Annotated in this window: 52 protein-coding genes and 1 tRNA gene; 30 read left to right on the forward strand and 23 right to left on the reverse strand. The window is 59.6% G+C overall.

Features of this window, described 5'->3' with window-relative positions; all coding sequences use genetic code 11:
• Nucleotides 1-432 precede the first annotated feature (432 nt).
• The 13 genes from HNR46_RS16940 to HNR46_RS16995 all read left to right on the forward strand — a co-directional run bounded on the left by HNR46_RS16940 (nt 433) and on the right by HNR46_RS16995 (nt 11,044).
• The gene (locus tag HNR46_RS16940; protein ID WP_184020934.1) at nt 433-879 is read left to right on the forward strand and encodes a hypothetical protein; all 447 of its coding nucleotides are present in this window, start codon (nt 433-435) and stop codon (nt 877-879) included.
• A 594-nt stretch (nt 880-1,473) separates the two neighbouring features.
• On the forward strand, nt 1,474-2,070 hold the full coding sequence (locus HNR46_RS16945) for a hypothetical protein (RefSeq protein ID WP_184020937.1): 597 nt from the start codon (nt 1,474-1,476) through the stop codon (nt 2,068-2,070).
• A 701-nt stretch (nt 2,071-2,771) separates the two neighbouring features.
• A complete protein-coding gene (locus HNR46_RS16950) occupies nt 2,772-3,410 on the forward strand; it encodes an IS110 family transposase (protein ID WP_184020940.1) in 639 nt (212 codons plus the stop codon).
• A gap of 593 nt (nt 3,411-4,003) precedes the next feature.
• Nucleotides 4,004-4,138: a hypothetical protein gene (locus HNR46_RS21250; protein ID WP_281375602.1), complete on the forward strand. Its 135-nt coding sequence runs from the start codon at nt 4,004-4,006 to the stop codon at nt 4,136-4,138.
• Between the two features lie 260 nt (nt 4,139-4,398).
• Nucleotides 4,399-4,527, forward strand: coding sequence for a hypothetical protein (locus HNR46_RS21255; protein ID WP_281375603.1), 129 nt, complete (start codon nt 4,399-4,401; stop codon nt 4,525-4,527).
• A 191-nt stretch (nt 4,528-4,718) separates the two neighbouring features.
• Nucleotides 4,719-5,507: a metallophosphoesterase gene (locus tag HNR46_RS16960; protein ID WP_184020946.1), complete on the forward strand. Its 789-nt coding sequence runs from the start codon at nt 4,719-4,721 to the stop codon at nt 5,505-5,507.
• 101 nt (nt 5,508-5,608) lie between these two features.
• A complete protein-coding gene (locus HNR46_RS16965; RefSeq protein ID WP_184020950.1) occupies nt 5,609-6,337 on the forward strand; it encodes a hypothetical protein in 729 nt (242 codons plus the stop codon).
• A gap of 122 nt (nt 6,338-6,459) precedes the next feature.
• Nucleotides 6,460-6,798: a hypothetical protein gene (locus tag HNR46_RS16970; RefSeq protein ID WP_184020952.1), complete on the forward strand. Its 339-nt coding sequence runs from the start codon at nt 6,460-6,462 to the stop codon at nt 6,796-6,798.
• A 561-nt stretch (nt 6,799-7,359) separates the two neighbouring features.
• Nucleotides 7,360-7,785, forward strand: coding sequence for a cytidine deaminase family protein (locus tag HNR46_RS16975; protein WP_184020955.1), 426 nt, complete (start codon nt 7,360-7,362; stop codon nt 7,783-7,785).
• A gap of 55 nt (nt 7,786-7,840) precedes the next feature.
• Nucleotides 7,841-8,038 carry a hypothetical protein gene (locus HNR46_RS16980; RefSeq protein WP_184020958.1) on the forward strand — a complete coding sequence of 66 codons (198 nt, stop codon included), beginning with the start codon at nt 7,841-7,843 and terminating at the stop codon, nt 8,036-8,038.
• Nucleotides 8,039-8,365: 327 nt separating this feature from the next.
• Entirely contained in the window at nt 8,366-8,629 is a 264-nt protein-coding gene (locus HNR46_RS16985; RefSeq protein ID WP_184020961.1) for a hypothetical protein, read from the forward strand.
• A 304-nt stretch (nt 8,630-8,933) separates the two neighbouring features.
• Nucleotides 8,934-9,620: a DUF1275 family protein gene (locus HNR46_RS16990; RefSeq protein ID WP_184020963.1), complete on the forward strand. Its 687-nt coding sequence runs from the start codon at nt 8,934-8,936 to the stop codon at nt 9,618-9,620.
• Between the two features lie 296 nt (nt 9,621-9,916).
• On the forward strand, nt 9,917-11,044 hold the full coding sequence (locus HNR46_RS16995; RefSeq protein ID WP_184020965.1) for a zinc-dependent alcohol dehydrogenase: 1,128 nt from the start codon (nt 9,917-9,919) through the stop codon (nt 11,042-11,044).
• A gap of 97 nt (nt 11,045-11,141) precedes the next feature.
• Here HNR46_RS16995 and HNR46_RS17000 read toward each other — a convergent pair whose 3' ends face one another.
• The 5 genes from HNR46_RS17000 to ligA form a co-directional block, all read right to left on the reverse strand.
• Complete coding sequence (locus HNR46_RS17000; protein WP_184020967.1) at nt 11,142-11,978, reverse strand: metal ABC transporter permease; 837 nt, start codon at nt 11,976-11,978, stop codon at nt 11,142-11,144.
• On the reverse strand, nt 11,975-12,742 hold the full coding sequence (locus tag HNR46_RS17005; protein WP_184020969.1) for a metal ABC transporter ATP-binding protein: 768 nt from the start codon (nt 12,740-12,742) through the stop codon (nt 11,975-11,977). The genes HNR46_RS17000 and HNR46_RS17005 overlap by 4 nt, the downstream gene beginning before the upstream one ends.
• Nucleotides 12,743-12,744: 2 nt before the next feature.
• Nucleotides 12,745-13,173: a hypothetical protein gene (locus HNR46_RS17010; RefSeq protein ID WP_184020972.1), complete on the reverse strand. Its 429-nt coding sequence runs from the start codon at nt 13,171-13,173 to the stop codon at nt 12,745-12,747.
• 135 nt (nt 13,174-13,308) lie between these two features.
• On the reverse strand, nt 13,309-13,974 hold the full coding sequence (locus tag HNR46_RS17015; RefSeq protein ID WP_184020974.1) for a phosphoribosylanthranilate isomerase: 666 nt from the start codon (nt 13,972-13,974) through the stop codon (nt 13,309-13,311).
• A gap of 50 nt (nt 13,975-14,024) precedes the next feature.
• The gene (gene ligA / locus HNR46_RS17020) at nt 14,025-16,178 is read right to left on the reverse strand and encodes an NAD-dependent DNA ligase LigA (protein ID WP_184020976.1); all 2,154 of its coding nucleotides are present in this window, start codon (nt 16,176-16,178) and stop codon (nt 14,025-14,027) included.
• 158 nt (nt 16,179-16,336) lie between these two features.
• On the opposite strand from ligA, the gene trxB reads away from it, so the two are divergent.
• From trxB to HNR46_RS17035, 3 genes are all read left to right on the forward strand, one after another.
• Complete coding sequence (gene trxB, locus HNR46_RS17025) at nt 16,337-17,260, forward strand: thioredoxin-disulfide reductase (RefSeq protein WP_184020978.1); 924 nt, start codon at nt 16,337-16,339, stop codon at nt 17,258-17,260.
• Between the two features lie 72 nt (nt 17,261-17,332).
• Nucleotides 17,333-17,412 (forward strand) — tRNA-Leu (locus HNR46_RS17030).
• Nucleotides 17,413-17,648: 236 nt separating this feature from the next.
• Nucleotides 17,649-18,086, forward strand: a complete 438-nt coding sequence (locus tag HNR46_RS17035) for a hypothetical protein (protein WP_221285240.1) — start codon at nt 17,649-17,651, stop codon at nt 18,084-18,086.
• Here HNR46_RS17035 and HNR46_RS17040 read toward each other — a convergent pair.
• The gene (locus HNR46_RS17040) at nt 18,031-18,486 is read right to left on the reverse strand and encodes an SdpI family protein (protein WP_221285241.1); all 456 of its coding nucleotides are present in this window, start codon (nt 18,484-18,486) and stop codon (nt 18,031-18,033) included. The genes HNR46_RS17035 and HNR46_RS17040 overlap by 56 nt on opposite strands.
• 237 nt (nt 18,487-18,723) lie before the next feature.
• Between HNR46_RS17040 and HNR46_RS17045 the strand changes: the two genes are divergently transcribed.
• From HNR46_RS17045 to HNR46_RS17060, 4 genes are all read left to right on the forward strand, one after another.
• The gene (locus HNR46_RS17045) at nt 18,724-20,940 is read left to right on the forward strand and encodes an alginate lyase family protein (RefSeq protein WP_184020984.1); all 2,217 of its coding nucleotides are present in this window, start codon (nt 18,724-18,726) and stop codon (nt 20,938-20,940) included.
• Between the two features lie 90 nt (nt 20,941-21,030).
• Entirely contained in the window at nt 21,031-21,348 is a 318-nt protein-coding gene (locus HNR46_RS17050) for a hypothetical protein (protein ID WP_184020987.1), read from the forward strand.
• A gap of 7 nt (nt 21,349-21,355) precedes the next feature.
• Nucleotides 21,356-22,723 (forward strand): radical SAM protein, encoded by a 1,368-nt coding sequence (locus tag HNR46_RS17055; RefSeq protein ID WP_184020989.1) that lies wholly within the window; start codon nt 21,356-21,358, stop codon nt 22,721-22,723.
• Nucleotides 22,720-23,556 (forward strand): prolipoprotein diacylglyceryl transferase, encoded by an 837-nt coding sequence (locus HNR46_RS17060; protein WP_184020992.1) that lies wholly within the window; start codon nt 22,720-22,722, stop codon nt 23,554-23,556. The genes HNR46_RS17055 and HNR46_RS17060 overlap by 4 nt, the downstream gene beginning before the upstream one ends.
• A 320-nt stretch (nt 23,557-23,876) precedes the next feature.
• Here the strand turns inward: HNR46_RS17060 and HNR46_RS17065 are convergent, their stop codons facing one another.
• Nucleotides 23,877-24,956, reverse strand: coding sequence for a Gfo/Idh/MocA family protein (locus HNR46_RS17065; RefSeq protein WP_184020995.1), 1,080 nt, complete (start codon nt 24,954-24,956; stop codon nt 23,877-23,879).
• Between the two features lie 81 nt (nt 24,957-25,037).
• Between HNR46_RS17065 and HNR46_RS17070 the strand changes: the two genes are divergently transcribed.
• A complete protein-coding gene (locus tag HNR46_RS17070) occupies nt 25,038-26,864 on the forward strand; it encodes an alpha-amylase family glycosyl hydrolase (protein ID WP_184020998.1) in 1,827 nt (608 codons plus the stop codon).
• A gap of 1 nt (nt 26,865) precedes the next feature.
• Here the strand turns inward: HNR46_RS17070 and HNR46_RS17075 are convergent, their stop codons facing one another.
• The 7 genes from HNR46_RS17075 to HNR46_RS17105 all read right to left on the reverse strand — a co-directional run bounded on the left by HNR46_RS17075 (nt 26,866) and on the right by HNR46_RS17105 (nt 33,624).
• A complete protein-coding gene (locus HNR46_RS17075; RefSeq protein ID WP_184021001.1) occupies nt 26,866-27,900 on the reverse strand; it encodes an endonuclease/exonuclease/phosphatase family protein in 1,035 nt (344 codons plus the stop codon).
• A gap of 2 nt (nt 27,901-27,902) precedes the next feature.
• Nucleotides 27,903-28,148 (reverse strand): Sec-independent protein translocase subunit TatA/TatB, encoded by a 246-nt coding sequence (locus HNR46_RS17080; RefSeq protein ID WP_184021003.1) that lies wholly within the window; start codon nt 28,146-28,148, stop codon nt 27,903-27,905.
• A gap of 68 nt (nt 28,149-28,216) precedes the next feature.
• Nucleotides 28,217-30,439 (reverse strand): ammonia-forming cytochrome c nitrite reductase subunit c552, encoded by a 2,223-nt coding sequence (locus HNR46_RS17085; RefSeq protein WP_184021005.1) that lies wholly within the window; start codon nt 30,437-30,439, stop codon nt 28,217-28,219.
• Nucleotides 30,440-30,493: 54 nt separating this feature from the next.
• On the reverse strand, nt 30,494-31,060 hold the full coding sequence (locus tag HNR46_RS17090) for a L,D-transpeptidase (protein ID WP_184021007.1): 567 nt from the start codon (nt 31,058-31,060) through the stop codon (nt 30,494-30,496).
• Between the two features lie 82 nt (nt 31,061-31,142).
• Nucleotides 31,143-32,201 carry an oxidoreductase gene (locus HNR46_RS17095; RefSeq protein ID WP_184021009.1) on the reverse strand — a complete coding sequence of 353 codons (1,059 nt, stop codon included), beginning with the start codon at nt 32,199-32,201 and terminating at the stop codon, nt 31,143-31,145.
• 44 nt (nt 32,202-32,245) lie between these two features.
• A complete protein-coding gene (locus HNR46_RS17100) occupies nt 32,246-32,863 on the reverse strand; it encodes a YceI family protein (protein ID WP_184021010.1) in 618 nt (205 codons plus the stop codon).
• Nucleotides 32,864-32,904: 41 nt separating this feature from the next.
• Entirely contained in the window at nt 32,905-33,624 is a 720-nt protein-coding gene (locus tag HNR46_RS17105; RefSeq protein ID WP_184021011.1) for a pirin family protein, read from the reverse strand.
• 66 nt (nt 33,625-33,690) lie between these two features.
• Between HNR46_RS17105 and HNR46_RS17110 the strand changes: the two genes are divergently transcribed.
• Nucleotides 33,691-34,659, forward strand: a complete 969-nt coding sequence (locus HNR46_RS17110) for a LysR family transcriptional regulator (protein ID WP_184021013.1) — start codon at nt 33,691-33,693, stop codon at nt 34,657-34,659.
• An 84-nt stretch (nt 34,660-34,743) separates the two neighbouring features.
• Here the strand turns inward: HNR46_RS17110 and HNR46_RS17115 are convergent, their stop codons facing one another.
• Nucleotides 34,744-35,223, reverse strand: coding sequence for a hypothetical protein (locus tag HNR46_RS17115; protein ID WP_184021015.1), 480 nt, complete (start codon nt 35,221-35,223; stop codon nt 34,744-34,746).
• A 133-nt stretch (nt 35,224-35,356) separates the two neighbouring features.
• A complete protein-coding gene (locus tag HNR46_RS17120) occupies nt 35,357-37,936 on the reverse strand; it encodes a U32 family peptidase (RefSeq protein ID WP_246418172.1) in 2,580 nt (859 codons plus the stop codon).
• Nucleotides 37,937-38,070: 134 nt separating this feature from the next.
• Between HNR46_RS17120 and HNR46_RS17125 the strand changes: the two genes are divergently transcribed.
• The 4 genes from HNR46_RS17125 (at nt 38,071) to HNR46_RS17140 (ending at nt 42,477) form a co-directional block, all read left to right on the forward strand.
• The gene (locus HNR46_RS17125) at nt 38,071-38,928 is read left to right on the forward strand and encodes a LamG-like jellyroll fold domain-containing protein (protein WP_184021017.1); all 858 of its coding nucleotides are present in this window, start codon (nt 38,071-38,073) and stop codon (nt 38,926-38,928) included.
• A gap of 190 nt (nt 38,929-39,118) precedes the next feature.
• Nucleotides 39,119-40,636, forward strand: coding sequence for a DUF1800 domain-containing protein (locus tag HNR46_RS17130; RefSeq protein ID WP_184021019.1), 1,518 nt, complete (start codon nt 39,119-39,121; stop codon nt 40,634-40,636).
• A gap of 4 nt (nt 40,637-40,640) precedes the next feature.
• Nucleotides 40,641-41,939: a DUF1501 domain-containing protein gene (locus tag HNR46_RS17135; RefSeq protein ID WP_184021022.1), complete on the forward strand. Its 1,299-nt coding sequence runs from the start codon at nt 40,641-40,643 to the stop codon at nt 41,937-41,939.
• A gap of 88 nt (nt 41,940-42,027) precedes the next feature.
• The gene (locus tag HNR46_RS17140; protein WP_184021025.1) at nt 42,028-42,477 is read left to right on the forward strand and encodes a hypothetical protein; all 450 of its coding nucleotides are present in this window, start codon (nt 42,028-42,030) and stop codon (nt 42,475-42,477) included.
• 42 nt (nt 42,478-42,519) lie between these two features.
• Here HNR46_RS17140 and HNR46_RS17145 read toward each other — a convergent pair whose 3' ends face one another.
• The 3 genes from HNR46_RS17145 to HNR46_RS17155 all read right to left on the reverse strand — a co-directional run bounded on the left by HNR46_RS17145 (nt 42,520) and on the right by HNR46_RS17155 (nt 44,149).
• Nucleotides 42,520-42,798, reverse strand: a complete 279-nt coding sequence (locus HNR46_RS17145; protein WP_184021028.1) for a hypothetical protein — start codon at nt 42,796-42,798, stop codon at nt 42,520-42,522.
• Between the two features lie 76 nt (nt 42,799-42,874).
• Nucleotides 42,875-43,339 (reverse strand): 2-C-methyl-D-erythritol 2,4-cyclodiphosphate synthase, encoded by a 465-nt coding sequence (gene ispF, locus HNR46_RS17150; RefSeq protein WP_221285242.1) that lies wholly within the window; start codon nt 43,337-43,339, stop codon nt 42,875-42,877.
• A gap of 60 nt (nt 43,340-43,399) precedes the next feature.
• Nucleotides 43,400-44,149 carry an inositol monophosphatase family protein gene (locus tag HNR46_RS17155; protein WP_343076059.1) on the reverse strand — a complete coding sequence of 250 codons (750 nt, stop codon included), beginning with the start codon at nt 44,147-44,149 and terminating at the stop codon, nt 43,400-43,402.
• 200 nt (nt 44,150-44,349) lie between these two features.
• Here HNR46_RS17155 and HNR46_RS17160 point away from each other — a divergent pair, with 200 nt between their 5' ends.
• On the forward strand, nt 44,350-46,632 hold the full coding sequence (locus HNR46_RS17160) for a glycoside hydrolase family 2 protein (RefSeq protein ID WP_221285243.1): 2,283 nt from the start codon (nt 44,350-44,352) through the stop codon (nt 46,630-46,632).
• 64 nt (nt 46,633-46,696) lie between these two features.
• On the opposite strand, the gene coaBC is transcribed toward HNR46_RS17160, so the two are convergent.
• From coaBC to HNR46_RS17180, 4 genes are all read right to left on the reverse strand, one after another.
• Nucleotides 46,697-47,332 carry a bifunctional phosphopantothenoylcysteine decarboxylase/phosphopantothenate--cysteine ligase CoaBC gene (gene coaBC, locus HNR46_RS17165; protein WP_184021034.1) on the reverse strand — a complete coding sequence of 212 codons (636 nt, stop codon included), beginning with the start codon at nt 47,330-47,332 and terminating at the stop codon, nt 46,697-46,699.
• 3 nt (nt 47,333-47,335) lie between these two features.
• Entirely contained in the window at nt 47,336-48,811 is a 1,476-nt protein-coding gene (locus HNR46_RS17170) for a tetratricopeptide repeat protein (RefSeq protein ID WP_184021036.1), read from the reverse strand.
• A 66-nt stretch (nt 48,812-48,877) separates the two neighbouring features.
• Entirely contained in the window at nt 48,878-51,610 is a 2,733-nt protein-coding gene (locus HNR46_RS17175) for a phosphoenolpyruvate carboxylase (RefSeq protein ID WP_184021038.1), read from the reverse strand.
• A 69-nt stretch (nt 51,611-51,679) separates the two neighbouring features.
• Entirely contained in the window at nt 51,680-53,947 is a 2,268-nt protein-coding gene (locus HNR46_RS17180; protein WP_221285244.1) for a glycoside hydrolase family 2 protein, read from the reverse strand.
• A 206-nt stretch (nt 53,948-54,153) separates the two neighbouring features.
• Between HNR46_RS17180 and HNR46_RS17185 the strand changes: the two genes are divergently transcribed.
• From HNR46_RS17185 to HNR46_RS17195, 3 genes are all read left to right on the forward strand, one after another.
• The gene (locus HNR46_RS17185; protein ID WP_184021043.1) at nt 54,154-54,501 is read left to right on the forward strand and encodes an aspartate 1-decarboxylase; all 348 of its coding nucleotides are present in this window, start codon (nt 54,154-54,156) and stop codon (nt 54,499-54,501) included.
• 73 nt (nt 54,502-54,574) lie between these two features.
• Nucleotides 54,575-55,657 (forward strand): glycosyltransferase family 4 protein, encoded by a 1,083-nt coding sequence (locus HNR46_RS17190; protein WP_184021046.1) that lies wholly within the window; start codon nt 54,575-54,577, stop codon nt 55,655-55,657.
• Nucleotides 55,647-56,084, forward strand: coding sequence for a hypothetical protein (locus HNR46_RS17195; RefSeq protein WP_184021049.1), 438 nt, complete (start codon nt 55,647-55,649; stop codon nt 56,082-56,084). Before HNR46_RS17190 ends, HNR46_RS17195 begins: the two co-directional genes overlap by 11 nt.
• Nucleotides 56,085-56,337 lie beyond the last annotated feature (253 nt).

Raw genomic sequence — 56,337 nt, forward strand, 5'->3', positions numbered from 1 at the left:
TTTGAAACAGGGAAGGTGGAGCGGGGTTCTCAGGGTTGGGGTTGCTGCGATTCGAAACGGGTGCCGAGTTCCCAGACGAAGGCGCACAACTCGCGGGCGACGGCGGTCTTGATCTTGTTGTGGTGCATGGCGCGCTCCAGCGCGTGCTGCGAGGTGGTGACCGATCCCTACGCGCGTGGCTCCGCGTCGCGGGAGCCCTCCAGGATGGCGATGACAGTTTGCTCTTTATGGACATCAAGTCCAAGGTAGAGTGCGCGGTTCGTGTCTGAGTTCGTTTTCATTCGTTGCAATCGATTGATGTTGGATAGGTCCCGTTCACGCGGGACAGCCTACGATTTGAACCAGCCACGACACCACTTTCCCAACCCTCAACCTACGCCAACGGTGCCCGACTGCTTCAAGTCGCAGCCATAGGGTCTTGCCAAAAATTCGATGCGCTACGGCAATACAGCAGACCACTTGAAGCGAGGCGTGATCGTCGGATTGATCATCGGTGCGGTTGGCTATATTTTCAGCGCGCTGATGATCGTGTTCTACGAGAAGCTCCCACCCGAGCGGCTGATTCCATTGACATTCATTATTGTCGTTCCTGCATTAGTAATTGGATTGGCGATAGTACCATCTTTGATGTTCAGTATCCACATTCTCGGAGACTGGGTAGAGCACCGTTTTCTAGAGCGATGGACGATTTCCCGAGCGCGTGCGTCAGATTTCGTCTCGATAATTTCTCCGGCTGGGCTTTTCGCTGCGAAGCTTCAATTCTCAGACGGAACGAAGATGCGGATATTTGGAGCGCATCTTGGAATACTCTCTTCCCTCGACCACTATCTCGAATCCCGAAAAAGCAAGGCAGAACAAGGCGCTGCACCCAAATCCTGACGCGCCCCGTGTCGATTTCTCTTTGTAACATGAACCCTCCAACCGCAGTCGAAACCGGGCTCTCCGTCAGGATCGGGTGAGCTTGGACGTTTGCCAGAAAAATGTCTGAATCTAATTCTAGAAAGAGAATGATCAGTCGATGGAGTAAGGGCGTAGGTATAGCCCTCCGCATTTACGGGGCGGGGATTATGACAAGCCTGGCATTGCTGCCGCTGTATTTCCTGCCTGAGCATTCCGCATGGCCTCTGAGCCTACTAGGTGTGGCATACTTCATCATTGTCGCCCCCTATGCATTCTACCGTGGTCTGGGAGCTTGCGGATTAGCTGTTCGGATACTCGACCAGGGTCCTGTTAACTCTGCCACCAAAAGAAAAAATGAGGAGTTGCGCTGTGAGGCCGAGGCAAGATCCGACAAGGGCGCATAGCGGGGCGCTCGAATGATCTGGAACAATTGGCAGAACAACTCGCCGCGCCGAACCCCTGACCGCCTTGCTGCCATTCGTCATGATCACTACAACCCAAACCCAGAGTCACAGGCTCGTCCCCGTCAGGGGTTCGGTGGCCTGAGACGTTGTGCCCAAAAAAGAGTAACCCGTGAATCGAACCTCACTCCTCGTTTTAGCTGTCGCGTTTCTTGGCGTAATTGGTGCTTCGGCTGCCGAATCCACCGAGGTGCCGAACAGTATTTCTCCAGATGGACGCTTCACTGCGCGGACAGAGCCGTCGGATGACGTTGCTGACGGACGCGATGACCTGCTCCTTTATCAGAAGGAGCCCGATGCCGTATTCGCTCGGTTGCCAATCGCGGGCTACGCCAGCTACCCGCAGGACGCGGAACCAGCGAACTTGCCGATTCTGTGGTCACCCGGCTCAAAGCACTTCGCCCTCATGATCAGCACCACTAAGCGGACTTCGCAACTCAAGTTGTTTTCGGTGGATCAAGGCGTATCGGAGGTGAAGACTCCGGATTTGACTGACTATGCTCTCAAGAACCTCAGGAAGGATTCGATATTCAGATGGTGTCGGGAGACGCCGATTGAATGGATTGACCCGAGGCGACTTCGCGTCAAGGTCACTGGCGATTGCAGTTCCGCTCCTGACGTGAAGCGCTACTCTGGTGAAGTTTCTCTCTCGATTCTAGACGGAGAGATTGTTCAGACGGTTCTGCTCACAACGCACAATGAAGGCTAACAAGGTGTCCAAGCCGCTGGCTCGCAATCACTTACTCCTTAGGTCGGCCCGATTGGCGCCTGACCTGCCACAAGCCCAATCCGCCATGACCATTCAACAGTCGACCCACAGTCGAAGCCTCGCCCCGGGCAGGCATAGGAGGACGTACGGTAAAAAGCGATGACCAAGCCGATTTTCTGGTGGAGCGCATTGTGTTGCTTTGCAGTAGCCTACTGCTCGATTTCGTGTGCGCTCTATCTTTACCGCGCTGGCTTCATCGGAATGTCCGAGCCTCCATGGTGGCACACAACGATCATTACTGGTCCAGCCCTTTTGATTGATGATGTCTGCTCGGTCGTCGAGTCCTTGCCATTTTTCAAGCAATATAGTCGATACGAAAGTTTGGAGAGGTGGGGGCTCTGGCTTTATCTGACTTTGAGTACACTGTCTCTCACGGTATGGGCCGTTGGAGTAGCGTTCCTAAGAGTTTTCAGACGGACCAGAATGAAGGAACGCCGTCGGGATTGAACTCCATGGTTGCTCCGTCGTAAGATGAAAATGGGTGGCTTCAGGATTGAAGTGCGACACTGGACACCACCGGGGGAGATTGGCTCCCAATTCTGGCCGAAGCTTCGCCTCCGCCAGAGGCATCCCGAATTGGGCTCGATGAAGCGGCATGAGGAACCAGAGCGAACAAGAATCGATGAGAAGGCAGCAGGGCCGTGACTGGCCTGGTGGGGCAAACTCCTTGCTGCGATGAAAACCAACTCATCACCCCAACCATCGGACTTGAGCTTGGCGACCGGAAGCATGCCGTCTGCGTGCTCGGAACTGACGTGGAGATCATCAAAGAAAGAAGCATCCCCAACACCCGTCCCTCGCTCGACAAGCTCAGCGAACGATACCATGGCGCGTTGATCGTGTTCGAGGTGGGCATGCACAGCCCCTGGACAAGCCGCCACTTCGAGGGGCTCGGCCACCGGGTGCTGGTTGCCCACCCGCGCAAGGTCCGCTCCACCTGGCAGAACGACCGCAAGTGCGACCGCCGCGACGGCGAAATGCTCGCCTGCCTCACGCGCTGCGACGAGAAGCGGCTTTCGCCGGTCCGCGACGCCACCGAGGATTCCCAGCGCGACCCGTCCGGCGACAGCGACAAGCCGCTGCGCATTTCCAAAGCCGGCGACGCCTACCTGCACAAGCTCCTGATCAGCGCTGCGCAGGACATCCTGGGTCCCTTCGGACCCGACTGTCGGCTCAAGCGCAAGGGCCTCGAACTCGGCGAGCTTGGCGGCCCGGGGGCGAAGAAGAAGCCGGTCGTCGCCGTCGCCCGCAAGCTGGCCGTGCTGCGGCTCACCCTGTAGTACGACGAGGCGGTCTACCGTCCGATGAAACGAGAACGACGAGATGCCGGAACGATCCCGGTGCCAGCGCCAGCACCGGCCACCGACGGATCGCCCCCTCCGACCGGAGGCTTCGCCCCTCCCGTCACCCCGGGGAGCGGGGGGAGACTCGCAAACCTCAACCACATGATGAGATGTTGAGGTGAACCTCAATCCCATGTTGACTGTCTCCTCATGGAAGCCGTGGCAAGCAACCGCGACAAAGTCTCTAGTTCGCTGTGCTCTGGACAGTCCAGGGCACGTCCGCCTACACTCTGAGGTTGGCCTAAGAAATGATGGACTCGACCAACCATAAGCACAAAAACGCTGAAATCTTAGGCAAACGCCGAAGACTTCAGGATGAACGGCTCAAACGAACGGGTCTGAGTAGCGCGGTGACTTCATGCGCTAGTGACTCCAAGTGGCGCCGAATCTTTAGCGACCTGCATGCACAGTTGGAGGATCAGAAGAAGCATTCCGGGAGTCACACTCTGGTCAAGGTTCTCAAGTCGAATGAGCCATTCGAATATCGAGATTTGCTAGCTTCGTGTTTCGAGGAGACTTGCTTTGATGGGATGTCTGGACCTATATACTACCGAGAAATTGAGTGGATCGAGGTCCGAACTGGCGAGGTCATTCTAGAGTTCGGCTGCGAGGTCGATTTTGAGATGAACGACGGACTGGCTCGCATCTACGGCTACAGAACATGAAAAGGCCAACGAGACGGTCGAATAGCCCTGGCGGGTGTGAATGCCGGGGGCCCATAGGCGACGGGCGATGAAGGATGCGGATTTAGGCGGGCCGGCTGGGATTCTGGGGTTCGCGACTCAACGGGCTCTTGGGCACGGATGGAGCCTCTCATGGGGTGGCGCCGAAGGTGGGTTGCCACAGATCATCTTTTCAGGCTCCGGTCCGGGCGGGGAGGTGGCCGGTCGGCGAGGGACGGACTGCCGTAGCGGGTCTCGACGAGGTGAAACATGACCTGGTCGAAGGAGCCGGGTTCGATGAGATCGTCGAAGGACCACCCGAGTCACTGGGTTTGGTGGTATTCGGGCTGAATGAAGCGTGCCATGAGGAGGTCGTGGAAGGTGCCGAATGAATCACCGAGGGGCGAATCAAAGCTGGCGGGAAGAGGTTTTTTTCGACAGGTTCAACAAGCCGAAGGAGGACGACCGCTTTTCAGCGGCCTTGTTGCGTTGCGGTTTTGGTGGTTCCATCCGGCAACGAGAATCGGAGCACCGCCATGATGGTCGGGATCGCCATTTCTCTGACGTTCTGTGAAGAAATTGCATGCGAATCCACGTCCTCAGTGATCTCCACCTTGAGTTTGGGCCAATCGATCTTCCGAAGGTCGAGGCCGATCTTGTGGTGCTTGCCGGAGACGTTCACGTCAAGCTGAACGGGATTCGGTGGATACGAGATCATTTTCCGGAGATCCCTGTGATCTACCTAGCGGGGAATCACGAATACTACGGGGAGAAGCTTCCTCGGTTGCTCGATAAGATTCGGGATGAAGCCGCCGGATCGAACGTCCATCTCCTTGAGAACGAATCCATCGAGATCGGAGGCTTTCGATTCTTCGGCGCTACCCTGTGGACAGACTTGGCGCTTCTCGGCGATCACCACGTTGGCGCGCTGGAAGCACTGCAGATGAACGACTACAAGAGGATTCGGAAGACCCCTTCGTATCGGAAGCTAAGGCCAGTCGATACCCGAGCATTGCATCACGAGACCGTGCGCCACATCGCGAGTTTTTTGGAGGCCGGAGATCCGCGGCGTTCGGTGGTTGTCACCCATCATGCACCTTCGATTCGGTCGCTGCCAGAACGACGCCAGAAGGATGTTATCAGTTGCGCGTATGCCTCACACCTCGACCAGTTTATCGAGGACCATTCTCCATTGCTTTGGATTCACGGCCACATCCACCATTCGCAGGATTACCGGATTGGCAGGACGCGGATTTTGTCCAATCCTCGGGCTTACGTGGATGATCCCAACCCGAGATTCGATCCCGGACTTTTAGTCGACCTCTCTAGGGAACAACAAGAGTTTCATCAGATGCAGCACCCAACCGCCTGACCCGCTCCGAGTCGAATTTTTCCCGTGATTAGAACTCTCAACCCACCGTCAACGCGCGGCTGCCGTCAGGCGGTTGCTTTGCTCTGACGTTTGCCAAAGAAATGATCCGCAAACTCATGGCTGCAATCGCCTGCCTATTCACTGGCGGCAAGGGCGGTGATGATGTCCAACCAGCGTCAGGAAGCGGCGATGCAGGCGATAAGGAAGAATGGGTTCGCGAGCTTGTGTGGCTGCCCGCTGATGCCCCCGAGAATTCTTTCGATTGCGAAGTTCTGGATTGCCGCACAGTCGCGCTAAGGTTCACTGCGGGCACTTTTGATAAGAGCATCGTAGAGTCATTTAATCGTCTTCGAGCAGACGACGGAAAGGGCTGTATCGGCACCCTACCCGAAGACAGTTTCACCGTGGAATCGGACTTGAGATTTCCCTACAACGGAACTCGAGAGGATGGCGTAATATTCTTCGCCAAGAAGATGGAAGATAAGTGGGATTTCTATGCCTACGATTCACTCCTTTACATTCGACGCAGCTGGACAGGCTGCTTACTGCATGTTGTGGAGTTGCGCTACACCGATTCGGAAGTGATTGTAGAGAAGATTCACTCAAATCGACAGAGTGTTTATGGCGATCCTGTCTTCGCTAGAGAACACGTGCGGTTTTTGATCGCCACACACTTCGGAAGCACCCAACTGCCATTCCCGATTCCACCCGGTATTCAGCAGTCCGCAACGAGAGACATCGCGTTGATGGGCTTCAATCGCTACGGTCGCCGGGCGCAATTCGCGCGCCAAATGGAAAAGCATTCGTTGCAATCGTCTGATGCTGGGTAGGTCCCGTTGACGCGGGATCGCCCACGGAAAGAAGCTGACACGACACATCTTTTCCAATCCTCAACCCACTCCTGCGGTGCCCGACTGCTTCAAGTCGCAGCCATAGGGCATCGTCTCAAAACATGACGACAATTTTCGCTGCGATATCAGTGATGGCAGGTTTCTTGATGATTGTCTTGAAGTCGCGACGAAGATTCCCGTGCTTTGTCGGCGGATGCACAGCCATTCTGGTAGGAGGTTTCACCTTGGCGTTACCCTACTTGGATGCAGTCCAGCCCCTTGGATGGCTCTGGTTCTGCGTATGGATCGCGTCATTGCCCGCCTTAGCGGCCTGCGTTGTTTCACTTGTTGTAATGACGATCAAGGATAAGAGTCTTTTTGCGGTGACAGTTCTTGGGGGGATAGCGATGATTTCCAATATTTCCCCAACGCTGGCTTTTATCGAAGCGGCCGGATTTTGAGTGGTGGATGCTGGAGACAAAACCAAAAGCCAACGAGACGGTCGAATAGCCCTGGCGGGTGTGAATGCCGGGGGCCCATAGGCGACGGGCGATGAAGGATGCGGATTTAGGCGGGTCGGCTGGGATTCTGGGGTTCGCGACTCAGCGGGATTTTGGGCACGAATGGAGCCTCTCATGGGGTGGCGCCGAAGGAGGGTTGCCACAGATCATCTTTTCAGGCTCCGGTCCGGGCGGGGAGGTGGCCGGTCGGCGAGGGACGAACTGCCGTAGCGGGTCTCGACGAGGTGAAACATGGCCTGGTCGAAGGAGCCGGGTTCGATGAGATCGTCGAAGGACCACCCGAGTCACTGGGCTTGGTGGTATTCGGGCTGAATGAAGCGTGCCATGAGGAGGTCGTGGAAGGTGCCGAATGAATCACCGAGGGGCGAATCAAAGCTGGCGGGAAGAGGTTTTTTTCGACAGGTTCAACAGGCAGGCACATCCAACGACTTTACCACCCCAAGCAAGCCTCGGGCGACCCGAGGTTGCTCCCAATGGCCTTGAGCGTTTGCTGCGTCACTCATGAACCCCAGCCATAGAGCTTTGATCGCCGCGGCGAGGCCATTGGTTCGACCCATCATTTTGGGTCGTTCCGACCATGATGCTGCTACGGTGGCATCTGCGATCCGGTCCGTCACTGGCCAGATCTACACGGGTGTTTGTATTCACCTTAGTTGCGGACTGGGGTTCTGTGCTGAGCACGCGGCGGCTGCGGAGATGATCAAGGCCGGTGAAACTCAGATCGAATCGATTGTTGCCGTGACGGATGAGGGAGTTCTCACGCCCTGTGGGCGATGCCGTGAGTTTCTAGCCCAGATTGACCCGCGCAATGCCGATGCTCTCGTCCTCCTCGATGAGAGCCGCGCCGTAAGGCTCGTTGAACTTTTACCCCATCACTGGCTTCAGTCATCCCCAACTGCGGATGAGGCGCTGGGTCCCATCGATTGAAGTGGAGGGTCCCGCTTTGACGGTTGGCAGAAAAACTTCTCTATCTACTGAGTCGATGTTCTACGAAATCATTGAGCTGCTACGGGCGCCATTTGAAGCGGCGAAGCGTTCCCATGAGGATTCGACGGTCGGTCCATCGGAGTGGGATCGTCGCAGCATGAGGTTCTGGAAGTGGTTCGCCTGGATCGGAACGGGGGTGGTCGTGGGGATTCCAATGATCGGTTGGATCGGGTGGAAGCTTCTCACCCATTAGAGCGCCTCGCCAAATCCTCTGAAGCACCGAGTCCGGAAGGTCCGCGCCTGCTGTCCACCATGGTTCTCGAATGATCATTCACTGTCGAAGCCGGGGCCCCGGGTATCTGGAAGATGCCGTTCTTTGGGGGGAGACCCCGAGAGGAGGCATCGGAATCCTGACTGCGGCGGAGACGTGCGGCGGATCGGGGGGCGAAGGGGCTCTGAAGATGCGGCTGGCGAAGGGTCTCAAGAAATGAAGGCAGAGATGGAGGATCGCGGTGAATGCATGGGAGGGTGGATATGGAATCGGAACCTCAGGCCGTTTTTGGAGTCTGCTGCGGTTGGAATGGAGGCCAGATTTGAGGATGAAGACTGGGAAGCTGTCCGCTATGGGATGCAAGGGACTTCAGATTTGGAGGAGCGGTGGTTTGATTATCCGCTTCGCGGACAGCGCGAAACCCTGTGCCTTTCGCTCGCCTTGGACGAAGGCGGGGACACCGATATCGTGCTGGTGAAAATCTCCGGTGAGATTGAGGCCGTCGTCGCAACGAGGATCATGACGCTGATCGAAGTCTGTAGCCGCTACGAGGTAGGTGACTTCAGGGTTTGATCAGGCGGCAGAATCAAAAGGGGGGAATGGCAGGTCCCCCCAATTGCGGGAATTGGCGGGTTGTGAGATTCCTGCGAGGTTTGCGCCGAGCCAAGGAAGCTCCAACACACACCTCTTGGTGCCCCCGCACCGAAATTCCCCCAAGGGCCTCGGATCTCTCTTCCCCCGGAGTGGCACGAGGCCCTTCCTTTGATGGGGATTTTCGATTTTTCCGGAGGGATGGTGGCGAGAGGAAGACGATCTGAGGTTCCGGGGGTCCCGTCGCGCTCTTGACCGAGGTTTGAATCTCACTTGAGAATCGGCGGTGGCCATTCCTCAGATCGATTTGACCCAAGGTCGAGTTTTAGGAGGGGGCTGTCTGTTGGCGGCATTGGCTGCGGCGGTGAATGCCGACTTCATGATTCGGGCTGGGATTTCGGTCAGTCATCTCACGGGCGATTTTTCGCGAGTGACCATTGAAGTGGCTCGCCATGAGGTTCATTGGGGGAGTTCGGTGATGGTATTGGTGGTGTCGATTGGGGGCTTTGTGGCGGGTGCGGCGATGTCGGGGTATTTCATTCATCATCCTCGGGTCGATGCCCATCGGCCTTATGGGAGAGCTATTCTGGGAATCGGTGGAGTGCTGTTGCTCGCTCAGGCGATCTTCGAGAGGTTCCCTATCGGGGCCTGCTTTCTCGCGGCGGGGGCCTGCGGTTTTCAGAATGCCCTGGCGACCCGCTACCGAGGTCTGATTCTTCGGACCACTCACCTCACTGGATTGCTGACCGATCTTGGTCACTTGGTGGGGATGCGGTTGAGAGGTTGCCAGGTGGAGCTTTGGAAAATCACGACTCCTCTGTGGTTGGCGGTATCCTTTGCTTTTGGAGCGAGCGTTGCGGCTTGGTTGCGAATCGGTTTCGGCGCACCGGTTCTGGGTGGATGCGGGGTGGCATATGCGGTCGGAGGCCTGACGTGGTCGATTTGCAAGAGATGGCCTCAATCCCGGCGGTGAGAATGTGTGATGGGTCGCCTCGAAATCAGAGGTCTTCACGAGAACTTAAGAATGGATGGGGTATGGGTAGGTCCGCACCGCATGTGGTCAGCGGCTCCCCCCTGCTGACGCAACCCGGGTCCCTGCTCTCGCATCTCGGAACACCCCCCTCGTTTCCGAAGAGATGAGAGCAGGGGCCTCTGGGGTCGCTTGGGAGTTTTCTCAGTCGAGAGGAAGGGCATCGGACGAGCTTCAAAAGCGGGAGTTGCGAGGATCCTTGTTTGGCGGTTTTTTAGGATCAATCGAGAGGTGGGAGAATGAGAGAGTTGGTCTATCAAGGTAAGGGGAAAGTGGATTGGCGGGAGGTTCCGATGCCGGAACTGCGAGCTCCGGACGATGCCCTGGTGCGACCGCTGGCAGCTTCGCGTTGCGACGGGGATTGTGCCTATTTGCACTACCCGCTTCCCGGGATTCTCAAGGCGGGAAACGCTCTGCATGTTTTCGATCCAGCCTCGCGAGATTTCGCAGCCACTCCGTTTGCGATCGGGCACGAATGCGTGGGTGAGATCGTGGCTTTGGGTGACGGGGTGAAGGGCTTTGCTGTCGGGGAAAGAGTGATTGTCCCTTGGTCGATTTCTTGTGGAAGCTGCGAGAATTGTCGGCTGGGGCTGACTTCGAAATGTCGTGGGGTGCATCCCGGCCGGGTTTTGTCAGGATATGGTTTCGGGGAATGCCTTGGAGGATTTGGAGGGATGGTCAGCGATCTCATTCGAGTTCCCCATGCCATGGGAACGCTTGTGGCGGCTCCCGAGGGGATCGATTCGACGGTTCTTGCTCCAGCGAGCGACAATATTCCAGATGCCTGGAGGACGGTGGCCCCGATGCTGGCAAAGTATCCTGGCGCTCCGGTTTTGGTGGTGGGGGGCGGGGCGAAGAGTATTGGGCTTTATGCTGTCGGCATCGCGAAAGCCTTGGGGGCTTCAAACATCGACTATCTCGACGACTGCCGGGTGCGGTTGGGGATTGCGGAGCGATTGGGAGGACAGCCAGTTGTTCTCGATAAGCGGAGCCGTTGGTACCGGTCGGGGCAACCTCCGGGAAAGATCAGGCCGTTGATCACGGTGGATGCGAGCGCCCAAATTTCCGGGCTTCAGTATGCGATCCGGGTGCTGGCCCCAGGAGGTCATTGCACCTGCGTGGGATTTCACTTTTTGAAAGGAACTCCGGTGCCGCTTTTTCAAATGTATCTGAATAGTTCGACGCTTCATGTCGGCGTTTCTCATCCTCGTGCGGTTTTGCCCGAGGTGCTGGATCTGATCCGTCGAGGATCCTTCCATCCGGAATGGGTCAGCACGCTTATCGCCGATTGGGAAGAGGCCCCTCAGGCCTATTTGGAGAAGACGACGAAGTTGGTTCTCCGGCGTGATTCGTGTGTGGGGGGATAAGAGTGTAAGAGTTCCCCTGCGGATTCGCTTCTCAAGCGGTGGGGGTTTTCATCTCCGGGGGAGACGGGAGGCCGTGGTTCGCGGTGAATGTTGGGGGTCAGGCTCTGGGACGGGTGATGACTCCGTATTTGGGACTGAAGAGCCACGCCAACAGGAAGAGAAGTCCGAGGACCATGACGATGACGGGACCGGGGGCCAGATTGGTGATGCCTGCGAGGAGGACACCCGCCACGGCTCCGACGGCACCGAGAATTCCTCCGCCCCAGAAGAGGAGAGGAGTGCGATCCGATAGGAGGGAAACCGTCGCTGCGGGAGCAACGAGGAGTCCTACGGAAAGGACGCAACCGACCGCTTGGAGGGAGGCTACAAGGGAGAGCGCGAGCAGGCCAAAGGTGAGGTACTGCATCGTTCGTACGGGAACGCCCTGGGCTGCTGCGACGTTTGGTTCAAACAAAGTGAGCAACATGGGACGGAAAAGCAGATTGGCCGTGACGAGCATGAAGCCACCGATTCCGAGGGCGGTCCAGAGGTCGACAGTGCCGACGGCGAGGATGTCTCCGAACAACCAATGTTCGAGCTCTTGGCGGGTTTCGAGTCGGGGCAAGATGGCGACTCCGGCGGCAAAGGCGGTCGTGTAGATGACGGCGAGGGCGGTGCCTTGGGAAATTCGATTTCCGCGGGCGACGGCGACGGAACCGAGTCCGACGATCAAGGCGGCGAAGAGTGCTCCAAGAAAGGCGCTGGCTTGGGTGAGAGCACCCGCGACGACGATCCCCAAGGTGATGCCGGGCAGCATGGTGTGGGAGAGGGCGCTGACGGAGAGCGCGTGTTTCCGCAGCACGACAAAGCCGCTGAAAAACCCGTTGGCGAAGCCGATGACGAGAGCGGCGGCGAGGGCGCGTTGGAAGAACGGGCTATGGAGGAGTTCGTTCATTTCGCGGAAACGGGCGGGGTCTCGTTGAAAGTGAGAGCAAGATTTTCCGGAGTGAGAACCTCGGTGGTGGGACCGAAGGCGATGGGCTGGGTGGCGAGCAGCAAGGCTTCGTCGAAAAGCGGCACGACGGTGTTGAGGTCGTGATGAGAGGCGATGATGAGGCGGCCTTCGCGGGCGAGCTCACCCAGGGTTTCTCCCAATTGGAAGGATGCGCGGCGATCCAGACCGGTGAAGGGTTCGTCGAGAAGCAGGACGTGAGCTTCCTGTGCGATCGAGCGAGCGAGGAAGGCCCGTTGTTGTTGGCCGCCGGAGAGTTCTCGGATTTGGCGATCGGCGAGGTCGAGAAGATCCAGGGTCGCCAAGGCTTGCTCGACGGCTTGATGATCATTGTCGGAAAACCGGCCCCACATGCCCGTTTGGGGGTAGCGACCCATTTCGACGAGCCCGCGCACGGTGATGGGAAAGGACCAGTCGACTTCCTCGCGTTGAGGGAGGTAGGCGAATTCCCGGGACCAACGGCGGACGGCACTGCCACGCCAGCGGATGGTGCCGGTGGTGCGCGGGACGAGTCCGGCGATCGCTTTGATCAGGGTGGATTTGCCGGCGCCATTGGGGCCGATCAGGGCTACCCGATTGCCGCAGGAGGTGGCCAAGCTGACATGATCCAGTGCGGTGAGGCGGCGGTAGCGCACGCCTACATCGTCGACGACTAACTCGTGATGGTGGTCGTGGTGTTGGCAGCAATCATGGTGAGCGGAATCCATGGTCAGTGCAAATGAGGTTCCCAGACGTCTTCGAGATCGCCGACGGCGTCGAAGGTGTGACTGCGCGTGGCTGAGCCGGGAGGCTCGAGGCGGAGCTTGGCGAAGCGGGGGGTGGCATCGGCTTCCACCCAGAGGATGGTGAGGAAAATGGTGGGATGTTCGCCCGTGGCGAGAAGGTGTCCGGAGAGGAGTGGGCCGGCAGGAGTGAAGGTCTGAGTCTCGCCGTTGGACTCGATCACGACTTCCCGTGCGGCGGCGGAGAGGGTGAGCTCGAAGGGAATGCTCTGCGCTTTAGCGGGCGAGGTTGTCGCCGCAGGGGAGAAACTGGGCGCGACGGGAGTGCGGGGCCGGGTCAGGGTGTGGACTCCTGCCGCCGCCAGCACGAGGCCAAGGACGAGGAAGAGAGTGCGGAAGATCGGTGAACCACGCATGAGCAGCCGGCGGGAATGAAAGGCCGCGAGGATGTAGATGCAAGAGGATTGCGTTTTCTTTCGGTGGGCAAGGTCGGTCGAGTCGACCTGTTTCCTCTCTTGGGATGGTGGGCAGATGGGGTGGGCACGGGCTGCTCAATGAGCGGTGCTTTCGGTGCAGGCCTGAAGAAGGAGGGAGACTTTTTCGAAATCTTTGACTCCGGGAGAGGACTCGGCGCCGGAGGCAATGTCGAGGGCGCAGGGGCGGACCGTGCGAATGGCTTCGGCGGCGTTGGACGGGACGATGCCGCCAGCGAGCAGAATTGAAAGCTGAGGATGCTGGTGGATGAACGTTCCTGCCGCCGTCCAGTTGATGGTTTGTCCGGTGCCGCCGTAGATCCCGGGTGCGTGGGCATCCAAGAGCAGGGCCGCCATGAGCTCGCACTCGTGCGGTGCGACCTCGAAGGAGGCGGAGGCAGAGGATAGCGCGCGGATGACAGGGACGCCGGCCGCGGCGAGCGTTTCGAGGTCGGAGACAGGTTCATCCCCATGCAACTGGACGGCATCGAGCCAGCCTTTTTCCATGAGTTGGCGGGGAAGTTCGGTGCCGGCATTGACGAAGACCCCGACGCGCAGGATGCGACCTGCGAGGGGTTCCAGAAATGCAGCAGCGGAGGGATCGAGGAAGCGCTTCGATTTAGGCCAGAAGTTGACTCCGAGGGCATCGACGCCGAGTTCGGCGAGTCTTTCGGCGTCGCTGGCCCGGGTCACTCCGCAGATTTTCAGCGAGCAGGTGGCGGGATCGAGAAAGGAGGCGAGCACGAGGGAAGGATGGTTGGGAAGGGAAAGGGGTGCACTCGGGAAATCGAGTATCAGAGCATTTCGCGGGCTTGGTCTTCGGTGATGACTTGAACGCCGAGTTTTTCTGCCTTGTCGCGTTTCGATCCTCCGCCCTCGCCTGCGAGGAGGTAGTCGGTGTTTTTGGAAATGCTACCGCTGACTTTGGCTCCCTTGCTTTCGAGCTGCCGCTTCATTTCGTCGCGTCCGATGCTGAGAGTTCCGGTGAGGACGAAGGTTTTGCCGGCGAGGGGCAAGGTATCGAGGTCGGCCTCGCCGGGTTTGGGCAGAAAGTTGCTGGAGCGAGGATCGAGTTGCAGGGCTTCCATGCGCTCAAGGACATGCTGTCCGGCATCGGATTCGAAGAAGGTGAGCACGCTCTCCGCGACGGCTCCGCCGACATCGGCCGAAACCTGATAGGGGAGGAGGACTTCGTTCTTCTTTTTGGCGTCGGCGCGGTTGTCATCGCGCAGAGCGCGGAGGACTTCCGAGTGGGCGAGATCGGGCAATTGTTCATGGAGCCGAGCGAGTTCCTTGGAGGCGGATTCTCCGACTTGTCGGATACCCATGGCGAAGAGCCAGCGATCGAGGGGCTTGATGCGGGCACGCTCGAGCGACTCCACGACCTTGGTCGCGTTTTTTTCTCCGAAGCGTCGAGGTTCCTCGTCGGTTCCGAGATTAAGGGTGGCGAGCTGTTCGTGGGACAGGGTGAAGAGATCAAGCGGCGTGGTGCAATGGCCGCGCGAGACGAGAGCTTCCGCGACGGTTTCGCCGACGCCCTCAATATCGAGGGCTTTGCGGGAGGCGAACTGCTTGATCTTGGAAACGGCCTGAGCCGGACATTCGAAGTTTCCACAGCGCCAAGCGACGAAGCCTTCCTCACGGGCGATGGGTCCACCGCAGGACGGGCATTTTCCTCCAACATGGTCGAAGAGGGAGAAGGGTTGGGTGCCGTGGGGTCGCTTTTCGAGGATGACTTTGACGACTGCGGGGATGATTTCGCCGGCCTTTTCAATGAGTACCGTGTCGTGAATCCGGACGTCTTTGCGTTGAATTTCCTCTTCGTTGTGGAGAGTCGCCCTCGAAACGGTAGTGCCGGAGACCAGCACCGGTTCGAGTTCGGCCACTGGGGTGAGGACACCGGTTCGACCGACCTGGATGGTGATGGCATTGAGGACGGTTTCCTTCTGTTCGGGTCTGAACTTGTAGGCAGCGGCCCAGCGGGGTGCTCGAGAGCGAAAGCCGAGCTGTCGGCGCTCTTGGTAGCTGGAGACTTTCACGACGGCGCCATCGGTGCCGTAGGCGAGGTGGTGGCGCTCGTGGTTGAGCTGCTCGATTGCGACCAAAAGCTGATCCAGAGAGGTGACGTGAAGAAGGGGTTGATTGCGAGGAATCGACAACTGGGAGAGGAGGGCCGAAAAGTCATCTTCGGTGGTCAATTCGGGGCCTTCGTAGGCTCCGATGCCGTGGGCGAGGAATTCGAGCGGCCGATCGGCGACTTTTTTGGGATCCAGCTGCTTCAGGGTACCCGCGGTGGCGTTTCGAGGGTTGGCAAAGGTGGGCAATCCCTGTTCGTCGCGCTCGGCGTTCATGGCCGCGAAGGCTTCGTTCGGCATGAAAATTTCGCCTCGCACTTCTAGCAGGCTCGGGGCTGTCCCGGAGAGATGAAGGGGCACGCTGCGAATGGTGCGGACGTTGTGGGTGATGTCGTCCCCGGTTTCGCCGTCGCCGCGGGTCGCGGCGTAGGCGAGCACTCCTTCACGATAGACCAGGGAAACGGCGACGCCATCGATCTTGGGCTCAACGGTGACGTCGATATTTTCGCGATCGAGATTCTTTTGAAGGCGTTGATAGAAAGCGATCAGCTCGGCAGCCGGAGAGTCGGTGGTGGCGGGGTCGAGCTCGAAGACATCGTCGATGGAGAGCATGGGAACGAGGTGTTTCACCTGAGTGAATCCTTCGATGGGTTGGCCGCCGACGCGTTGGGTCGGGGAATTGGGATCGGCATATTCCGGGTGCTGTGATTCCAAGGTTTCGAGTTCACGAAACAGCCGGTCGTAGTCGGAGTCTGAGATCTTGGGTGCCGCTTGAAGGTAGTAGAGATCGTCGTGGTGGCGGATCTCCTTCCGCAGCTGGGCGATGCGGAGTTCTGGGGGGGATGGTTCAGCTTGGGAAAAGAGGTCGTCCATGGCGGCGGGGCATTTTTACCCACGATCGGTAGGGATGGGGCGAGAAATCTTCGTGGGATTCCCCGTGGAGGCGATTCTGGTGATTCAAGACCGCCCCCGGGGTTGACCCCGGCGTTTTTCCGCCGGAATACTCCGTGCAGCCAAGACTCTCAGACCTCATGGAAAACGTCATCATCATCGGAACCGGATGCGCGGGCTACACCTCCGCCATCTACACGGCACGCGCGAATCTCTCGCCTCTCATGCTCACTGGAACGCAGCCGGGTGGTCAGTTGACGACGACGACGGAGGTGGAGAACTTTCCGGGTTTCCCTGAGGGAATCATGGGACCGCAGTTGATGATGAACATGCAGCAACAAGCGGAGAAGTTCGGTGCACGCATCGAGTTTGCCAAGGTGGAGTCGATCACCAAGACGGAGGCGGGTCACTTCGAAGTGAAGACCGGGGAAAAGACGCTCGAAGCGAAAACGGTGATTGTGGCCACGGGCGCGGCACCTCGGCACTTGGGCATCGAAGGAGAAATGGGATTGATCGGTCACGGCCTGACCTCGTGCGCGACCTGCGACGGTGCGTTTTATCGCGATGTCCCGGTCTGCGTGATCGGTGGTGGCGACAGTGCCTGCGAAGAGGCTGATTTCCTGACTCGATTCGCCAGCAAGGTGTATTTGATTCACCGTCGGGATGAGCTTCGTGCGTCGAAAATCATGGCCGAGCGGGCTTTGGACAATCCGAAGATTGAGCCAGTTTGGAACAGCACCATTTCCCAGTATCTGACGGATGAGTCGGGTGAAATGCGTGCGGTGATGCTGCAAAGCACGGTGGATGGCAGCGAGAAGGAACTGGAAGTGAAGTGCGTGTTCGTGGCGATCGGGCACGTTCCGAACAGCCAGTTCCTGGGCGACCTCGTCGATCTGGATGAGAACGGCTACATCCTGCAGAACCCGGGGCGAACCACGACCAAAACGGCGGGTTTGTTTGCGGCGGGTGACGTGGCGGATCACTTCTACCGGCAGGCGATTACGGCGGCAGGCCAAGGCTGTGCAGCAGCCTTGGAAGCGGAGCGTTTCCTCGCGGGTCACTAAACGGTTTTGATCCTGCCCCATTTGTCGCTTGCGTGGAGGCGCTGGGGCGGGCATACATCCGCGCACCCCAAGGGCGGCTTGGCGGAATTGGTAGACGCGCTCGACTCAAAATCGAGTTCTTCGGAGTGTGGGTTCGAGTCCCACAGCCGCTATTTTTCTTGGGTTCGGTGCACTCGGCGAGTGAAGCCGTCCAGCGGAGGGTTTCAGGAGATTCTGAAAGAGGTTGGAGAGGGGAGGACCCACCAAGGGAGCTGACTCTGAGGTGAGCATGCGCTTTTTGATGCGTTTGGTTTTCGAAGCGGGAGGTGGGAAAGCGGATACGCCCCGGCAGCTTTTCATCAGAAGATTGGGATTTCCGCCGAGTGGGAGATTCGTTAAGCTCTGGGGAATGGGTTTCGTGGGAGTGATTTTTCTGATGGTCGCGTTGTTGCTGATCGGGGTGGGTTTGGCGTTGGGATTGATGGTGGGTGGAATGATCGCCCTGCTGATGGCTACGGGGATGGTGACGTCGTCTTTGTGGGTGGGATGGAAAAGTGGGCGACCGGCGGCTGCGGTCCGGGCGATGGCGTTGCAGGTGGGGGCCGCGGTCGGCGGGGGGGTGGGAGGAATCCTTGGATGGGCGATGGCGCTGAATGGGGAAGAGACGATTTCTCCAGGGTGGGGATGGGGTGCGGGAGCCATGGCCGGACTGGGGGTGGGAATCGGCATGGCCTGGGCGCTGATCACCGTGGCTGGCAGACTCCTTCAGCGGCGGAGAATGGCCGGAGTGATCAACCCTGAAGTTGGCGACCGATACGCCGGGCGATCACCGCGGAATGAACGGTAGCGGTGAGGAGTGATGAAAACACAATGGCCCCGCCGATGCTCGCATAGGTGATGGAAGCATCTTGCCATGCATTCTGAAAAATTCGGCCAAAGAGGCCGACCCCCAGGATGGGAAGTGCCGCGAGGAGCAGGGCCTTCCCTCCGTGATGGTTGATGGCAAACCAAGCTTCGGGGGAGCGATAGGAAGCTGCAAAGCGAACTCCGTAGAAGGAATTCATCGGAATCTTCCGAAAGAAAAGAGGGAGGCTGAGTGCGCAGATGAGGAATCCCGTGCCGAGATAGATTGAGGAAAAGTCGGCCATCTTCATCAGCAGCATGGTTTCAGAATTCGAGGCACCCATCAAGTTCGGGAAAAAGGGAGTTCCTCCAATTGAGGGGATTTTCAGGAATAGGAAATCCATCCATGTTTCAAACAAGCAAGACTGCTCACCCTTTCCCTGGCACCGCACAACCCGGCCAGTCCCACTGGGCTGGCCCCTACGGAAGGCCCCGATCGTTTTTCCCCCAAGAAAAAAGCGATTCGGGGTCCTTCCATGAAGGGCTGATGGTGAGAGAGTCCCGTTGTGAAAAAGGGGAATTTCTGTGGAAAGAAAGATGAGAACGGCTGAATTCGCCTCGTAGAGGGAGGGGTGATCACAATGCCACGAGTTTGGGGAAGGGCCCTGCTAGGGAGTGTGCTGACGATTTCGGCATGGGCTCGGGATTTCATTCATCCGGGCGGGCTGCATACGGAAGTCGACTTTGAGCGGATGCGGGAAAAGGTGGCGGCCGGGGCTCATCCCTGGATCGATGGGTGGAATGCCCTGCTGCAGGATCCGAAGTCGGCGGTTGATTACCGTTCTTCTCCCCATCCTCATATGGCAAGTCGGCAACGGGCGCAGGATGATGCGACGGCGGCTTATCTGAATGCGCTCAGGTGGCGGATCTCTGGTGATGGGGAGCATGCGGCCTGTGCCAGGAGGATTCTCAATGGTTGGGCGGATACGGTGAAGGAGGTTCCGCATGGTCGGGATCAACCAGGTCTGAGCGGGATTCCGATCGGCAGTTTTGCCCTTGCGGCAGAAGTTTTAAGGGATGACCCGGAATGGTCCGCTGCCGAGCAGGAGAAGTTCAAAGAGCTGTTGGTGAAATACTTTTATCCGGTGTGTCATGACTTTCTCGTGAACCATCGAGGGGCGGAAGATGACAAGTGGTGGGCCAATTGGGATATCTGCAACATGTTGGCGTTGGTCGCAATCGGGGTCTATGCTGATGCCCCGGCGATTTTTGACGAGGGCATCGAGTATTTCCATCACGGCAAGGGTCAGGGGAGGCTTTTGCACGCCGTGCCGTATGTGCACGCGGGAGGGTTGGGACAGTGGCAAGAAAGTGGCCGGGACCAAGCGCATGTGATGGGGGGAATGGGATTGATGGCGGAGATGTGCCAAGTGGCTTGGAACCAAGGTGTCGATCTTTTTGGTGCCGAGGGGAATCGCCTCTTGGCAGCAGCGGAATCGACCGCGCAGTTCACCCTATGGAAAGGGGTGCCGTATCAATTCTACACCAATAGCGATCAGGCCAATCAGTACTGCATTTCTGAGAATTATCACGGCAGATTGGATGCTTCCCACTTCGAACTCCTCTACAATCACTATGGGGTGCGGAAGGGTTTGGAGGCACCTCATGTGCAGCGATTTGCCGAGTTGAGACGGCCTGAGCCTGGGGAGATCGATGTCTTTGGATATGGAACCCTGGTCTTCACTTTGGACGCGGAGAGATCGCCGTTCCCCGCGGTGTCGCCCCCCCCGACGCCTTTGGATGTGAGGGCAACCGCGGGATTGGAGCGGGTGGTCTTGGAGTGGTCGCCATCGGGTGCGATGACGACTCATGGTCATGAGGTTTTTCGTCGTCGTGTAGGCGAAGATCGTTGGGAGAGCATCCATGCCGATAGGAATTGGACGACGCCCCACTATCTTGATCGGGACGTGATCCCTGGGAGGGTGTATCAGTATCGGGTGGCGGCTCGGAACGGGTCGGGTCAAAGCGAGCCTTCCGCAGTGGTGGAGGCCAAGCCACAAGGGAAGGAAGCGTTGCCGCCGGGATGGGTGTCAGAGGGGACGGTTGCTGGCTATTCGCCAGGGGAAGGAGGCTCGTTCCGGGTGCCAGCAGCTCCGGGAATGGAGGGAGGAGTGTTGACCTCATGGCAGGGAGACTTTTGCTTTTCGGCGCGTCTCGTGAGTTGGGAAAAGGGTGTCGACCGGGCGGGACTGTGGGTTCGTCTTCCGGGAGAAAAAGATGGTAAGTTCGCGGCGGTAACGACGGGGGAGGCGGGCGGTCGACAGGCGCGGTTTTGGAGTCGCTCCGAAAGGGGAGGGAGGCAGGAGCAACAACGCGGATGCGACTATACCTGGTTGCCGGTTTGGTTTCGATTACAGCGGCAAGGGGCGAAGTTGACCGCCTCACAATCGTCGAATGGCGTGGAATGGTATGAGATGGGGAATGCGACCCTGGCCTTTCCGGAGCGGGTTGAGGTGGGCTTTTGGGTGTCGGGGCAGCCGGAAGGGAGTGCTTTGTTCTGTCAATCGACCTTGGAGGCGAAAACTCCGCAACCTCCACCTTCCCCAGAAGATCTGGAGGTGTCAGTCGAAGGAAAAAACGTCCAGTTGAGATGGCGCTATGAGGAGGAGGGGACGGAGCTGGCAGGCTTCAAGATTGAGAGTTCGGAGCGAGGTCGAGAGTTCGGAGAGGTGGCGGATCTTCCTGCCACGGCTCGGGAGTTTCGATCGACAGGTGTCCAGAAGCCTGGCGATTTTCGCTATCGCGTTCGAGCCTACCATCGGGGCGGCTTTTCGGATGCGGCGGAGGACTCCCGCTGAGCGGCGAGGAGGGCTTGGCGCGATTTCCGCTCGTCGACAAGAGGGATGGTCGGCTAAAAAGGGGGGCTGGGTTGAAGGCCCCATCTACCGATGAACGAACCGATCCCCCCTGATCAGCCGCCCGAAATTCCACGGGGCAAACTTTGGGTGAGCCTAGGGCTTCCGCCGCTGCTTGCGTTTGTGTTGCCGTGGACACTGGCATTTTCTCGCGGCGATTCCGATGCGATTCTGATGATTCCGGTCTTGGTGTTGGGGTCGATCCTGGTGCTATCGCCGTTGTTCGGGAGAGCGGTTAGAGTTCGCTATCGAGGGGGTTCCCTGGCGTGGCTGATCTTCTGTTATTGGTTGGGGGAGGGGATTCTTTGCCTCTCGTTGATGTTTGGTGCCTGTGTCTTGGCCTTCGCCTAAGTGCCGTATGTTATTTCCGGAACTTCGCACGTCCTTGAAGCGCACTCGCAGTCGGTGTCCGGAGTGCCTGACGGAGGTGCCCGCAGAGGTGTGGAAGACCCATGCGACTCCTTCCAAGGTGTATTTGACCGGACGGTGCTCTGAGCACGGTGAGCATACGAGTTGTCTGGCGAGTGATGCTCGATTTTATTGGCTGGCATCTGGACGGCCAGAAAACGCCTGTGGCCCGGGCTGTGCGTGTTCTGCAGATCCAGCCGGAGTTCGGGGAACTTTGGGGCGCAACGCGGAGGCATGCGTTCCCGAGGTGGAGGTCCTTTCGACCTGTCTGGCATTGATTGAAATTGTGGATTCTTGCAATCTCGCGTGTCCGACCTGTTTTGCGGATACCCCGACGGGAGCGGCGGGATCTCGGCTGAAGGTGCGCCCCTTGGAGGAGTTAAGGCGACGGATTCAGGGCGTGGTTGAGCGGAAAGGCCGAATCGAGATTCTGCAACTCTCGGGTGGAGAGCCGACGCTGCATCCGGAGTTTTTCGAGTTGCTCGACTCCTTGCATGAGAATCCTGGCATTGACTATGTGCTGGTGAATACCAATGGGGTGAAGATCGCGCGGGATGACGCCTTTTTGGCCCGGTTGGGAGAGCGGGCGAGAAGGGGGGCGTTTCAGCTGTATCTTCAGTATGATGGCCCGGGAGAAGCGGGGCACATGGAGTTGCGCGGAACGGATTTGCGAAGTCTCAAGGCGGAGGTGATGGAGCGCTGCGAACGGGAACGAATTCCCTTTACCTTGGCGATGACGGTGATTCCTGAGAATCTTGCATGTGTGGGGGAGAGTGTACGTGAGGGGCTTCGCTACGAATTTTGCCGGGGAATTTCATTCCAGCCGATGTTTCGCTCGGGGCGGGTGCCTGGGAGGGCATCCATTCGCCTCAATGCGGCGGATATTTTGCTCGCTGTTCTGGAGCAGTCGGAAGGGAAACTGAGTGTGGAGGATTTCACGCCGCTGCCATGTGGGGATCCCAATTGCGCGACCATTGGTTATCTTTTGAGAACCCCTCTTGGGGTACGGAGTATCTCGGAGTTCATTGACTTTGCCTCTCTGCAAGGATTTCTGCGCGACAAGGTCCGCTATGAATTGGCGGATTTGATTCGATGTGGATGTGAGAACACGGAGTTGGGGGAGATTTTGCACCGCTTCGAGATGGAGGAGAAAGATGCGTTCCGCTTGTTCATCAAGCCGTTCATGGATGCGGAGAATTGGGATCAGGATCGCATCGATCGCTGTTGCACTCACGTCATTCGTCCGGACGGGTCGCTGGATTCGTTTTGCCGCTATTATTTGAACGGGGGAGCGGTGGATTCACTGGGAGGGAAATGAAGAGCAGCGTGCCTTGGGGAAATCCCGCGTATGGAGCATTGATGCTCACTGGGATGGTGATCGGCGCGGTGTATTGGTTCCGGGCTTCGAGATCGGATGGACGATTGGCTTTGGTGTATGCCGCGTGTTTGGGGGGCGCGTTCCTCGGCGCGAAGTTGGCGTTTTTGTTGGCCGAAGGGTGGCTGGAGTGGGGGAACCCGGAACGTTGGCGAATTTGGCTTTCCGGCAAGTCGATTACCGGAGCCTTGCTTGGGGGTTGGGCGGGAGTCGAGTTGGCGAAGTGGGGAACGGGATATCGGAAGGACACTGGGGACCGATTTGCTCTGTTGTTGCCGATTCCTTTGATGTTGGGCCGACTGGGTTGCCTGCAAGCCGGTTGCTGTGAGGGAGTGAGTTGTCGGTGGGGAAAGTGGCCTGCCGTCGAGGTGGAGATGGGGTTCCAGGGTCTGGCCCTTGCGGTGCTGTTAGGGATGCATTGGCGGGGGATTCAGGTGGGACAGCGATTCCACCTATATCTGATGGCATACGGTGGTTTCCGATTCGGGCACGAATTTCTGCGTGCGACTCCAAAGGAGATCGGGGGTCTATCGGGCTACCAATGGGTGGCCCTCGGAATGGTCGTGGCGGGGAGCATCGGCTATTGGCGCCGGGCAAACCGGCGGTTACCCGCGCGCGCCGGTCTCAACGACGTATTGGACAAGGAGGGCCACGAGCATGGCGGCGACACCGCCGATGATGTAAAGACCGCGAAGGTTGCTGCGGTCGAGGTTCCCGACCCAATGATCGACCACCGTGGTGCAGACGGCTCCGAGAATGTAGAGGACCACGGATAGGATCCAGGCTTGGAAGGCACGTCTGTCGAGTTCGACATCGATCGAAAAGCCCCCCAGCGCGGTGAAGAGGCCAAGGAGCGCCATGGCGGCAAGCGTACGAGTGAGGGTCAGGTGCAGTTCCACGAAGTCTGGAGAGTTGTTAGTGGATACCATCGACCCTGGCGACTTATTCCTTTCCCCATGGATCCTGAATGAGTGGAGATTCGTCGGGTGTGCTTCAAGATTCAGGGAGCTCCTTAGGCGTGGAGCGATTCTGACCTGCCGTGGCGGGGGGATCCTCGGGGAAAACCCACCCCATCCCGAGAGAGGAGGGGAGAAGATCAGTGAGGGTGGGGTTCTTCGGAAAGGGGGGCTTTTCGGGCCTGGTCGAGGATTTCCACGACGGTGTGATTCCAATCGAGTGACGATAGGGGATCGATGGGCGCTTGGTCGCGAGTGACGGCACGCAGGTAAGTCCATTCGTCGCCGTAGGGTTGGAGAGGTGGGGCGTTGATGGATTGAGGGGCCGCCTCACCGCTTTTGCGCAGCGTGAGTTGATCCCATTTGCCGGCGTAGAGGGTTGCGGTGGCCATGTGGACGTCCATTTCCTTGAGGTCATGAGGCCAATTCCATGAAGCCTGGATGACGGCGGTGGCTTTGGGATAGGTGAGGAGGATGGTGGCGTCGTCATCTACCTGGGGGTATTGATCCTTTTTGATTTGGCGGCGGACTGCCTGGACGGAGGTCGGTTTCTGTCCATCCATGATGAAGGTGGCCAGCACGGCGCCATAGCAGCCGAAGTCGACAACGGCGCCGCCGCCGTTTTCCTCGGGGTCGGAAAGCCAACCGACGAACTCTTCGCCGCAGCCAATCTCACGGGGGCCGCGGTGCCCATGGCGGAAGACCATGCGAAATGGGTCGCCGTAAGTTCCTGAGTGGATGATTTCTTTGGCCTCGCGAACGGATGCATACCAACTGGTTTCGTAGTTGGTGAGGATGGGGGTGCCGGTTTGGCGAGAGAGGGTGAGAATTTGATCGGCATCCGAAATCGCAAAGGCGAGGGGTTTCTCGAGGAGAACGGGAAGGTGGCGAGGAGCACAGGCCTGGACGACGGAAAGGTGGGAGCGAATGGTTCCCATGCCACTGACGGCCTCGGGTTGGCAGTGATCGAGCATTTCTCCGAGGTCATCGAAGCGAATCGAGGGATCGAGCCCGTAGTGGCGTGCGTAGCGATTGAAGAGCTCGGTGTCGGGTTCCCAAACGCCGACGATTTCGAGGTCGTCGCGCTCTCGTGCCCGTGAGAGGAGGCCGGCAACATGGCCGTGGGTCATGCCAGCGATGCCGATGCGGAAAGGTTCGTCCGCGAGGCTAGGAGTGCGCAAGACGAGGACCATGAGGCTGAGGAAGAGGGTGCGGAGCATGGCGAGCGGAGTCGGGTCGTGAAAAATGAGGCGGGCTGGAGGTTTGCCATCCGGCCGATGCACCGGAAGAATCCCGGCACGATGAAGAAGACGCGCGTGGATACGAAGCGGCGGCCAGTGATCTACCAAACGATGGTGCGGCTGTTCGGCAACACACGGCCAAACCCGAAGCCGGATGGGACGCTGGAGGAGAATGGGTGCGGGAAGTTTTCAGACTTCCATGAAGGCGCGTTGGAGGAAATCCGGAGTTTGGGGGCGACTCACCTGTGGTTGACTGGTGTGCTGGAGCAAGCGAGTGGGACATCGTATCCAGGACGGCCTGCGGAACCTGCTGATGTGTTGAAGGGGAAGGCGGGGAGCCCGTATGCGATCATTGATTATTTCGACGTGTGCCCGGACTATGCCGACGATCCGGAGCGGCGAGTGGAGGAGTTCCGAGATCTCCTCCAGAGGTGCCGAAAGAAAGGGTTGAGAGTGGTGATGGATTTCGTGCCGAACCATGTGGCACGGGGCTATCGGTCCAGCGTGAGGCCTGAATTGAGCTTCGGGGAGGGCGATGAGCCGCAGTGGTTCTTTCACCCGGACAACAACTTCTACTATGTTCCTCCGGGGACGCAGGGTGGAGGGCCGCCTCTCAAATTACCGACCGAAGGTTTGCCGGGTTGCACGGGGCGGTTCGCTCCCGAAGCGACACAAGTGAAGGTCACTGGAAACAACGCGATCACTTTTTCGCCCTCGGTGTGGGACTGGTATGAAACGGTGAAGCTGAACTACGGCCATGATTTCACGCGGGGGCGGGATACCGGGCATTTGCCGGGGATGGCGGCGGTGCCTTCGGAAGTGCCGGATACGTGGCGAAAGATGGATGAGGTTTTCGCCTATTGGCAGGAGATGGGTGTGGGTGGATTCCGGGTGGACATGGCCCACATGGTGCCGATGGAGTTCTGGGCATGGATGCTGGGGCGAGCCCGCCGTCGTGATCCTGAGCTGTTCGTGTTCGGGGAAGCCTATGACAATGATCCGGCGAAGCTAACCGATGGCAATGTGCTGGATGAATTGATCGCCGCGGGTTTTGACGCGGTGTATGACGATCCGGCTTACGACCTTTGCATGGGCTTGTATGACGATTTTGACGGATACAAATGGGCGAACGATCTCGACTCTTTGATTTTTCCCGGGACGCGGTTTCATCATTCCCTGCGTTATGCGGAGAATCACGACGAGGTGCGTTTGGCGTCTCCGAAGGAATGGGGCGGCTTGGGGATGGAAGTTGGGAGGCCAGTGAGTGCGGCCTTATTGGGGATGGGGCGGGGGCCGGTGATGATCTATTCTGGGCAGGAGGTGGGGGAACCTGCGGTGGGCGTGGCAGGATTTTCAGGAGACGATGGGCGGACTTCGATCTTCGATTACACCGTGATGCCCGAATTCCAAAAGTGGGTGAATGGAGGGAAGTACGATGGAGGTCGTTTGTCGGCGAAGCAGAAGAAGCTGCGAGCTTGGTATGGACGGCTCTTGGGGGTGATCGCGGAGCCGGCTTTTGTGGCAGGTGATTTTTACGGCCTGAACTACGCGAATCGGGAGAACCTCCGGTTCGGCGCGGTGGCGGGAGAGGCCTGTGGGGGGCATTGGATGTATGCTTACCTGCGTCGGGATTGGGAGGGGGGACAGGTGTTTATGGTGGTGGTGAACTTCCACCCCGAGCGAGGCTGGGCTTCGGTGCCAGTGTGGGTGCCGGCCGCCGCGGTGGAGTGGGCGCGAATCGATCCGATCAAGGGGCGTTGGGTGGAGCGGCTGCAGGACGAGAAGGACGCCGCGATGGTCGTCAACGGACAGGGAGAAGCCAAGATGGTCGTCCCTCGGATGCCGGCCTTATCGGCGCGACTGATGGAATGGGTGCCCGAGCCCTGAGTTAGCGAAATTCCACGACGATGGGTCGGTGGTCGCTGGCGTCGGCCACTTCCGGGTCGTCGACGATGTGGCAGTCATCCCACAGCATGCGGTCTTTCAAGGCGCTGTTGAAGAGCACGTAGTCGAAGCGGGAGTAGACGTCCTGATAGGACCAGTGGTGAGTCCACGAAGTACCGACCGAGTCACGGAGATGAACCATCTGGATGGAAAGGGGGCCGTTGCGTGGGCCCTGAAGGATGCGTAGGGCTGGGGCCTGGCGGGTATCGTTCATGTCCCCGTAAATGATGAGGGGCATGGCCGAGTCTTCGCGAAGGGCGGATTCGATTTCCCGGCGCATGATGTGGGCTTCCGATCGGCGCATCTGTTCCTGATCGCCTTCGGGGACCTCGCGCTTGGATTTCAAGTGAGTTCCAAGGAATCGGACTGTTCCTACGGGAGTTTCAAGTGTGGCATCGAGGATCCCGCGACCCATGGTGAATTCCCGGCCGTTGAGACGGTATTCGAGATCTTTGTGGGGAACGGTGCGGGTGATCGGGAAGCGAGAAAGCAGGGCGAGGTGCCGCGTATCATCGCCGCCCCCGGTGTAGTAGGAATGGGTCAATTCGAGCCCTGCCTTGGTCAGCCGACTTTGAAGGTCGGCGAGATCGGCTTCGGAACCGATTTCACAGAGCCCGAAAACGTCGGGGCGTTGGCGGGCGACGATGGTGACGAGGGCTTCCTTTTCCTTCTCCGGCTTGCCGGCGCTGGTGACTTGTTTGCCATCCACGTAGCGGTCCATGGAAAGCCAGTTCTCGACGTTGTAGGCGAGGAAGCGGACTCGATCCGCCGAGTCGGTGTTCGGAGCGGCAGGGTCGGTCTGCGTGCCCTGCTGGGCGGATGCCGGTGGAGTCGTTGCTGCCGCTGGGGCAGCGGAGTTCGATTCCTCCAAAGTCGGCTCTGGCCAGTCCGCAGACTTTTCCTCCCGGCATGAGCCGAGGATGCAGGCCAAGAAAAACGCCCCGAGGATTTTCGGGGCGTGGAGGAATCGGGCTTTCATGTTCAGGCGTCGCGTGGCTCGGTGCCGGATGCGCTTTTCACCTTGGTTTCTTCCTTTTCGGAAGATTCAGAGGCGGCGTGAATTTCACGTTCGAATTCGTCTCGAGCGCGTTTGAATTCGCCCATGCTCTTGCCGAGGCCGCGGGCGAGTTCGGGGATCTTTTTGGCTCCGAAGAGAAGCAGGACAACGACGAAAATGATGACCCATTCAGGGCCCTGGGGAAGGCCGATGGCGAGCGGTGCGTGCATGGCGTGAAGCTAGGGTTGGTTGTGGCCGATAGCAACGGGAATCACGCCGCTGAACTTACAACAATTCCTTAGCGGCGCTGCTGAAGATCGCGAAGAAGTTGCGCTGATGGGGCGTGATCGGGGGCGCGCCGCAGGGCTTCCGCAGCCGCATCCTGAGCTTGTGGCCATTGCTGGAGCCGGAGATGGAGGGTGGCCCGTGCATAGGGTGCATCAGGACTGGAGGGGTCGGTTTGCTCGGCGTGGCGAAGGGATTGGAGCGCTTCGTCGACGCGGTTTTGGCCGGCTTGAAGGAGTCCAAGGTTGTACCAGGCACGAGAGTAGCGGGGAGCCAATCGGACGGCTTCCTGAAAGTGTTTTTCGGCGTCGGCAGGACGTTGGTTCTCGGCGAGGGAAAGCGCGTAAAGGTAGTGGAATTCGGGATTTTCTGGGGCGGCGTCGACCGCTTTTTGCATCCACTCGAGGGCTTCGGGGGAGCGTCCTTGGCTATTGAGGAAGATGGCGAGGTCGCGCCGGGGGACGGGAGAGGTGCGGTCCCATTCGGCCGCTTTTTTCATCCACTGTTCAGCGACGTCGAGATTTCCGCGGGCGATGGCGATGCGTGCCATGCGCATGGCTCCGGCCGGTTGGTCGGATTGGTGGCGGGCGACGGCTTCCGCCTCTTGAATGGCGGGGTGTTGGGCGGGCAGGTGCTCAAAGGCACCCCAAGCGGCTTCGAGGCGCACGGCTTTGAGGGGATCGGCAAGGGCCGTTTCGAGCAGGGGCCCGGTTTCGCCACGCCGAGCGATGAGAGCGGCAGCGGCGGCGCGAACCAATGGGCCCCCTTCGTGGAGGGAGACATTGGCGGAGCGCACGACGCGACTGTCTTGAGCCCAAGGTTCCATGAGTCGGAGGAGAGTGGCTTGCCAAGCATCCATCTCTTCGGAGGAGAAGGCGTCAAGGAGTTGAGCGAGGGCTCCCGGACGGCCGTTTTGTGCCGCGTCGATGGCACGGGTGCGCTTGCGGCCCACGGCATTCATGGTTTCACCATACCATTCGTGAGTCTTCTCGATCTGCCACTCGAGGGTTTGATCGCTATGGCAGTCGTTGCAGGCATTGGGGACACCGAGTTCTTTGGTGAGCAGGGGATCGGGGCGTGGGAAGCGATGATCGCTGCGGGGATCGCGTCCCATATAGGACCGTTTGGGCATGTGGCAATCGACGCAGCTGGAGCCCCCGACGCCGGGTGGGTGGTGGGTGTGGCTGGTGACGTCGATGATGACAGCGCCGTCTTGTCCGCTCGCGTGGCAGGTCATGCAGAGCGCATTGGCCCGGACGGCGGCATCCCCGAATTTTGGGGTGGCGGCGTGGGGATCGTGGCAATCGGTGCAGCCGATGCCTTTGTGGCCCATGCGGGAAAGCAGGAGGGAGGTGTATTTGTAGATTTCGTCGAGCTGTTGGCCATCGGGAAACCAGAGTCCGGGTTGGTTGGGCAGGGCGAGCCCGTAGTGGTCGTGGAAGGACCGGCCCGTTGTGAAGGTTTCATCGAATTCTTCGCGACGAGCGTGGCAGGTGGCGCAGGACTCGGTCCATTGCGCTTTGGAAAAGGATGAGGAGCGATCGATCAGGCAGCCGTCGGCATTGGGCACCTCGGGTTTGCCGCCGTGGCACTGGGCACAGCCGACGCCTTGCTCGACCCAACGGGTGGCGTAGTGGTCGGTTTCAGGGTCGTAGTCTTTTCGGAGGCCAGTGAAGTGGCAATAGGCGCACTGGGCATTCCAGTTCATGCCCCGTTGGGTCCAGTGGCCCCATTCGTCGGGATGGCGATGTTCTTCGCCATAGATGCTGAACCATTCCTTCTTGGCGGGGTCCCAGGCCATGTCGGGGACTTGGTAGCGCCCATCTCCCGCGGCAAGGAGGTACTGAACGAGCGGCGTGGTGCCGATGGCCATGGGGGGCGAGCCTGATTTCGGGGAGAGATCGCCTGCGCGATCGTCTTCCCAGCGGATCTCGGGTTGGGCGGCGCCACCGGCAAAGGTCCATTGGGCGGGCCCGTCCTGGAGGGTGGTGCCGGCAAAGGCCTCGGCATCGACCGGATTGCCGGTGTTGCGATGAGCCAGGGCGTGGTGGGAGTGCTGCCAGGATTCGTGGGCCTCGCGGTGACATTCCAGGCATTGGCTGGAGGGTGTCAGTTGGGAGGGGTCCTGAGGAGCCGGAGGCGAGGTGGCCGACGATTGGGCTGGGGTGGTGGGAGGGGTTTTTTCACAGCCGCCAAGGAGCAGCAGCAACGCAAGAATTCCGGCCCGATCACGCATCTTCGATCAAGCGTAGCGATGGGGTGGCCGATGGGAACTCTGGAATCCCAGGATTTAGTAGAGAATCTGCACGGGAGTGCCGACTTCGACGGCATTGTAGAGGACCGGCGCGAACGGCTTGGGGAGGCGGATGCAGCCGTGGGATGCAGGCTGGCCCGGTTTGGGGATGATTCCGGCGTGGAGGCCGATGCCATGGTTGGTCAGGCGCATCCAGTAGGGCATGGGCGCGGCGACGTATCGGCACCCGGGTGGGACGGGATCGGAGGGTTTGGCATCATTGTCGACCATGTTGCCGTAGTCATCTTCGATCCAACCGTAGGATCCCGAGTGTTTGTCGATGATCTTTTCGGTGATGCGGAATTGGCCAGCAGGGGTGCCGTGGCCTTCCAAGCCGGTGGCCACGTAGCTCCAACCAATGGGTCTGCCACCACGGGTGAAGTAGGCTTGCTGTTCGGTGAGGTTGATTTTCACCTCGACTTTCCCAGGGCCGCCATCGTCGTGCCACTGATAGAGAACGGGTTCGGCCCGCTCGGCTATCAGGGGAGTCGAAGGGGCGCAGGAAGCGAAACCGAAGAGCGTCGTGGCAAGGGCCAGCAGGCGAAGCGGACGGGGGAAGGTCATGCAGATCACAGAGGAGTTGGCGCGAAGCTTAGTAGGGAAGTTGGACATTTGCCAACAACTCGCTGAGCAGGAAACGAGCCGCTCAATCCGTGAGCGCAGGGTAGTCGGTGTAGCCCGTTCGAGGGTCGCCCTCGCCGGTGAAATAGAAGGTCGCGGGGTTGGGCGGGGTGAGTTCGGCTCCGCGGGCGAATCGCTCGGGAAGGTCGGGATTAGAGATGAAGGCTTTGCCAAAGGCGACGGCGTCGGCGATGCCTGACGCTAAAGCGTTTTCGGCAGATTCCGCGGTGAATTTTTCGTTGGCGACAAAGGGGCCGCCGAAGGTTTGCTTGAGGAAGGGGCCGAGTGCTTCTGCCTCGTGATGTTCGCGAGCGGAAAGGTAGCCCACACGTCCGGAGAGAGCGGAGGCGACAGCACCAAAAAGGGTTTTGGGATCGGAATCCCCCATGTCATGGGTGTCACCACGGGGTGCAAGATGCACGCCAATGCGCCCGGACTCCCACGATTCCGCAACGGCGGCGACGACTTCCAGAAGGAAGCGCAATCGATGATCGAGGGTGCCTCCGTATTCGTCAGTGCGATGATTCGTGGCGTCTTGGAGGAATTGGTCGATGAGATAGCCGTTGGCAGCGTGAATCATGACGCCGTCGAATCCAGCGGCATGGGCATTGGCGGCTGCGGTGCGGTAGTCGTCGAGGGTCGCGGCGATTTCCGAGAGGGTGAGCGCGTGGGGCGTCGGGAAAGGGGTGAGTGGTCGGATCAGCGACACGTGACCGGAGGCGGCGATGGCGCTGGGGGCGACGGGCAGCTGACCACTGAGGTAGCTGGGGTGGGAGATGCGGCCGACGTGCCAGAGTTGGAGGGAGATGCGTCCCCCGGCCTGGTGGACGGCATCGGTGACTTGGCGCCAACCCTCCGTCTGCTCCGCGGACCAGATCCCGGGGGTTCCCGGGTAGCCGACGCCGCGGGGCGAGACGGAGGTCGCTTCCGAAAAGATCAGCCCGGCCGAACTGCGCTGAGCATAATACTCGGCGGTGAGCGCGTTGGGCACCCGCTCGTCGCCGGTGCGGCAACGGGTGAGGGGAGCCATGAGGACGCGGTTCGGGAGATCGAGCGAACCTAATCGGAGCGGGGACTGGAGCATGGGGTGGGTCGGGTGAAGGGCGGATGGGGCCCCGGGGGGGGGAATCAGGCCTCAGGCTGAGCGGTGAGGTCGAAGCGGATGACGACCTCATCGCGGATCAGGTCGTCGGCCTTTCCGGCATAGACGATGCCCCAGTCCTTGCGGTTGATGTCGAACTCTGCGTTCACCTTGACGGTCTCGCCGTCCTTGGAGCCGGTGGCCGGGAAGGTGATGTTCTTTTCGACGCCGCGCATCAGGAGGTTGCCGGAAACGGAGTAGCCGGTATCGGTCTTTTCGATTTGGGTGATCGTGAAACGGGACTCGGGGTGTTCGGTGACCAGGAAGAAGTCTCCGGTTTTGAGGTGATCGGTGAGTTTGTCCGCGTCGGTCCACACGGAGTTCATGTCGATGGTGACGGTGCCACCGGTGACGTCGCCCGCGGCGTCGACGGTGAAATCGCCAGAGATTTCCTTGAAGCCACCTTCGTGGCTGCCGGTGACTTTGGAACCGACAAAGGTGACGGTTGAGGCGTCGGTGAGGACGTAACGGGTGCCGGAGGCTTCAGCGACCGGGGCGGCTTCCTTGACGGAGGCATCTGCGGTCTTGTCGGCAGGATTCTCGCAAGAGACGAGAGTCAGCGCGACAAGGGCGGCAGGAGCGAGGGTAATGGCAACGGATTTCATAGATTTGAGACGGTAGGGATCGTCTGGAAAAAGGACCGATTTCAGCCCAAGTCAAAGAGCAAGGCTTCAACTTTTTCGCCAGTGGCGAAGGTTTCGATGCGACCTGGAACTTCGATGGCGGCAGCATCGCCCGCACCAAGGGTTTCTCCCCGCACTTGGAGAGAGCCGGAGATCACTTGGATCCAAACACCCCGGCCTTGGTGAATTTCGTGGGTTGCGGACTCGCCGGATTTGAGGCGGAGGCGATAGACGTCGGCATTTTGGGAGATGGTGGCAGAGCCATCGCGGCCATCGGGAGAGATGAGGAGGACTTTCCGGGCGGTCGCGTGTTCAGTGGACGGTTTCCACTCGGTGTAGCGCGGTTGAAGAGACCGGGACCGGGGCAGGATCCAGATTTGCAGAAAGTGGGCGGGCTCGGTGGCCGAAGGATTGAATTCGGAGTGGGTGACACCGGTTCCCGCGGACATGAGCTGGACCTCGCCAGGTTTCAGGACCCGTTGATTGCCCATGCTATCGCGGTGGGCGAGTTGGCCGGAGACGACGTAGGAAAAGATTTCCATGTCACGGTGGGGGTGTTCGGGAAACCCGCCGTGGGGTGCGACGCGGTCTTCATTGATCACACGGAGTGACCGGAATCCCATGTGGGCGGGATCGAAGTATTCGGCGAAGGAAAAGCTGTGACGGCTTTCGAGCCAGCCATGGCGGGCATGGCCGCGGTCGCGGGACCGGCGGAGGGTGACGGGGGCGGTGCTCGTGTGCATGGTCGATTTTTAACCCTGTCATCGTCGGGAAGCCAATGCACGCCATGGTGGCTGAGGATGCAAAAAATGCATACGGCCTGCGGCTGGAGGCTTGATGAAGCAGGGATTCCGGCGACTTTGCGGGGTATGGAGTCGAAGCTCGTCCGAGCATTCATCAAAGTTGCGGAAATGGGAACCATCACGGCGGCAGCCAGCAAATTGGGGCTGACGCAGCCGGCATTGAGTCGGCGGATTCGGACCTTGGAGGAGGAGTTGGGGGTGGAGCTCCTGAAGCGGGAAGCGCATTCCGTTTCGCTGACGCCTGCTGGGCAGGTGTTGTTTCGGGATGGCCGCAAGTGGTTGGCGATGGGGGCGCAAGTCCGCCAGCGAGTTTGTGAGGCGGGGCATGGAGCGATTTTACGGGTCGGCTATTCGCCTTCGCTTGCGGGACCGTTCCTGGGATTGGCGCTGGAGCGCTTCAACCAGATTCATCCGAAGGTGCGGGTGCAGCTCTCGGATCTTTCGACCGCGGAAATGAAGGACGGCCTGATCGCAGGGCGACTGGATTTGATTGTGACGGTCTTCGAAGAGAAAGAAGAGGGACTGGAGTGGGAGCTTTTGGAGTGTCGCCCGTGGCGGCTGGCGGTGGCGATGCGTCATCGATTTGCCGAGGCGTCTGCGGTGGATGTGGCGCAGGTGGCGCAGGAGGGCTTGTTGATGTATGCCCGGGAAGGCTACCCGGACTATTGGAAGCGGGTGGGGGAGTACTTTGCCGAGCAAGGCATTTCCCCCCGGGTGGTGGGAGAGTTTGATGGTTTCAGCAGCCTTGCCATGGCGGTGGAGGCGGGCATCGGCGTGGCCATGGTGGCCAATGCAGGGCAGGATGCGAATCGTCCCGGGATTCGCTTTGTGGCACTCGAGCCTTCTCCCTCCGCCATTCGGGTCGGTGTGGGTTGGGGGAAAAGCCCGACCCCTGCCTGCCAGGTGTTGATTCAGGAATTGAAAGCGAGCGCCCGCTCCTCAGGGGGAGAGGCAACCGAAGGGGGCGAGCTGTGATGGCGGGTTCCTCTGGGAAAAAGAAAACCGGCGACCTTTGCAGGCGCCGGTTTCTGAAAAGCAATCCGTGAAGATGAGGCCGAATTAGGCGAGGACGGTTTCTTCGTCCTTGTCGCAATCACCGCCTTCGCACTTACCGGCGAGGAGGGTTTCTTCGTCCTTGTCGCAGTCACCACCGTCGCACTTACCGGCGAGGAGGGTGTCTTCGTCTTCGTCACCGCAGGCGATGGTTTCTTCGTCCTTGTCGCAGTCACCACCTTCGCACTTACCGGCGAGGAGAGTGTCTTCGTCTTCGTCACCGCAGGCGATGGTTTCCTTTTCCTTGTCGCAGTCACCACCTTCGCACTTGCCGGCGAGGAGGGTTTCTTCGTCCTTATCGCCGCCCTTGCACTTGCTGCAATCGGCGAGGGTTTCTTCTTCCTTGTCGCCGCCTTTGCACTTGCTGCAGTCGGCCACGATGGTGGTTTCTTCCTTATCGCCACCTTTGCACTTCTCGCAATCGGAAGCATAGGCCATCGGGAGGCAGAAGGCAGCGGCGATGAGGGAACGGATCGTCAGGGTCATGATCTTATTGGGGTTTGGATGGTAGTTCGGTTCAGGTCGTGGAATCAATCGATTCCGAGGAGTGAGAACACCAAGCGTCGAAATTCTTCCCGGAAAAGTCGAAAAAAATTTCGGGGCCTCCAAATCGGGGAAATTAGCGGACGGAGGCGAGGGTGCCTTCGGTGACTCCGAGCTTTTCGCTGGCGGCGACCCGTAGGGCAATGTCCTCAGGCTGGAGTTGCCCCTGAAGGAGGCCTTGGTAGTTCTGAAGGGTGGTTTCGGCAGCGGCAAAATCTTCGTCGAGAAATTCTAGGCGAAAATGGCGGAGTCCGGCGGCGACGAGGGCAGGGAAAAATCGGGCACCGGTCTGCGCGCGTCCATTGAAGAGGGTATTGCGACAGCCGACATCAGCCTGAAGGCGGTGAAGCTGCCCCACCCGGTCCCTCAGGTGAACAACGTGGCTTTCACAGGGCCGTCCGCAGTCTTTGTAGGAGGTTCCGGAGCTCATGAAGGTGCAGAAGACGCAGTGCTCCATGTGAAAGAGGGGCATGTGCTGGTGCAAGGTCAGTTCGAACCAAGATGGGGGTGCCCCTTGGAGGAGGTCGAGAACCTGCCCGATATTGAGATCGTAGGAAATGGTCAGTCTGGAGAGGCGGGCCTCCTCAAGTAGAAGCTTCGCGGTGATCGGATTGGCCACGTTGAGAGAGAAGTCGCCGGTTTTCTCGAGATCATCGCGATCACGATAGTGTTCCAGCGACGCCAGATTGCGCAGCAGGACGCCATCGGGTGCTGCTCGTTCGATCAATTTGAGGTAGCCGGTTTCGCCGGGTTTGAGGATTCGCGGGGTGGCGAGGTGGATGCGTGAAGCGGGGGCTTCGGCGGCCCGAGCGACGGCTTCTTTGTAGCGTCTTGGGTCCTCGAAATCGCAGTAGATCGTGCCGACTTTTCCGGCGAGAGCGGCGTCGAGTTGGTCGAGGCTGCGGCAAAGTACTGCCAAGTGAGGCGATGCATCCGCAGCTGCGTTTGCGGCCGCAGGTGGCAGCAAATCGTGGACCGTGACCGAGGTGGCCGTAGGGGCTGGCGTGGCGGGTTCGGATTCGAGTCCCGCCACCAGCTCGCGACGGAGACGATTGAGTTCAGAGACAGGGAGGTGGCAATCTCCTTGGAGCTGGAGGTCGAGCGTTTTGAGTTCGAAAGAGGTATCGCCCAGTCGGCCGAGTTGGCGGGTGAGGATTTCGGCAGAGAGGGAGTGTTTTGACGCAGGTTGGAGGGGGACAGAAGAGATGACCTCAAAAGGCCTCGGCGCATGGGCGGTGCGGCCGAGGAGGGTGAGAGGTTGGCCGGGACAGCCGGTCACGGTGAGGTGAATGGCAGTTTTTTGCGGGGTGAGCTTGGCATTTTGCCAGAACCGGCGGATCTCCGATTGCAAAGCGGGATCGGAGGTCTTGTAGAGGGTCACACCGGGCCTGATGCGATCGAAGTTGATGCCGCTGTAGGTGCGGTGGAAAATGATGCGATCATTTTCAATTTTCCAGATGGCGGCGCCTTGCTCGAGATCGCGGTTTTCACCGGCGTCGAAGACGATGCCATCGCCTGCTTTGAGGGGGGGCACTTGCTGGGACGGCGGAGGATCGATTCGAATCCAGCCATTTTGGGCCTCGGTGATGGTTCCGAGGAAGGGGCCGCGCTTTTTGCCGAAGCGACCATGGGTGAGCGCGGGATGGTTGGTGCCCGAAAGCCATCCTGGGGTGAGCCCGCGGGAAAAAGTCATCTCCAGCGCATAGCGGTCGGTGGCGGTGATCGCGGGAGTGGGTTTGCCCAGAGCGGCATCGATGGCCTTCCGGTAAACGCGAGTCACGGCGGCCACGTATTCCGGCGACTTCAGGCGACCTTCGATTTTGAACGAGCGGACACCTGCCTGAATGAGCCCCGGAATCTGATCGACGGCGGCCAAGTCCTGGGGGCTGAGAAGGTAGCGGACTTCGCCAAGGGGTTGGGTTTCGCCATCGACCACCAGTTCGTAGGGCATGCGACAAGCTTGCGCGCACTCGCCGCGGTTGGCGGAGCGTTGGCCCAAGGATTCGCTGGTGAGGCACTGACCGGAGTAGGCGACGCACAGGGCGCCGTGGACAAAGACTTCGAGTGGGGTGGAGGCGGGTTGGCCAAAGCGATCGATCTCCTTCAAGGAGAGTTCGCGGGCCAGCACGGCTCGCTCAAGAGGGAAGAGGCGTTCGACGAAATGGAGGCCCTCGGGACTGGTGAGGGTCATTTGAGTGGAGGCATGAAGTTCGACCTGGGGGGCGATCTCACGAGCCATGCGGGCCAAGCCGAGGTCCTGAATGATGAGGGCGTCGACGCCGGCGGCGGCCACCTTGCGCAATTGTTCTTCGGCCGCGGAAAGTTCCCCGGTGAAGATCAGGGTGTTCATGGTCACGAAACCCTTCACCCCGTGGCGGTGAAGAAACTCCATGAGTTCGGGCAGGTCAGCGTCGGTGAAATTGTCCGCCCGAAGTCGGGCATTGAAGGCCGGGAGACCAAAAAAGATCGCATCGGCTCCCGCGGCGACGGCGGCACGAGCGCAGTCCCAGTTTCCAGCAGGGCTCAGGAGTTCGGGTGAGTAGGCCATCGTGAACGAGTTCGGAGGGGAAGGAGACCCAATTGCGCAGGCATTCAAGCCGAGAATCTCGGTACGGTGATGGAGGGTCGTGCGCGGAGCCCCATTTTGAGGCGGCATCCATCTTGAAAATCACCCGAATGAGGTATCCCCAGGGAAACCTTTCTTAGGTATTTAGCTGAAGTGGGTTTCCGACTGAGGGGGCCTGCATCCAGAAAAACCCATTCCAAACCAAACCCAACTCACTTGCATTTATGAATCCTACCCGATTGACCGGGAAGAAGGCGGCGGCCCTTGCTTGCTTGCTGGCTCCGAGTTTGAGCCACGCGGCACTGGTTCACCGCTACGACTTTGCCACTGACGGTCAAGCTCTTGATACGGTCGGCACCGCTGATGGAACGATCTACGGATCTGCGACCGTTTCCGGTGGCGTTCTCACCACGACCAATGTCTTAGGACAGTTGAGTGGTGGGCTCCCCCAGAATGGGGTTGGCCTCCCGGCGTCCACGGTTTCCGGCATTACCGGAGCGTTCACCATCGAGATGTGGACGAATTACAGCTACGGCGGGAGTTCATACACCACGGCATTTTCTTTCAGTGACGGGACCACGAGCAATTATCTTCTCGGTACTCCGGCTCGGGGAGGTTCTCCGTATCCGTCGTCGATCGCCGTGATCGGCGGGGGTGTCGCTGGAGGTGAGCAACTGGCCTTGGGCCAGTATTTTGACAATGGGCCTCACCATTGGGTGATCACCTACGACGGCACCAACTTGACCTATTACCAGGATACTTCGACGGATCTGGCGGGATACAACACCAGCCATTCCTACTCGGCCACCATTGCGGCCCCTGGGTTGGATCTTTCGACTTTGACCCAAATCGGGATCGCTGGCGGGGCTCCTTATGGTGACAATAGCGCGACGGGCACGACCTTGGACTTTCGTATTTACGACGTCGCGGTGACTCCCAGCCAGGTGGTCGCCTTGAACGCCTTAGGTGCAGATGCCTCGAATGCAGCGATCAATGCCATCGTGGTACCGGAGCCTGCTTCTGCGAGTCTGGCCTTGGTGGCGGCAGGAGGTCTGCTGCTGCGGCGTCGCCGATCCGCGTGAATGCGGTTGCGTGATTTTCCGGGTTGAAGCGTTCCCGGACTTTCCAAGGTCCACTGCCATGAGCGGTGGACCTTTGGTTTTTTCAGGGCGGGGGAGGTCCGAGGGAAAGCGCGGAACGATGCGGATTGGGGGTTCCGCAACTCCGAGGGGGCGGGCGGGGTTCGGGACTCTGCCACCTCCTTTTCCGACCATGTTGCCCCAAGCTCCCAACGATTGGACTCCCGATGAAGCGGCGCACTTGATGCGCCGAGCGGGATTTGGAGGGTCACCGAGGGAGATTTCGCGGTTTCATGCGCTCGGCCGCAAGGCAGCGATCGAGTCTCTCCTAGATCCCCCGGACGAAGAAGCGGCGTTTCCCTTGCCGGATTGGACGGATCCCGATGTCGCTCGAAAGGAAGCTCGCGAGTGGGCAGCTGAGCGGCGGAAAATGCGGGGGGAAGGGGCAGCTCAGGAGGAAGCCCGGCGGAAGTTTCAACGAGAGATTCGTCAGCAGAATCAACGAAGAACTGTGGAAATGGGCGGCTGGTGGATGGATCGCATCCTACGAACTCAGGCACCTTTGCGGGAAAAGATGGTGGTGTTTTGGCACGATCATTTTGCCACTTCGGCGCAGAAGGTTCGTCTTCCGCGGCTGATGATGGAGCAGAATCAGCGATTTCGCCGTCAGGCCTTCGGGAACTTTCGGGCTCTTACCCATGAAATGGTGAAGGACCCGGCGATGATGATCTATTTGGATACGCCTTCATCGCGAAAGGGGATGCCGAATGAGAATTTCGCCCGGGAAGTGATGGAGCTCTTCACTCTGGGAGTGGGTCATTACACCGAGCAAGACATTCGCGAAGCGGCCCGTGCGCTGACGGGGTATCAGTTGGAACGGTTGACCGGGGAAGTGAGGCATGTCCCGAGGCGTTGGGATGAGGGCACGAAGACTGTTTGTGGCGAGACGGGTGCCTTCGATGGCGACCAGTTGGTGGAGGTGCTGTTTCGACAAGAGGCTGCGGCGAGCTATTTGCCGGCGAAGTTGTGGAGCTACTTCGTGGAGGATGAGGCACCGGCATCCCTTGTGAAGGAACTGGCCGAGGGGTTCCGCCGCGAGGACTTCCAGCTGCGGCCGCTTCTGAGGGAAATTTTTGGATCACGTGCCTTTTACGATTCGACCGTGGTGCGCAATCAGATCAAGAGCCCGGTTCAATTCCTTGTCCAAATGGCCCGTGAGTTGGAGTTGGATCAGTGGCCACGGGGATATGCGCTCGATGCGTCGCAACAATTGGGGCAGGTGCTTTTCTTTCCGCCGAACGTGGCGGGGTGGGATTGGGGACGAGCCTGGATCAACACGAACACTCTGCTCAGCCGCTATAACATTGCTGGGACGATCACGAAGGGGGCGATGGATCCGGAGGGAGGATCCGACGACATGCCGATGGCGACGGACGCAGAGCGGCCTCGCTTGGCGATGCTCGTGAAGGCAAGTGTCCGCCGCTGGAAGGGGCCGAATTATGAGGAAATGGCTCCGCGGACGCTGAGAGAGAATCCAGAGGAGCTGGTGGATAGGTTGATCGCTCGATTTTTCCATGGGGATCCCGGAGCCAAGCCACGGGCCGCATTCATTGACTATGCTCAGGCGAAAAAGGGGGTGGTCTTTACGAACCACGAAGTCGCCGAGTTGTGCCATCTGATGATGAGCACGCCCCAATATCAACTTTGCTGAATCCATGAAAACGCGTCGTGATTTTCTTCGTTCGACTCTTCTGGGAGCCTCCGCGAGTTGGACGGTGCCGATGTTTGTCGAGCGCACCTTTGCCGACTTGCATGCCCGCTCCAAGGACCTCGCGATCCAGGGAGTGACCGGGAAGGACGATACCATTCTCGTAGTGCTTCAGCTGGCAGGTGGGAATGATGGGTTGAATACGGTCGTACCCTTTCAGGACGATGCCTATTACCGCGCTCGCCCGAAGATTGCGAAGGCGGAGAAGGAGGTAATCCGCTTGGCAGATGGGATGGGTTTGAATGCCTCCATGCCCTTCCTCGGGAGTTTGTATGATGAGGGTGGCTTGGCGGTGGTGCAGGGGGTCGGCTATCCCAATCCCAATCGATCGCACTTCGTTTCCACCTCCGTTTGGGAAACGGGAGATCCTGCAGTGCGTTCGAATACCGGATGGTTGGGGCGCTATTTTGACAATGCCTGCCAGGGGAGTGATCCAACGGTGGGCATCTCGCTCAACAAGACCCAGCCGGAAGCTTTTGGGGCCCTGCACAATCCCGGGGTGTGTTTGAGTTCGCCTCAACTCTACCGCTGGATTCATGGTGGGGGTGAACAAGCCCAGGCTGAAGCTTTCTTTGACTCGCTCAATTCTCCTGAGGAGTCGGTGGCTGGCGCTTCGATCGCTGAACCTTCGGTGGGCCGTGTCGGGGGAGTGGCTGGCGAGAGCAATCTGGCCTTTTTGGAACGCGTTGCGATGGATGCGCGGGTTTCCTCAGACAAAATTCTTGAGGTCGCGGCGAAACATCGCACCCGGGTGAAATACGAGGGAACTCCGGTGTCGAGGAGCCTCAACATGGTTGCCCGGATGATCGCCGGGCAGATGCCAACACGGGTCTATTACGTCAGTCATGGGGGTTTCGACACTCACAATGGACAGGTCAATTCTCACGATCGGTTGCTTGGCCAGTTGGACCGTGCCTTGAAGGCGTTTTTTGCGGATCTCAAAGAGCAGGGGAATGCGGACCGCGTGACCGTGATGACGTTCTCTGAGTTCGGGCGTCGCGTGGCGGAGAATGCCAGTTCGGGCACCGATCACGGCAAGGCCTCCTGTTTGTTTGTGGCTGGAGGGGGCGTCCAAGGGGGGCTGTTCGGGAAAATGCCCAGCCTCACCGATTTGGATGCGGGGGACCTGAAGCACGCGGTCGATTTCAGGCAGGTCTATGCCACGGTGCTCGAGGATTGGCTGCGGGCCCCATCTGAGCCGGTTTTGAAAGCACACTACGGGAAGCTGGGATTCTTCACTGCCTGAGAGGACGGCCTGATTCAGGGTGAGGGGCTCCAAATTTCGGGGAAATCTCCCATGGTCGTGAGGACGCCGTTGGGGTTGTCTTGGAGCGATGATTGCATGTGAGCCAGAAGGTTTTTTCTCCTGGAACTACCGATTCCGTGGAGAGGGGTTTGAAGGTCAGACGTGGCACCGGGTGTTCGGTGAAAAGGGTGGATTTGAAGTCAATGGAGTGAGCTATGAGGTCGCCAAGGATGGAATATGGTCCGGAAGTTGGACGGTCAGGCATCAGGGCCAAGTGGTGGGGCGCGGGTCCAAAAGGAATCCCTTTACTCGAACCTTTGATCTCGAGTGGGAAGGCGATGCCTGGGTGCTCAGCGCAAGGGGCTTGGGCCGGGCCATGATGTTACAGGGGCCGGGTGGAAGCCTGAGCTTTCGGCCTGTCCATGTCTTCAGCCGCAGGGTTGAGGTGGAAGGGAGGATCGACAGCCCGGCCATGATTGGTTGGGCGCTGTGGTGTGCCGTGACGATCTGGCGTCGCCAGGCTCAATCATCCTCATGAGCCCATCTGAGAAGGGAAACCCTGAGGAGGCCACGAACTGAGCTAGAAGAGACAGGCCTGCGGGTAGGACGGCGAAGTGGGAATGGCGACATGCTTCGGCCGGGCGAGGAGCAGGTCGAGGGTGGTCAATTCGTCCAGAGAGGGAGTGATTTCTTCATCAAGGACCTGCCGCAGCCACTGTGACCAGTGGGTGGGGGTATCGCCTTCTCTTTGCGAAAGGATCAGGGCCAATTCACTGAGTCGCCCACTGGGTGCCAGCTGCTTGCGCGTTCGGCGCAGCCATGTGGCAAAAAAAGGACGGGGAGGACGGCTCGCGGGCACGAGCCGGAGGATAATCCGACACCCGCAAAATGCAAGATATGGGTGCGTTTCTCGCGAAACGCACCCATGGGTAGGACTACCGGATCTGTGCGACGGCCATCGCAGCCATGCCTTCACGGCGACCGATGGCTCCGAGCATTTCGTTCGTGGTGGCCTTGATGCCGACACGTTCCGGCGCGAGGCCGAGAGCTTGGCCGATTTTTTCCTGCATGGCAGGGCGGTGCGGCAATACTTTGGGAGCCTCTGCAATCAAGGTCGCATCGACATTCACCAATTCGAAGCCCTGCTCCCGGATGAGGGCGGCGGCCTTTTCCAGAATCTTCAGGGAGCAGATGTCTTTGCAGGCGGGATCGCCCGGTGGAAACCAATGCCCGATGTCCGGAAGGCCAAGGGTGCCAAGGACCGCGTCAGCAATCGCGTGGCAGAGGACGTCGGCATCGGAATGTCCGTCCAGTCCGTGGGTGTGAGGGATTTCCACTCCACCGAGTACCAGCGGGCGTCCCTCCGTGAAGCGATGGATGTCGTAACCAAGACCGATCATGGGAATCGAAAAGGGGTGAAAGGGTGGCGGAACCCGTAGGGGGGCTTCTTCCAGAGGTGTTTAAAGGATTTCTTCGATGGGAATCCGGCCATTGGTGGCGACGATGGCCCAGGAATCAGAGCTGCCAGGATTCTCAGCGAGGGTGACTTTGCCTCCACCGGCCTCGACGAGGAGCTTGCCAGCCGCGATGTCCCAAAGGGAGATGCGGGATTCGACATAAGCATCGAGGCGTCCGCTGGCGATGTAGGCGAGACCCAGGGCCGCGCTGCCCATCATGCGCATTTTGCGGGCACGAATCGAGGCTTTGCGGAAGCGCTCCAGACCGATGCGAAGGGCTTCCTCATCCTTGCCGCAGCCCACGAAAAGAGCGCATTCTTCGAGCTTTTCGCGTTTGGAGCAGGAGATGGGCTTCCCATTGAGGTGAGGTTGGCCGCCTTTTTCCACGGTCCAGGTTTCTCCGACGATCGGATCGTGAATGACACCGAGAACCACCTCACCGTCGACCCGTAGAGCGATCGACACGCAAAAATGAGGAATGCCGTAGTAAAAGTTCACGGTACCGTCGATGGGGTCGACGATCCATTGGCGATGGGAGTCCTGGCAGCCGCCGATACCTTCCTCACCATACAGAGCGTCGTCGGGACGGGCTCCGAGGAGGATCCCTTCGATGAGAGCCTGAGATTCTTTGTCGAGGGCGAGCTTGATATCGTGGTGAGTGGCTTCGTCCACAGTGGCGTCGGTGCCGAAGTGGGCCTTGAGCAGCTTGCCCGCCTCGGTGGCGGCTTGGACGGTGAGTTCGAGATCGGTCACGGGCGGAGAATGAACGCCGAGGCTCGATCGTCCAATCCCGAACATGGAATTCGCGGAGCGGGGAAGGAAGCCGTGTCATCGTGATTTCCGACGTGACAAATCGGAGGTCAGTCCGCGTATTTTGATCGGTTTGTGAAGGGCCTTTGCCCGGAACCTCGGTGGCTGTTCAACCCCTGCCACCTCATTCAACCCAAGAATCCATGATGAAACACCCCGAATGCGCGGTCAGCACTGTGCTGGCCGTGTCCTTGTTGGGCGGCGTCGCCACGACGGCCGCGGGAGCCGAATGGGCTCCGAAAGATCCGCCGATGATCACTCGCTGGGCCAAGGATGTCGATCCATCCAAGCCTCTTCCGGAGTATCCGAGGCCGCAGATGACACGCTCGTCGTGGCAGAACCTCAACGGGCTGTGGGATTACGCGATTCTCGAAAAGGGAGCTTCCGAGGCAACCGAGTGGGAGGGCGAAATCCTGGTTCCGTATCCGATCGAAAGTGCCTTGAGCGGCGTGAAAAAGGCTCTCCAGCCCGAGGAGACGCTGGTCTATCATCGGACTTTCACGGTGCCAACCGATTGGCGGGGCCAACGCATCGTTCTCCACTTCGGCGCGGTGGATTATCGCAGTGAAGTCCGGGTCAATGGTCAGTCGGTGGGTCGTCACCAAGGTGGCTACGATCCGATCGACTACGACATCACTGACTATTTGAAGGAAGGCGCTGAGCAAACCCTGGAGGTGCGGGTCACGGATCCGACCTGGACGGAAGGGCAACCGCGCGGGAAGCAAACGCTCTCGCCTGCGGGGATCATGTACACGCCGACCTCGGGGATTTGGCAAACGGTATGGATGGAACCTGTGGGCCAAGGAGGGATCGAAGATCTTACGATCATCCCAGACGTGAAGGGAAGTGCGGTGCAGGTGAAGACGGCGTTGTGGGGTGGTGCCTCAGGGGATGTGACGGTTCAGGTCGCGGGTGGAGGAAGCGTCACGGGGAAAGCCGGGGAGACGCTCACGGTTGCGGTGCCCAACCCGCAACTTTGGTCGCCCGAATCTCCTCATCTTTATGAGATGACCGTCGAGGTGTCCCGAGAGGGCAAGAAGGTTGATGAAGTGGGATCGTATTTCGGCATGCGCTCGATTGAAAAGGCGATGGTCGACGGGGTGCCGCGACTTCTTCTAAACGGGAAGCCGTACTTCATGTTCGGGCCTCTGGATCAGGGCTTTTGGCCCGATGGGAATTACACTGCGCCGACGGATGAAGCGCTGCGCTACGATCTGGAAGTGACCAAGCAACTGGGCTTCAATACGACCCGCAAGCACATCAAGGTGGAGCCGGCTCGGTGGTACTACCATGCAGACCAACTGGGCTTGTTGGTGTGGCAGGACATGCCGTCGGTGAATTCTTATGACACCCCCCCGGGAGGCCGCCCGAAGATTGATCGGGAAGCCTATGCGACTCAAATGGAGGCGATGATCGACCATCTCGAGAATCACCCCGCGATCGTGATGTGGATCGTGTTCAACGAAAGCCAAGGCAAGCATGATACACCGGAGTTGGTGGCCAAGGTTCGCGAGTGGGATCCTCATCGCTTGGTGAATGAGGACAGCGGATATCAGGATCACGGAGGTCCCCACCAAGGTGTGGGGGATTTGGATGATCTCCACCCGTATCCGGCACCGCGCGCTTTCAAGACGAAGCCGGGCCTGGCTTTTGCTTTGGGTGAGTATGGAGGCATTGGACTGAAGGTGGGGGACAACAATCCGTGGCAGGCGAAGGGCTGGGGTTACACCACCACCGCGAGCCCGCGGGAATTGGAAGATCTCTACGCCGAGTATGCCGGGCTGATTGGGAAGTTTCGTGATGAGAAGGGGCTCACGGCGGCGATCTACACGCAGATCACCGACGTGGAAATCGAGATCAACGGACTCATGACCTACGATCGGAAACTCAAGGTCGATCCGGAGTGGATTGCCAAAGCCAATCGCTTCGAATGGAGCGGACCTAAGTTCACGGAAGTCGTGCCGACTTCGCAGAAGGATAAGACGATCTACCGCTATGTCTTTGAGCAACCTTCCGATGATTGGATGCAGCCAGGTGCGGATGTGAGCGCTTGGAATGAAGGACCCGGTGGGTTCGGTACGGAGGACACCCCGGGAACAGGAGGGATCGGCACCGAGTGGAAGACCTCGGACATTTGGGTGCGGCGGACGTTTGAGCTGCCGGACTTGAGTGCGAAAGAGTTGGATCAACTCATGCTCGTTCTCCATCACGACGAAGAGGCCGAGGTCTATCTCAATGGCGTGCTGGCGGCGAAAGAGGTGGAATGGACGACGGGATATTCGCGTCTGCCACTCTCCGAGGAAGCCAGGGCGGCATTGAAGCCGGGTGGCAAGAATGAGGTCGCGATCCACTGCCACCAGAACACCGGGGGACAGTTCATCGATTTCGGGTTGGGGCTCCTCGATCCGAATCGTGGCGAGGACTGAATTTCCTTGGCTTGGATTTCACCCTCCGTTGGCTCTGCCAGCGGGGGGCTTTTTGTTGGGAGGTTCAGTCCCGGGGAATCTTTTCGATCTCCTGGATGATGCGGTGAGCCAACTGATGTTTGTCGTCTTCAGGGAGGCTTTCGATCCGGTCGGGAAAGACGAGAAGCACCGCATTGCGGTCGGAATCAAAGCCGATCCCTGGTTGGGATACGTCATTGGCGACGACCAGATCACAGCCCTTCTTCTCGAGTTTTGTGCGGGCGTGGGCGGCCAGATGTTCCGTTTCGGCGGCAAATCCGACGAGGGTTCCGGTGAAACCAAAATGGCTACGACAGGATCCGAGGATATCGGGATTGCGTACCAACTCGAGAGTCAGGGTCTCGCCGGATTTCTTGATTTTCTGTTCGGCAGCAGTGGCTGGACGGTAGTCGGCGACGGCGGCAGCGAAGATGGCAGCGTCCATGCGGGAGAGGCTATCCTGGACGGCTTCGAACATTTCAGCGGCGGTTTCGACGGGGATGAAATCGACGCCATCCGGGACATCGAGATCGGTGGGGCCTGAGATCAACAGGACCTGGTGGCCGTCGTGGGCCGCGGCATGGGCCAAGGCGTAGCCCATTTTTCCGGACGAGCGATTGGTGAGGTAGCGGACGGGGTCGAGGGGCTCTCGAGTGGGGCCGGCGGTGATGAGGATTTTCACAGTTCAGTCCTTGGAAGTGGCCGATGCGCGGAGGCGATCGTAGTCGGCCTTGGCGGCATGACGCTGTTCGTCGGAGATGCGTTGATCGATTTCTTTGAAAAGCGGGGTGGCGGCTTCATCGCCGCGGTCGACGGCAAACTGGGCCAAAGTCCAAGCCCGGGCGAGGTCGAGGGGGACGCCGAGACCCAGGGCGTGGAGCCGGGCGAGGCCGGTAGTGGCTTGCGCATGACCTTGGCCGGCGGCTTGGGTGTAGAGTTGGGCCGCTTTTTCGAGGTTCTTATCGACCCCTACTCCGCGTTCGAAAAGGGCTGCGAGGTTGTTCTGGGCGGACGCCAATCCTGCGTCGGCGGCCCGGGTGAGCCAGGCGGCTGCAGCGAGGGGATCGGGTGAGCCGAGGGCTTCGGAAAGGTAGAGGAGGCCGAGTTCGTTTTGGGCCAGTGGGAGGTTGGCTTTGGATGCGGCGAGAAGATGGCGGTAGATGGCGAGTTGATCCGGCTTTTCCGTGGCTCCCAAGCGCCCGGCAAGTTCGAGGTGAGCCGTGGGATTGCCGGCTTCTGCTGCCTTCTTGAGCCAGGTCATGCCTTCGGTTTCGTTGGGGGCTATCCCCTGTCCGGTGAGGAGGAGCCGGGCAAGTGCGACCATGCTATCGGGCTGCCCAGCCTCCGCGCCGGTGCGGTAGTGCGAGGCGGCGGTCGCCGCGTCGTGAAGCTGTTTTTCCTGGTATTCGCCCAGCACGTAGTGGCCAAAGGTTTGGCCTTGATCGATGGCCTTTTGAACCCACTGGAGGCCCTCGGCCCGGACTTTTTCGTCGGGCGATCCTAGGAGCCGGGAACCGAGTGGGAGGAAGGCGGCGGCATTGCCTTTTTCGGCAGCAGCGCGGATAAACGTGAGAGCTGTGTCGGGGTTGACCTTATCAGGAAATCCGAATTCCCCGGAGTAGAGGCGGGCGAGCAGGAGATCGGCGGGAGCGTCGCCGCTTTCGGCTGAGCGGGTCCACCACTCGACCGTTTTGGCGAAGTCGGGTTGGCCCCCGATGGAGCCTCGCAGGTAGGCTTCCCCGAGGATTCGACCTGCGGTGCCAGGGTCTTCCTTGGCGGCGGACTCCAGCTCAGAAAGCCCCGCCTGGCGTTCCGCTTCATCGGAGGAATTCAGGAGGATGAGGGCCCGCCGGTATCCCGATTCGTGGTGGCCGGCTTGGGCCGCCCGCGCGTAGAAGGCGAGAGCGTCCGCCCGCGAGACGGGTAGCCCCTGACCCGTCTCTGAAGCAAAGCCAAGGATGAACAGGGCATCTGGATTCTCCTGTTCAGCGAGCTTGCGAGCCGAGGCAATGGCGGCCTCGTGATTGCCATTGCGAAAATCGGCAATGGCCTGAGTGACCGGGTTGTCGGTGGCGGCTTCTTCGGTGGCTGGGGTTTCGGCGGCCAATGCGGCTGCCGAGGCCAAGGCGAAAGCGAGAGAAAGTGCCGTTCTGGGGGTCATCTCGGCATGATGGAGCGCGACCCGGGCCTGCCAAGCGGAAATCGGGAGGCCCAGAGGCGCACCACGTCATCCCGTCGTGCGAAGTCCCGAGGAGATGGCGTTGATCGAAAGAAGAAGTTTCGGGAACATGGCCTCCGCTTCGGAGTCTCTTTCCGCAGCCACCAATTCGCGCCATTGGGCGAGGAGCTCGACTTGCTGGCGGTGAAGAACCCGTAGAGGGGCCTCCCGGATATCGAGGGTTTTGGTCATGCGCGGGCGGCGGGCACGCATGTCGCCATCGAAGAGATCGGCCAGCAAGGTGCGGGTGCGCTCGAATTCGGCGACGATGATGGCCATGAAGCGTTCCCGCAATTCCTCGTCCGCAACCAGGTCGGCATACGAGCGCATCAGGTCGAGATTGGCGGAGGCGAGGTTGGTTTCAACGTTGGTGAGGGTGTAGCTGAGGAATGCCGAGTGGGGCAGCGCCGCTTTGAGGGCGGCGAATTGGCCAGGATCGGAGGTCTTCAATTCTTCCAGAGCGCTGCCGACACCAAACCATCCGGGCAGATAGAAGCGTGCCTGAGTCCATGAGAAGACCCATGGGATGGCGCGAAGGTCGGCAATGGAGTGGCCCTTCTTGCCGGTTCTGCGAGCCGGTCGGGAACCGATCCGGGAGTTCTCAAGGGCATCGATCGGAGTGGCCTGGCGATAGAAATCGATGAAACCCGGGGAGTGCAGGAGTTGCTGATAGGCGTGTTGGCTGGCGGAGGAAAGTGCCGGCACGAAGGGATCGGCCGGATCCGGAGCTGGTGCTGCCTGGCGGTGATGAGCGGTGGTGATCGCGGTGCCAGCGAGCAGCAGTTCGAGGTTGTAGGTGGCGTTGGCGAGGTTCGCGTATTTCTGGGCGATGGTTTCGCCTTGCTCGGTCATGCGGAAGCTTCCGGTGAGGGATCCGTGAGGCAGAGCTGCCATGAACCAATGGGTCGGGCCTGCGCCGCGCGAGATGGTGCCGCCCCGACCATGGAAAAAGCGCAGTCGGATGCCGTGATTCACGGCGGTGGAGGTGAGGGCTTCTTGCGCCCGGTGGAGAGACCAAGCTGCGGTGAGAATCCCACAGTCCTTGTTGGAATCGGAGTAGCCGAGCATCACTTGCTGGGTGGAGGCACCCCGGCGTTTCACAAAATCGTGCGAAAGATACGCATCGAGGATTCCGGGCGCCCGCTCAAGGTCGTCCATGGTTTCAAAGAGCGGAACGACTTCCAAGGGGCAGATCGGACCGTCCGCGGTGGATTCCATCAAGCCCGCCTCACGAGCCAACAGGAATACGCCGAGAAGATCGGAGAGCTGGCGGGTCATGGAAACGATGAGGGCCCCGAGACCTTGCTTGCCATGAAGGGCGATTTCATCTCCCAACACCCGGTAGGCATCGAGAACGAGGTCGGCTTGTTCGCCCGCACTGGCGGTGTCATGCAGGAATGGCCGGGGAGACTTCAGCTCGGACTCAAGCAGGGCGAGGCGCTCTTCTTCGGGCCATTTGGCGTAGTTTTCACCATCGGCCACTCCGGCAGCAGTGAGAAGCTGGGCGATGGCTTGGTCGTGGAACTCGGAGTTCTGACGAACATCGAGGGTGGCGAGATGGAAGCCGAAGATGTCGAGCTTTTGACGGAGCGGGCGGATGTACTGCTCGTCGATATGGGTGCAGCCGGTGGTGGAGATCGATTCTCCGAGGAGCCGTAGGTCCTCGCCAAAGGCTTCGGGACCGGCATATCCGGGCAGGCCTTCGATCTGGCGCTCGAGGCGCGCCGCCATCAGTGCAGCGAGGTGGCGCCAGGGTTCTTCATGGAAGCGGTTGTGAAGGGCCGTTGAGACGGATTCGTCGCCGAGGGTGAACGTCAGTTCGTCAATCCGTGTCTCAAGCTCATCGGGAACTTCATTGAGCTGCCGGGAGAGGGTGAGCTGAGTGCCGAGGGTGAGGAGTTCTCGGTGCAGGAGTTGGAGAGCCGCCTTGCGAAGCATGCCGAGCGTTTCTCGGGAAACCTCAGGCGTGACCAAGGGGTGGCCATCGCGGTCGCCACCAATCCAGGTGCCGAAGGAAAGCCGGGGGACATTTTCGGCCGCACGGAGGGTTTCCATGGGGAATCCGGCATCTCGCCATGCCTCAGTGAAGTGAAGATCGAGGCGGTTGAGGGCGTGAGGAAATAGGTCGCGGAGGTAGTGGATCGCGTCGCGCAATTCGCGGAAAAGATCCGGGCGGACGAGGTGGATTTCCCCGGTTCGCCAGAGAGTTTCCAGCGCGGTCACCATCCGGGCGCGGATGCGGCGTTGCTCGCGCTCGGTGTATTTCGGGTATTCGGAGCGCACCAGTTCGTCATAGAGGGCGCGGTGGCGTTCGCGGACCGACGAGCGTTTGGCCTCGGTCGGGTGGGCTGTGAGGACGGGCTGGACGTCGACGTCCCGCAGCACTTCGATGATTTCCTGAGGAGCAAGGCCCATGGCGCTCATGTCCTTCAGGGCGCGTGGCCAAAGACCACGGATCGAATCGGCGCCGAGAGTTTTTTCGCGTTCGCGGCGAATGCCGGCGGCGACGCGCTCCTCGACCATGTTGAGCAGCTGGAAGCCGATCGAGTAAAGTTGTTGGGTGCCTTCCGGCGGATGGTCCTCTGGCACAGTGCCGGACCAAGGTAGATAGGGTAGAAGCGCATCTTCCCCGAGGGATTTCAGCGCTTCCCCCAAACAATCGATGAGGGTCGCGAGGGTTTCGTCAATTTGTTCGAAACCCTCGCGGCGGAGTTGATCACGGGTGGAGCTGGACTCAGTCATCGGCGGCGCGAGTTAAGCAGGGATCGCGCCGGGATCGAAAGCCCCCATTCGGAAAATCTCCGCTATCGATTAATCCTTCGGTTTTTCCAAATAAAGACCGATGTCAATGAACTGTCCGCCCGTGGTTTGGTGGCAGTGAACGGCAAGGATGTTGGTGCCCGCCTTGAGCACGCCAGAATCCTCAATGGCCAGCGTGGTGTAGCCAGAGACATGGCCCTTGAGATCGGCGATCTTCTTTCCATTGAGGAAAACTTGGGCGTTTTCATCGTGGAAAATGTCCATGACCAGGTCGGCCCCAGCAGTGGGCTCGGCCTCGAAAGTCTTGCGGAGCCAAATATCCGAAGACTTCCATTCCGATTTCACCGGCGCATTGGGGGTCTCCTTGGAGCCAAAACCGCCATCGGAAGTTCCCCAGGAATCGTCGTTGAAGCGGGCACGACGCCAGCCTTGGGCGGGACGTTGCTCCGTGAACTTCCAGGCAGTGGAGGCCTCCGCCGCACTGGGAATCAGAGCGGTGCGCTCCACCACATCAGGGGTGTTCAGCAGCATGTCGGAAAGCTTGCGGAGCCAAGCCGTCTCGACCTTGTGCTGACGGTCGTAGGTCAGGAGACCGTTGATTTCTCCTTCGACGTCGGTGGTTTGGGTGTAGACGCCCGCCGCGACCCCTTGCTTGCGGAGTTGAGCCAACCTCACGATCGATTCGCGGTAGCGGCTCTTCCATTCGTCGATGTCTTTGGGCAGACCGCCGTAACCCCAGTTGTTGGCATCGGGATTCCAAAGGTGGTCTTTGACCGGGAATCCGTGGCCTCCGAATTCGCCAACGACCTTGATGTAGTCATTGAGGCGCTTTTGATCGAAGGGATAGCCGGGATGGGGATAGCGGTGTTCGTCGGCAATGTCGCCCACTTCCCAGAAGTTGCCGCCGGAGGCGATGTTGATCAGGCGGGTTTTGTCGTAGTCGATGGCCATTTTTCCCATCTCGACCGTGTCATGTTGGCCCCAGGCTTCGTTGAAGGGCGTCCAGACGACAATGCTCGGGTGATCGCGCAGGTGATCGACCATGCGCTTGTATTCTACCACCCATTGTTCGGCGTGTTCGGCCGGCCAGGAGGCGTCTTCCGGGTTCGCGTCGAAGCGGGTCCAGCGTGGGCTGGGACCTCCACTCACCTGGTCCTGCCACAGCATCATGCCGAGGCGATCACAGTGCATGTAGTAGCGACGGGGTTCCACCTTGATGTGCTTGCGGATCATGTTGAACCCGGCGTCGTGGAGGAACTCGATGTCAGAGACCATCGCTTCATCGGATGGCGGGGTGAGCAAGCCATCGGGCCACCATCCCTGATCGAGGGGGCCCCAGTGGTAAATGATTTGGTCGTTCAGGGTGAAACGCCAGTGGCCATGGGTATCCTGGATTTTGCCCACCTTGCGGAGGGCGGTGTAGGATTTGGCCGTGTCGACCACCTTGCCTTCGCCATCAAGCAGTTCGACTTTGAGGTCGTAGATGGAGGGACTCTTCGGAGACCACAATTTGGCTCCAGGAATGGTAAGGGTCAGGTCGCTGCTTCCTTCAGCCGTGGCCACTTCCTTGCCCCCATCGAGGGCGGTAACGCGCAGCTTTTCGCCTTGAAGGGCGGGGCCGCTGAGTTTCGGAGTCACCGTGATGCTGCCTTTGGAAATATCGCAGGAGAAATCAAGATCCGCCAGCGAGCGGGCAGGCACGTTCTCCAGCCAGACCGTTTGCCAAATGCCAGAAACCCGGGTGTAGAAAATGCCCTCGGCTTTGCGGCGTTGCTTGCCATTGAGTTGGTATTCTTCCGTGGCGTCATAGCAGCGAACGACCAGCTCATTGCCATCGGCCTTGAGCGCATCGGTGATGTCGAAATCGAAGGGCGTGTTGCCGCCGCGATGTTGTCCGATTTCTTGGCCGTTGACCCAGACCGTGGTGTCGTAGTCGACCGCTTCAAAGTGAAGCAGGGAACGTTTCCCGGCAGCGGGTGCTGGCATTGAACGGCGGTACCAAAGGGCCTGATCGGCTTCGATGATGCGACCCACTCCGGAAAGGGCGGCTTCTGGGGCGAAGGGGACCAGAATCTGGCCGTCCCACTCGCCCGGTTGGGTGGCTTCTTTGCTGGCGACCTGGTAGTCCCAGAGACCATTGAGGTTGGTCCAGGCATCGCGCTCCAGAAGGGGACGGGGATATTCGTCCCAGACATGGCTGGGATCGAGCTTCTTGGCCCAGTCAGTCATGATGCGGCCTTCGACCGGCTTCCAGTCCGCCTGCGCTGGCAGGCATAGCGTCGCACCGAGGCACGCCAAGAGGAGTTGGTTTGTTTTCATTCGGGTTGATGGAGGGGTTGGCATTTCCGCCCGTTGGTGGATCCAACGGTCTTGGGTTGAAGTTTCGCGGAAGCTCCGGCTGTTACTCAACCGGGGGAGGCGATCCATCAAGTGGTTCTGTCATTTCGCGCCCAAAACTCCGGGCACGCCGGGACTCAGGCTTCCCGCTTGACCCACTGCCAGCGCAGTGATTCGTTCCGCGCGTCATGCTCCGCCAGGTTCTCAAGTCGAAGCTTTATCGTGCAGTGGCCACCGATGCGATCGTGGACTACGAAGGTAGCATCGAAATTCCGCGCGACCTCATGGAGGCCGCCGATTTGTGGGAGGGCGAGAAAGTCCTCGTCGCTTCCATTGATACCACGGCTCGGCTGGAGACCTACGTGCTGGCCGGTGAACCAGGCACCGGCAAAATTCTCGTCAACGGTGGCGCGGCCAACCGCATCAAAAAGGGCGAACGGCTGACGATCATGGCTTTTGCTCTTACCGATCAACCGATCCAGGCGACGAAGTTGGTATTGGACGAGACGAACACGATCATCCGGTCCGGCAAGTGATCTCCCTTTCCTGAGAGATGCACGACGCAGCCCGGACTGGCCATGTCCGGGAGCTATGGTAGGGAGATGGGTCTTGTCTGATTTTCCCTCACCTCCCTTTTGCCCGCGGATCGCACTCCTGACTTGGGAGTTTCCTCCAAAGGTCACGGGTGGCCTGGGAACCGCCTGCGCTGGGATCGCTCGTGCGCTGGATCGTCAGACTTCCGTTCAGGTGATCCTTCCTAAGGAGGAGGTGCCCGATCCTTATCAGTGCACCAGCGAGGATTTGGCAGACGATGCGTATGCCCGCCAGGTCCTCATGGAAGCCGCCACGGCCGATTTGATCCATGCTCATGATTGGATGACCTTCCCCGCGGCGATGGCCTGGTCACGGAAGAGCGGTCGCCCTTGGATGGCCCACCTGCATTCTTTGGAATGGGACCGTTCTGGAGCCTGCGCCGTTCCTGAAATTGAAGCCGTGGAAGCCGCTGGTCTCAGGTCCGCGCATGCGGTGATCACCGTCAGCCATCGAACGGCGGAGCGAGCCACCGAGCGCTACGATCTCGATCCAGAGAAAGTGCATGTGGTGCACAACGGAATCGAACCGGTGGATCCTTGGAGACGTCGCACCCGGCGGCCGCGGGTGTTGTTTGTGGGGCGGCTGACCTGGCAAAAAGCTCCGGACGATTTCGTAAAAATCGCGGCCGAGATCGCCGCTCGGGAGCCCCGCGCCTGCTTTTCCCTCGTGGGAAAAGGCGAAATGGAAGGGGAACTGCGCCGCGAGATTGCCCGGCTCGGGATGTCGGATGCCATCGATATGCCCGGCTTTCTGCGCCCGGATGCTCTGCAGCGGCTTCTGGCGGAAAGTCAGGTGCTTTGTCTTCCCTCGCGTGAAGAACCCTTTGGCTTGGTGGCTCTCGAAGCCGCCTTGTTCGGGGTTCCCTCGGTGATCTCAACCCATGCAGGGGTGGGTGAAGTGCTGCCCTCCGCGCGTTGGGTGGAAGCCGGAGATATTGATGGCTTTGCCGGAAGAATTTGGGGGCTTCTTGCGGATGGCCCCTGGCGGGAAGAGTTGGGGGAGCGGGCTCGCCTCCAGGCCCGCTGGGCGACTTGGGACCGGACAGCTGAGGGAATTCTTTCGGTCGCACGCCGCGTCCTGGAATCGAATGGAGGGTGAGTGTCGCCTGGATTTGCTCGGGCTTCGTCGAGCGAATTGGGCACGTGGACAGCGACGAGGTCGTGGGCACGCAGCGAGCGGGCGAGCGGGCGAGCTTGGCGGCGTCGCGCTTGTCGGTTTTGACCCGGTCGCCCGAGCGTTTCGGGATGAGCGAGGGCGCGATGACCTCGCAACGCACGCCCATCTGCAGGAGCCGGCGGGCGATCCAGAAACCGCAGCCGCTGGCCTCGTAGCAGACGTGGATGTCGGCGAGCTGGCGACCTTGTTGTTTGGCGATGCGGCGCATGGCGCGCTCCAGCGCGTGCTGCGAGGTGGTGACCGATCCCTACGCACGTGGCTCCGCGTCGCGGGCCCCCTCCAGGATGGCGATGACAGTTTGCTCTTTATGGACATCAAGTCCGAGGTAGAGTGCGCGGGTCGTGGCTGAGTTCGTTTTCATTCGTTGCAATCGATTGATGTTGGACAGGTCCCGTTCATACGGGATAGCCCACGGATTGAACCAGGCACGACACCACTTTCTCAACCCTCAACCCACTCCATCGGTGCCCGACTGCTTCAAGTCGCAGCCATAGGGTCTGGATAAGAAATACGTGAAGAGACGACGCGGCATAATCCTAGGGCTTGTGATGGTGGTTATCGTCGCGGGAATCATAGTGGGGTATTGGCGGGCGATATACCCC

This window comes from Haloferula luteola (assembly GCF_014201715.1).
GTDB classification, from domain to species: Bacteria; Verrucomicrobiota; Verrucomicrobiia; order Verrucomicrobiales; family Akkermansiaceae; genus Haloferula; species Haloferula luteola.

What these genes read in the sequence shown, in the direction of transcription:
- HNR46_RS16940 (WP_184020934.1), top strand. Translation starts at nt 433, where the DNA reads ATGCGCTACGGCAATACAGCAGACCACTTGAAGCGAGGCGTGATCGTC.
- HNR46_RS21250 (WP_281375602.1), top strand. Translation starts at nt 4,004, where the DNA reads ATGTCTGGACCTATATACTACCGAGAAATTGAGTGGATCGAGGTCCGA.
- HNR46_RS16960 (WP_184020946.1), top strand. Translation starts at nt 4,719, where the DNA reads ATGCGAATCCACGTCCTCAGTGATCTCCACCTTGAGTTTGGGCCAATC.
- HNR46_RS16965 (WP_184020950.1), top strand. Translation starts at nt 5,609, where the DNA reads ATGATCCGCAAACTCATGGCTGCAATCGCCTGCCTATTCACTGGCGGC.
- HNR46_RS16970 (WP_184020952.1), top strand. Translation starts at nt 6,460, where the DNA reads ATGACGACAATTTTCGCTGCGATATCAGTGATGGCAGGTTTCTTGATG.
- HNR46_RS16975 (WP_184020955.1), top strand. Translation starts at nt 7,360, where the DNA reads ATGAACCCCAGCCATAGAGCTTTGATCGCCGCGGCGAGGCCATTGGTT.
- HNR46_RS16980 (WP_184020958.1), top strand. Translation starts at nt 7,841, where the DNA reads ATGTTCTACGAAATCATTGAGCTGCTACGGGCGCCATTTGAAGCGGCG.
- HNR46_RS16985 (WP_184020961.1), top strand. Translation starts at nt 8,366, where the DNA reads ATGGAGGCCAGATTTGAGGATGAAGACTGGGAAGCTGTCCGCTATGGG.
- HNR46_RS16995 (WP_184020965.1), top strand. Translation starts at nt 9,917, where the DNA reads ATGAGAGAGTTGGTCTATCAAGGTAAGGGGAAAGTGGATTGGCGGGAG.
- HNR46_RS17000 (WP_184020967.1), bottom strand. Translation starts at nt 11,978, where the DNA reads ATGAACGAACTCCTCCATAGCCCGTTCTTCCAACGCGCCCTCGCCGCC.
- HNR46_RS17005 (WP_184020969.1), bottom strand. Translation starts at nt 12,742, where the DNA reads ATGGATTCCGCTCACCATGATTGCTGCCAACACCACGACCACCATCAC.
- HNR46_RS17010 (WP_184020972.1), bottom strand. Translation starts at nt 13,173, where the DNA reads ATGCGTGGTTCACCGATCTTCCGCACTCTCTTCCTCGTCCTTGGCCTC.
- ligA (WP_184020976.1), bottom strand. Translation starts at nt 16,178, where the DNA reads ATGGACGACCTCTTTTCCCAAGCTGAACCATCCCCCCCAGAACTCCGC.
- trxB (WP_184020978.1), top strand. Translation starts at nt 16,337, where the DNA reads ATGGAAAACGTCATCATCATCGGAACCGGATGCGCGGGCTACACCTCC.
- HNR46_RS17035 (WP_221285240.1), top strand. Translation starts at nt 17,649, where the DNA reads ATGGGTTTCGTGGGAGTGATTTTTCTGATGGTCGCGTTGTTGCTGATC.
- HNR46_RS17040 (WP_221285241.1), bottom strand. Translation starts at nt 18,486, where the DNA reads ATGGATTTCCTATTCCTGAAAATCCCCTCAATTGGAGGAACTCCCTTT.
- HNR46_RS17045 (WP_184020984.1), top strand. Translation starts at nt 18,724, where the DNA reads ATGCCACGAGTTTGGGGAAGGGCCCTGCTAGGGAGTGTGCTGACGATT.
- HNR46_RS17050 (WP_184020987.1), top strand. Translation starts at nt 21,031, where the DNA reads ATGAACGAACCGATCCCCCCTGATCAGCCGCCCGAAATTCCACGGGGC.
- HNR46_RS17055 (WP_184020989.1), top strand. Translation starts at nt 21,356, where the DNA reads ATGTTATTTCCGGAACTTCGCACGTCCTTGAAGCGCACTCGCAGTCGG.
- HNR46_RS17060 (WP_184020992.1), top strand. Translation starts at nt 22,720, where the DNA reads ATGAAGAGCAGCGTGCCTTGGGGAAATCCCGCGTATGGAGCATTGATG.
- HNR46_RS17065 (WP_184020995.1), bottom strand. Translation starts at nt 24,956, where the DNA reads ATGCTCCGCACCCTCTTCCTCAGCCTCATGGTCCTCGTCTTGCGCACT.
- HNR46_RS17070 (WP_184020998.1), top strand. Translation starts at nt 25,038, where the DNA reads ATGAAGAAGACGCGCGTGGATACGAAGCGGCGGCCAGTGATCTACCAA.
- HNR46_RS17075 (WP_184021001.1), bottom strand. Translation starts at nt 27,900, where the DNA reads ATGAAAGCCCGATTCCTCCACGCCCCGAAAATCCTCGGGGCGTTTTTC.
- HNR46_RS17080 (WP_184021003.1), bottom strand. Translation starts at nt 28,148, where the DNA reads ATGCACGCACCGCTCGCCATCGGCCTTCCCCAGGGCCCTGAATGGGTC.
- HNR46_RS17085 (WP_184021005.1), bottom strand. Translation starts at nt 30,439, where the DNA reads ATGCGTGATCGGGCCGGAATTCTTGCGTTGCTGCTGCTCCTTGGCGGC.
- HNR46_RS17090 (WP_184021007.1), bottom strand. Translation starts at nt 31,060, where the DNA reads ATGACCTTCCCCCGTCCGCTTCGCCTGCTGGCCCTTGCCACGACGCTC.
- HNR46_RS17095 (WP_184021009.1), bottom strand. Translation starts at nt 32,201, where the DNA reads ATGCTCCAGTCCCCGCTCCGATTAGGTTCGCTCGATCTCCCGAACCGC.
- HNR46_RS17100 (WP_184021010.1), bottom strand. Translation starts at nt 32,863, where the DNA reads ATGAAATCCGTTGCCATTACCCTCGCTCCTGCCGCCCTTGTCGCGCTG.
- HNR46_RS17105 (WP_184021011.1), bottom strand. Translation starts at nt 33,624, where the DNA reads ATGCACACGAGCACCGCCCCCGTCACCCTCCGCCGGTCCCGCGACCGC.
- HNR46_RS17110 (WP_184021013.1), top strand. Translation starts at nt 33,691, where the DNA reads ATGCATACGGCCTGCGGCTGGAGGCTTGATGAAGCAGGGATTCCGGCG.
- HNR46_RS17115 (WP_184021015.1), bottom strand. Translation starts at nt 35,223, where the DNA reads ATGACCCTGACGATCCGTTCCCTCATCGCCGCTGCCTTCTGCCTCCCG.
- HNR46_RS17120 (WP_246418172.1), bottom strand. Translation starts at nt 37,936, where the DNA reads ATGCCGCCTCAAAATGGGGCTCCGCGCACGACCCTCCATCACCGTACC.
- HNR46_RS17125 (WP_184021017.1), top strand. Translation starts at nt 38,071, where the DNA reads ATGAATCCTACCCGATTGACCGGGAAGAAGGCGGCGGCCCTTGCTTGC.
- HNR46_RS17130 (WP_184021019.1), top strand. Translation starts at nt 39,119, where the DNA reads ATGTTGCCCCAAGCTCCCAACGATTGGACTCCCGATGAAGCGGCGCAC.
- HNR46_RS17135 (WP_184021022.1), top strand. Translation starts at nt 40,641, where the DNA reads ATGAAAACGCGTCGTGATTTTCTTCGTTCGACTCTTCTGGGAGCCTCC.
- HNR46_RS17140 (WP_184021025.1), top strand. Translation starts at nt 42,028, where the DNA reads ATGATTGCATGTGAGCCAGAAGGTTTTTTCTCCTGGAACTACCGATTC.
- ispF (WP_221285242.1), bottom strand. Translation starts at nt 43,339, where the DNA reads ATGATCGGTCTTGGTTACGACATCCATCGCTTCACGGAGGGACGCCCG.
- HNR46_RS17160 (WP_221285243.1), top strand. Translation starts at nt 44,350, where the DNA reads ATGATGAAACACCCCGAATGCGCGGTCAGCACTGTGCTGGCCGTGTCC.
- HNR46_RS17170 (WP_184021036.1), bottom strand. Translation starts at nt 48,811, where the DNA reads ATGACCCCCAGAACGGCACTTTCTCTCGCTTTCGCCTTGGCCTCGGCA.
- HNR46_RS17175 (WP_184021038.1), bottom strand. Translation starts at nt 51,610, where the DNA reads ATGACTGAGTCCAGCTCCACCCGTGATCAACTCCGCCGCGAGGGTTTC.
- HNR46_RS17180 (WP_221285244.1), bottom strand. Translation starts at nt 53,947, where the DNA reads ATGAAAACAAACCAACTCCTCTTGGCGTGCCTCGGTGCGACGCTATGC.
- HNR46_RS17185 (WP_184021043.1), top strand. Translation starts at nt 54,154, where the DNA reads ATGCTCCGCCAGGTTCTCAAGTCGAAGCTTTATCGTGCAGTGGCCACC.
- HNR46_RS17195 (WP_184021049.1), top strand. Translation starts at nt 55,647, where the DNA reads ATGGAGGGTGAGTGTCGCCTGGATTTGCTCGGGCTTCGTCGAGCGAAT.